Raw genomic sequence first — 52,360 nt, forward strand, 5'->3', positions numbered from 1 at the left:
CAGCCCCCGCCCCCGCCCCGTCACACTCCCTCCCCCTCACCGCCCCCCAACGCGTCCCCCTACACCCCCCCCCCCTAGGCGGCCCGCCCTCCAACCCACCTATGCCCAACCGCCGACTTGAGACCGGCGGGAAACCGGCCACCAGATCACTCCCCGAACTGCGTCGGTGGATCGCGGCTAAGCAATCAGTACATTCGCCAGTCGCCCTGGTACGACGATGATCCGCTTGATGCTCCGACCCGCTGCTTCCGCTTGAACCACGGGGAAGGCCTGGACGGCCTGCCGAATCTCCTCTTCAGAAGCGTCGGCCGGGACGCTCAGCTGGCCCCGTGTCTTCGCGTTCACCTGGACGATGAGGTCGATCGTCTCCGAGCGAAGCAGCGACTCGTCAGCCACGGGCCAGGGCTCCTCCCACACCCGCTTGCCGGTCAGCCGGTGGTAAATCTCACTAGACATGTGAGGGGCGAAGGGCAGCAAAAGCGAGGCCAGCGTGCTCACGACCTCGGTCACCGTCTCCTTGGCGATGCCGTCCTGCAGCGCCTTGCTGCAATCGTTCGAGAGTGCCATCAGGGCGGCGATGGCGGTGTTGAAAGCGAACCGCCCCGACATGTCCTCCGTGACCTTCTGAATGGCCCCGGCCGTCTTGCGCCGCAGCGCGAGATCCCGTTCGGAGTCCGGGGCCTTGCCGATGAAGTCCGAGTCGGCACCGGTGATCGCGTCGGTGTACCGCCAGACCCGCTTGAAGAACCGGTACACCCCCTCAAGTCCTTCATCGGACCAGTCCGCGCCGTGCTCGGGAGGGCCCATGAACAGGACATAGCAACGGGCCGTGTCGGCGCCGTACTTCTCCACGATGGTCCGAGGCGAGACGACGTTGCCCTTCGACTTAGACATCTTCGCGCCATCTTTGGTGATCATCCCTTGAGTGAAGAGCTTACCGAAGGACTCCTCCACGGGCAGGTGCCCCAGATCAGCGAGGGCCTTGCACAGGAAACGCGAGTACAGCAGGTGCAGGATGGCGTGCTCGACCCCACCGATGTACTTGTCGACCGGCATCCAGGCACGCATCGCCTCCTGGCTCCACGGCTCACTGCCGTTGTTCGCATCGCAGTACCGGAGGTAGTACCAGGAAGAGTCAACGAACATGGGACATCCCCAGTACCGCTGGCGGGACAGCAGCCAGTCCCGCAGTTTGTAGCTGACGACCTCTTCACCCTGCTCTAGTTCGGCGAGCTTGGCCACCACTCCCGTAGCCGCGTCCCGGCTGGACGCTCCGTCGAACTCGGCAGAGTTGATCGCCACGCCCTCACCGACGAAGGGCAACTCAGGTGTGGTCCCGTCGTCGAGAGCGATGACCGGCTGGATCGGCAGACCCAGCGCCTCCGCGAAGTCGAAGTCCCTCACGTCATGCGCCGGCACACCCATGATGGCTCCGGTGCCGTACTCCATCAGTACGTAGTCGGTCACCACCACGGGGATCTTGTTGCCGGTCAGTGGGTGGATCGCATGCCGACCCGTGAGGACTCCGGTCTTCGGCCGCTCATCGTTCCCCCGGTCGGCGTGACCGGCCCGCCGTGCCGCATTGGCGTATTCACGGACCGCTGCCTGCCGTGGCGTCCCCTCGACGAGTCGGTCAAGGTCGGGATACTCAGGCGACACCGCAAGGAACGTTGCCCCGTAAAGGGTGTCCGGTCGAGTGGTGAACACGCGAATCCTGTTCTCCACCTCGGCACACCGAAAGGCGACGCTCGCACCTTCGGAACGTCCGATCCGCGCCCGCTGCATAGACTTGACGTGGCTCGGCCAATCAAGGGGTTCCAGGGGCTGCGCTTGTGACGGCACCAGTTGATCAGTGAAGCAGCTCACCCCTACAGGCAGAAGCGAGGTGCCCTGCGAGCGAGCTGGCTTTGCTGCTCTCTCCAGGCAGTGTCAGCGAGGCGCACCGCGGCTCTCAATAGAACTTCTGGCGCATCGGACCACAAACGAGGCCGTTCCCAGTGATCGCAAGCTCAGGACTAAATCAGTATCCCGCCGACCACGTCGCACCGTCGAGAAATCAGCCCAGCTAATCTTCTCACCGTCCGCCGGCATGGTCCTGGCCGCTACCCCTTCGTCTCGACGAAGAGGAGACCATGCCCGTCTCCCCAGTAAAGGCTTGACGGAAAGGAGGGAGTCACCGGAAGTGAGGGGGAATCGTCCCACACTTCGACCCGCACCCTGTATTCAAGCTGATTGATCGTGAGCGAGGTTCAGGTCTCCTGCAGGGCGCTCATTGCTGGAAGCTCTGTGACGATGACCCACACGTCGGGTATGAGGCCCTTTCCTGGGGCTATATGACCCACGTTTTCTTCCTGTCGTCAACAGCTCTGGCTGCACGCCAAGTTGGGAGACGAACGCGCTGTGCGGCCATCAACATACTTACACGAAAGACGACGTGAACGTAACCATCTCGACTCAAATGTTGGAGATGAGTGGTGGGTAACCAGCCCGGCATGGGTGCTTTTCGGCAAGACTCCAAGGGTGGCTGACCGTCTCCCGATCTAAGGCATTGCAGATCATCAACACGTTTTTTGATCTTTCTTTTGTGATCTTCACTCCGAGCGGCGATGTCGTGCTGTATGTGGTTTTCTGATCTTCAACAGGGTGCGGGCATGGCTGTGTGACTGCTTCCGAAGAGCACGGAAAGGGGTTCCGCGGCCAGGGCGAGGTGCGGGTGCGGTGGCCAGGACCTGATCGAGAAGGCAAGCCGGCATGGACGGGCCATGCTGGTCGTCCGTGTCGGGAGTCAGAGCCTCCGTGAGCTCCGTCAGTTGCCGCGGGGACATACGAGTCAGCGCAGGGGCGCTCAACAGGGCTTGATTTCACTCCCACACCGGCGTCTGTGGGACTCGGGCGATCTGCGACGGTGTCTGCGCTAACCCGGTGCCCGGACCGGGTTAGCTCTCTGGCGACGGCGCGGGCCGACTTCACCGCCCACCGCAACGGTGACATCGGATCGCCCCGCTCCTCCGGCTCTGCCAGCGCCAGCAGAGCCGGTCGCAGGCCCGGATTGGTTTCCGCGACCCGCTTGCGGCCCTCGCCCGAAACGCCGCAGCCGGCCCAGAGGGCCCTCGCCTGCCTCCAACTCGAACACGCCCTTGCGGACCGCCGCAGCGACGACCCGAACACCGCCACAGCCCAGGACATGCGCCTCGGCGGTCACCAACAACCGATGCCGCCGCTCGTCCAGAGACGGGAACAACACCACTAACTTCACAGCGAGTTGGTGACAGGTCTCGTCCACGATACAGATACCACATCAAATAGCGCTAGAACGGGAAATAACACCTTTAATTTTGGCAAACCCCCGGTGTCGAACCGCGTAGGAGAAAGGAAACCCGACCCGCAGGCACCCGCATTCCCCCGTAGCACTACCATGCTCCACCATGTCCAGCGGTAGCACTTCACATGAATTGGCGGCCAAGCTCCGCGAGCTGGTCACCGGGCTGTCCACCGGCGACCGGCTGCCCAGCAGCCGCCAGTTGATCGAGCGGTACCACGTGGGACCCGCCACCGTCGCACGCGCGATCGCCCTGCTCGCCGCGGAGGGCGCCGTGGTGACGCGGCCGGGCAGCGGCACCTACGTCGCACCGCGGACCTCGGCCCGTGCGGAGGCCGCCGACACGGGGTGGCAGACGGTCGCGCTCACCGACCGCACCGTCAACACCCGCACGATCCACGACTCCCTGCCCCCGCCGGCCGGCAGCATCACGATGGACGGCGGCTACATCCACCGCTCCCTCCAGCCGACCCGCGCCCTGAGCGCCGCACTGGCGCGGGCCGCCCGCCGGCCGGACGCCTGGGACCGTGCGCCGGCCACCGGTCTGCCCGCACTGCGCGCCGCGTTCGCCGACCTGGCCCAAGCAGGGGCACAGCCGGACGACGTCCTGATCACCGCGGGCGGCCAGAGCGCCCTGTCGGTCGTGTTCCGGGCCGTCGCCGGACCGGGCAGCCCCGTACTCGTGGAGTCGCCCACCTATCCGGGCGCGCTCGCCGCGGCGAGCGCGGCGGGGCTGCGGCCGGTGCCCGTACCCGTCGACCAGGACGGCATCCGGCCCGATCTGCTGGCCGACGCCTTCGCGATGACCGGCGCCCGCCTGCTGTACTGCCAGCCCACCTTCCACAACCCGACCGGCAGCGTCCTGCCGCCCGAGCGACGCCGGCAGGTACTGAACGTGGCACGGGCGGCGGGCGCCTTCGTCGTGGAGGACGATTTCGCACGGCACCTGGGACACGGCGGCCGGCCGCCCGCCCCACTGATCAGTGAGGACCGCGACGGCACCGTCATCCAGGTCACCTCACTGACCAAACCGGTGGCCCCGAGCCTGCGGATCGGTGCGTTGATCGCACGGGGTCCGGTGATGGAGCGGCTGCGGGCCGTCCGGCTCGTCGACGACTTCTTCGTGACGAGGCCCCTTCAGGAAGCCGCGCTGGAACTGGTCAGTTCGCCGTCCTGGGACCGGCATCTGCGCAGCCTGTCGGAAGAGCTGCGCGAGCGGTGCGCACTGCTGGCCGCGGCGGTCGCCCGACAAGCGCCGGACTGCGTGCTGACCGGGGTGCCCGCGGGCGGTCTGCACCTGTGGATCAGGCTGCCCGACCACACGGACGACACCGCGGTCGCCGCCGCCGCCCGCCGGCACCGGGTCACCGTGAGCGCGGGCGGGCGCTACTTCGCCACCGAGCCGCCCGCGCCCCACCTGCGGGTGGGCTTCGCCGCCACCGCCGACCACGCCGAACTCATGGAGGGCGCGAAGAGGCTGGGCGAGGGCCTGCGCGAGGGCCTGCCCACCCGGTGAGCCCACCTGGTGAGTCCGCAGGGTGAGCCCGCATGGAAAAACCCCCTCCCTCTGCGTTTCCGCAGGTGGAGGGGGTTTCTCACGGTGGAGCCTAGGGGAGTCGAACCCCTGACATCTGCCATGCAAAGACAGCGCTCTACCAACTGAGCTAAGGCCCCGAAAGGGATGCGGATCGCCTGGTGGGGCGAGCCCGCGTCGTTGAACAGGGTACCGGGTTACCCCCCGGATCCCGCAAAAGGATTGGGGTCCCCGTGTACGACCACTCTCCGTAGGATGCTCGCACGCGCTTCGCGACAGCGAACCGCGGTTCTTGGGGAAGCGATGGGGAGACGCAATGGACGCCGCACAGCAGGAAGCCACTGCCAGAGCGAGGGAGCTTCAGCGGAACTGGTACGGGGAGCCGTTGGGGGCGCTCTTCCGTAGGCTCATCGAGGATCTCGGGCTGAACCAGGCCCGGCTGGCCGGGGTCCTCGGACTCTCGGCGCCGATGCTGTCCCAGCTGATGAGCGGGCAGCGCGCCAAGATCGGCAACCCTGCGGTCGTCCAGCGCGTGCAACTGCTCCAGGACCTCGCCGCCCAGGTGGCCGACGGCAGCGTCAGCGCCGCCGAAGCCACCGAGCGGATGGACGAGATCAAGAAGTCCCAGGGCGGTTCCGTGCTGAGCAACACCTCCCAGACCACGAGCAGTTCGGGAGCGCCCACCGTCAAGCGGGTCGTCCGCGAGATCCAGTCCCTGCTGCGCTCGGTGGCGGCGGCGGGCGACATCATCAACGCTGCGGACTCCCTCGCCTCCACCCACCCCGAACTGGCGGAGTTCCTCCGCGTGTACGGAGCCGGACGCACCGCGGACGCGGTCGCCCACTATCAGGCACACCAGAGCTGAGCCGAGGCTCAGCCGGAGGCACATCACGGGGAGCGGCACACGACGATGGGCGAGGTCTTCGCCGGCCGGTACGAACTGGTCGATCCGATCGGACGCGGGGGAGTGGGCGCGGTCTGGCGCGCCTGGGACCACCGGCGGCGCCGGTACGTCGCCGCCAAGGTCCTGCAACAGAGCGATGCGCACACGCTGTTGCGCTTCGTGCGTGAGCAGGCGCTCCGCATCGACCATCCGCATGTGCTCGCTCCCGCCAGTTGGGCCGCCGACGACGACAAGGTCCTGTTCACCATGGACCTCGTCGCCGGCGGCTCGCTGGCCCATCTGATCGGGGACTACGGCCCGTTGCCGCCCCGTTTCGTCTGCACCCTCCTCGACCAGCTGCTCTCCGGGCTCGCCGCCGTCCACGCCGAGGGCGTCGTGCACCGGGACATCAAGCCGGCCAACGTGCTGCTGGAGGCGACCGGGTCCGGACGGCCGCACCTGCGGCTGTCCGACTTCGGCATCTCGATGCGCAAGGGGGAGCCCCGGCTCACCGAGACCGACTACGTGGTGGGCACCCCGGGCTACTTCGCACCCGAGCAAATGCTGGGTGCCGAGCCGGACTTCCCGGCGGACCTCTTCGCCGTGGGGCTGGTCGCCCTGTATCTGCTCCAGGGGGCCAAGCCCGACGCCAAGGCACTGATCGAACACTTCGCCGCGCACGGCACCCCCTCCGCGCCGCGCGATGTCGACGAACCCCTGTGGCAGGTCGTCGCCGGACTCCTCCAGCCCGATCCGCAGGCCCGGTTCCGTACGGCGACCGGCGCCCGCAAGGCCCTGGTGTCGGCCGCCGAGATGCTGCCGGAGCCCGGCCCGGACGACGAACTGGTGGAGGTGTTCGACCAGATCGGTCCGCTGCCGACCGGCTTCGGCCCCGAGGGTCCCGAGGTCCGTGCGAAGGGCGCCCCCCACGCCCTGCACCAGCCCGGTGACCTGCACACCGCCGGCCGTTCGAGCATCGGCCACACCCCCGACCCCCGTCCGACCCCCGCTTCCCCTCCCACCACCGACTCGGCAGCGGTCCCGGGCGCCGGCCCCACCCCCACCGGCTCCGGAACACCGCCGCCCGCTCCTTGGACGTCCGCCCCCTACCCACCCCTTCCGGCCCCGGCGCCCGCTCCCCCGGTGCCGGGGACGCCCCCGGGGCCGGGCACCTCCGCGGGCGTCCCGCACGGCGCTCCGACCGGGCCGCGGCCCGCCGCGTCCGCCGTGTCCGCCACGGGGAGCTTCCTCCTCCCGCCCCCGCCCCCCATCGCACCGGCCCCGTCGGAACCGCCCACCGGTCAGGCGTCCGGAGGTGCTGCGCCCGCCCCGCCCGTACCGGCCCACACGCCCTACTACCCGCAGTCCCCGTCCTCGCCGGACCCCCATCCACCGCGCCCGCAGGATCCCCCGCAGTCCGCGGCCCACCACGAGTTCCCGGCCGGACCCGGCACCCCGCACCGGCCCCCGGCCGGCTACCCCCCTTACTCCCGGCCCGCCCCGTACCCCGTACCCCCCGGGTACACCGGGCGCCCCACCGATCCGGTCGCGTTCGCCGGAGCGGACACCGCGCAGGGGCACGGGGAGCCGGCGGCCACCGCTCCGTACACCGCCGGCGCCGTGCGGGCCGCGCGCCCGGTGACCGCTCCGCCCCCGGGACACCGCCGTCGCCGTCGACCGGGACCGCCCCCGAAGGTGACGTTCCCGGTGCTCGCCCTGGCCCTGCTCTGTTTCGCGGTGGGCATCTGGGCCCTGGGCCGCATCTGACGCCCCGCCGACCCTGCCGACCCACGCCCACGCCCCGGGCGACCCTGCCGACCCACGCCCACGCCCCGGGCGACCCGGCCGTCCCACGCGAGCGACCCCGGTGGACCGGCCGACCCGCGCGAGCGACCGCGATGGGCCGGCCGTCAGCGGCCCGAACGCACCCGGGACTCCGTACCGGCTTCCGCCCCGGCCTCCGGGTCACCGTCGGTGCCGGCCCGGCCGGCGCCCTTGCCCCCGGCGGCCCGGCGCCGCGCCACCACCGTCCACACCACGAGCAGCAGCACCAGTGCCGTTCCCGCGGTGAAGGCCCCGGCGGCCACCGTCTTCATCACCGGTCCCCGCGCGAACCCGGTCCCGGTGCCCCCGCCGCCCTCCCGGCGAACCGGCTCCGCCGCGTCGACGACCTCGAACTCGTCGACGGGCAGCGGTTGCCCGTCGTACGTGGACTGCGAGCCGCCCGCGCCGGGGTCGCCCTGGACGCGCACCCGGAGCGTCAGCCCGAGCGGGCCGTCCCCGAAGCGCTCGGCCACGGCCCGGCTCAGATGCACCGCCAGGTAGTACCGGCCGCCGAACCGCACCCCGCTGACCTCGTCGGACACCGCGTACCGGTTCTCGTACCGCACCGGCGGGAGCGGCCCGATGACCGCCTTCTTCTGCCGGCCGTCATAGGTGCTCTGGGTCTGGTCGACGGGGCCGCGGGCCGGATTGAACAGGGAGACGCCCAGTGCCGAGGGCACGTACCTGCCCAGTCCGCGACCGCCGCCCCCGGAGCCGCCGGCGGTGGCCGAGCCCAGTTCCACCTCCGCGGTCAGTTGCTGTCCCCAGTCGACGGGCACCCAGTAGTAGAGCGTCTGTCCGGGCCGGATGCGGTCGCGCCAGACCCCCTGGTCGAGGCGGGGCGCGGCACTGAACCCGGTGCCGCCCTCGCGCTCCTTCGGGGTACCGGTCAGCGGCGCGGGCGGCTCGGACGGCCAGCCCGTCGGGGTGGCGCTGGGGGCGGGGCCGCGCAGGGCGGGTTCCATGGAGAAGCGGAGTTCGAGGTCCCAGGGGTCCCGGGGCGACGCCTCCTCGCTCTGCCGTTCGACCACCACGTAGTACGTGCCCGCCCGCTTGCAGCTGAGGGTGCTCGCCCCGGCCCGCCGGGCCGCCCAGGCGGTGAGCGGACGGGGGCTCGTCGAGGAGCCGAAACGCGCCCGGTCGGCGGAGCAGTTGATGCCGTTGTCGTCCTGCACGGCGATGGAGTAGCCGTCCTTGAAGGAGACCTTCGCCCCGGTGGTGGGCACGACCGTCGCCGACACGTACGCGCTCTCCCGCGCCCCCAGCTCCAACCGGTAGTACAACTTGCCCGCCCGCGGCACCGTGCTCCGGTACGTCTTCCCGGGGGTGAGGCGCAGCGCCCTGGTGGTGTCAAGCGCTCCCTCGACCCGCTGGGCGTCCTCGTCGAAGGTGTACGAGGGTGGTCGCCCGTCCGCCGCGGCGGTGCCGGGGGCCGAGACCGCCGCCACCGCGCACAGCGCCGCCCCCGCGGCCAGCGCCCCACGGACCCCACGGGCCCCTCGACCCAGCTGACCCACCGGCCGCGCCATCACGCGCCCACCCCTCGTCCGTCCTGGTCGTCCCGACTGCCGTGCCGTCCCGCACGCGCACCGGGGGGCGGACCCGCCGGAACGCACGAAGGCCCCGGCCGCTCGGGCGGCCGGGGCCTTCAGAGTGAAGGGTGTTGTTGATCACGAACCCGTGGGCACGGAGTCGGTCGCCTCCGTCCACAGATCCTGCTCGGCGCGATCCGCCTGGATCTGGCGGTACACGAGGAGCCCGCCGATAGCGGCCAGTGCGACCAGGAGAAGCTTCTTCACCGCGCGACCTCGTCTTTCCTTGACGTAAGGGGACCTCTGGCGCCCGACTATACACACCGACCGATATCGATCAGTGACCTGCCGGGAGGGGGCCAACTCCCGCCCCGGACACCGCCCAAGCAACGACGGCGAGTGGATGGAGGCACTCCGGTCGGTCGGACCACATGGTGACTTTCGCCTCCTCGGCCCACTTTTCTGGACGAATACCCCCATCCGTGTGGTGTTCATCTGAAGATCAACGCGCCACCCCCGTCGGTCCTTCACTCCCGTCCCCACATACACATGATGAGGAAAGTACGCAAATCGCCCAACCTGAAAGTGAGGGAATCATGGCCAAGAACAAGGTCATGGCGCTGTGGACGGCACTCATCACCGCCGTCGTCGCCGTGCTCGCCGCCCTGGGGTTCGCATCCCCCGCCGCTGCCGCCCCGGTACACCAGACCAGCGGGTCCAGCAACAGCACCCCGGCCGTCCGGGAAGCCCGGGTCCCCGTCGCCGCGCCCCCGCGGTACGCGAGGTCCCTACCACCGACGATGAAGCAGCGCATCCGCGCCGAGGCCCACGGGTCCTCGCCCAGTTGCCGGCACTGCGCACCGTCGCCGGACTCCGACGCGGCCCTCACGGAGATGGTGAACGCCACCCTGGAGTCGCACGGCGGCCATGCGTCCCCACCGGTACCGGCCGGCGCACACACCACGACGCAGGAACACGCCCACGGCGCCGCCGGACCCACCACGCACTCCGGCCCCCACACCCGCCCGCACGCCCACACCTCCGGCCACGCCGGCCACGCCGCCGGCAGCCACCACGGCCGCCCGGACGCCGGCCCCGCCTCGTTCGCCCCGGGCAGCGCACCCGTCGCCCCGGCGCCGAGCCTGCCGTCCCTCCGCTGAACGGCACCCACGCGCTCGTCCGCACACGGCGTCCCGTCCGACGACGGACCCGACCGCACGCGGCGAGGAACGGAACCGACCGCGACGGTACGAGGACCCCACCGGGTCCCGTGAACGCGTTGCACCGCGCCCGGTCCCCCGGCGTACGGAGACCACGGCCCCGCCCCTCGGAGCCGCACACCGTCGCCACGACCGCGCCGACCGAACCGCACCACCTGACCGAGCCGCACCACCTGTCTGCACTGCACCACCTGGGCGTAGGTCCTGAGGCCGCGTCACCTCCGATACGGGAGAGCACCGACGAGCCCGTACGGTCACGACGCCCGGCACCGGTACCCGCACCCACCCGTACGGCATGCGCTCCACACCCGCAGCAGGACGGCTCCCGCACCGCACCACCCGGAGCAACCGGCCCGCCCGGAGCAACCAGTACGCCCCGACGCGCACCCGTCCCCGTAGAAGGTCCCGCGGGGTCACCGACCGACCCGCCGCACCACCGAACACGAACACGGCACCCGCGGCAGCGCCCTCGCCGATCCGGCGACGAGCCACCGCGCCCCGCCGTGCGGCCTTCCGGGCCCCCCGCCACGCGTCCTTGACCGGGACGCGCCTTCCGCATGCCCGCGGACACCCCAGTCACTGGCCGGAACCCCCGGCGCACGGGACACCCGGGCAAGCAGAAACGCCCGGCGGATCTTCACGATCCACCAGGCGTTCGATTGGCCTTCCGGCCACTGTGGGGCTAACAGGATTTGAACCTGTGGCCTCATCCTTATCAGGGATGCGCTCTAACCAACTGAGCTATAGCCCCTCCGCGCTGCGCGCTGACCTCTGAAGATTAGCGCACGTCGCGCCCAGTCCCAAAATCGATGGTCGGGCCCCCTGCGGGGCCCGTGCACACCGGCTCGCGGGACCGTACGGCCCGACCTACTCGTCCTCGGCGAGCGTCAGCTCGATACCGCCGACGAAACCCGCGGACAGGTTGTAGATGAACGCCCCGAGCGTGGCCAACGCGGTCGCGAGGACCACGTCGATGATGGCGATGATGCTGGTGAACATCAGGACGCGCGGCAGCGACAGGAACGACTGGAGGTCGAAGCCGTTCGACTCGTTGGAGCCCGTGGCCTCCGAGATCGTGCCGCCGACGGTCGAGAAGACGCCCATCGCGTCCATGACCATCCACAGCACCGCCGCGGCGATGACCGTGCAGATGCCGAGGGCGATGGACAGCAGGAAGCTGACCTTCATCACCGACCACGGGTCGGCCTTGGAGACCCGCAGCCGCGCCTTGCGCGTACGGGGCTCCGTACGCGCCCCCGTGCGCGGCTTGCGCACGCCGCCCGCAGGGGGCGTCTGGTACGCCTGGGGCGGGTGGTAGGGCTGGCCGGCGGGCTGCTGGAGCCGTTCGCCCGGGAGCGCGCCCTCAGCGCCCTCCTGGGCCCCGGCGGGCCCGTCGTACGACTGGGTCCGCGGACCTCGGGTGTCCGTCACTGTTCCCCCCTGGGAGACATGGGATTCGTCAGAGGCGGGAGAACCCGCGGCGGAGCCCCGGGCGCCGCCCTTCGAGGCGGCGCGTGCGCCGGTGGATCCGGCGCCCGCGGCCCCGGTCGGTCCCACCTGGCCCGCGGCCCCGGCGCCCGTGGCTCCGCTCACGTGTCACACTCCTCGCGCTACTCGGCCGCGGGCACCGTGCCCTCGTCCGTGCCCTGGTCCGCGCCGGTGGTCCCCGGGGCCTCGGCGGTCGTCTCGACGCCCACGCCGTCCTCGGCGTCCGCGCCGTCGACCTCCTCGGCCTCACGACCGGCCTCGGCGTTGCGCGCGATGCCCACGACGGCGTCGCGCTTGCCCAGGTTGATCAGTTGAACGCCCATGGTGTCACGGCCCGTCTCCCTGACCTCGTTGACTCGCGTGCGAATCACACCGCCGCCGAGCGTGATGGCGAGGATCTCGTCCGTTTCCTCGACCACCAGCGCACCGACCAGCGAACCGCGGTCCTCCACGATCTTGGCGGCCTTGATGCCGAGGCCGCCGCGTCCCTGGACGCGGTACTCGTCGACGGGGGTGCGCTTCGCGTACCCGCCGTCGGTTGCGGTGAAGACGAACGTACCGGGCCGAACGACATTCATCGAGAGCAGCTGGTCGCCCTCGCGGAAACTCATGCCCTTCACACCCGAGGTGGCACGGCCCATCGGGCGCAGCGCCTCGTCCGTCGCGGTGAACCTGATCGACTGCGCCTTCCGGCTGATGAGCAGCAGGTCGTCCTCGGCCGAGACCAGTTCGGCGCCGATCAGCTCGTCGTCGCCGCTGCCCTCCGTCTCGCGCAGGTTGATCGCGATCACACCGCCGGAGCGGGGCGAGTCGTAGTCCTTCAGCGGCGTCTTCTTGACCAGGCCGGCCTTGGTCGCGAGGACCAGGTAGGGCGCGGCTTCGTAGTCGCGGATGGCGAGGATCTCCGCGATCGCCTCGTCCGGCTGGAAGGCCAGCAGGTTGGCCACGTGCTGACCGCGTGCGTCCCGGCCCACGTCGGGCAGCTCGTACGCCTTGGCGCGGTAGACGCGACCCTTGTTGGTGAAGAACAGCAGCCAGTGGTGGGTGGTCGACACGAAGAAGTGGTCGACGATGTCGTCTTCCTTGAGCTTCGTGCCGCGCACGCCCTTGCCGCCGCGCTTCTGGGAGCGGTAGTCGTCGGTCTTGGTGCGCTTGACGTAACCGCCGCGCGTGATGGTGACGACGATGTCCTCTTCGGCGATCAGGTCCTCGATGGACATGTCACCGTCGAAGGGCACCAGCTGGGTGCGGCGGTCGTCGCCGAACTTCTCGACGATCGCGGCCAGTTCCTCGCTGATGATGCCGCGCTGCCGGACCGGCGAGGCGAGGATCGCGTTGTACTCGGCGATCTTCGCCTGGAGCTCGTCGTGCTCCTGGACGATCTTCTGGCGCTCCAGGGCGGCGAGGCGCCGCAGCTGCATCTCCAGGATGGCGTTGGCCTGGATCTCGTCGATCTCCAGGAGGCCCATCAGGCCCGAACGCGCCACGTCGACGGTGTCGCTGCGACGGATGAGGGCGATGACCTCGTCGATGGAATCCAGGGCCTTCAGCAGACCGCGCAGGATGTGCGCGCGCTCCTCGGCCTTGCGCAGCCGGAACTTGGTCCGGCGGACGATGACCTCGATCTGGTGGTTCACCCAGTGGCGGATGAACGCGTCCAGCGAGAGCGTGCGCGGCACCCCGTCGACCAGGGCCAGCATGTTGGCGCCGAAGTTGGTCTGGAGGTCGGTGTGCTTGTAGAGGTTGTTGAGCACGACCTTGGCGACGGCGTCCCGCTTGAGCACGATCACCAGGCGCTGCCCGGTGCGGGAGCTGGTCTCGTCGCGGACGTCCGCGATGCCGCCGATCTTGCCGTCCTTCACCAGGTCGGCGATCTTCTGGGCGAGGTTGTCCGGGTTGACCTGGTAGGGCAGCTCGGTGACCACCAGACACTGGCGGTTCTGGATCTCCTCGACCTCGACCACGGCGCGCATCGTGATGGAGCCGCGGCCGGTGCGGTACGCCTCCTCGATGCCCTTGCGGCCGACCACCAGGGCGCCGGTCGGGAAGTCGGGGCCCTTGATGCGCTCGATCAGCGCGTCCAGCAGCTCCTCGTGGCTCGCCTCGGGGTGCTCCAGGTACCACTGGGCGCCCGACGCGACCTCGCGCAGGTTGTGCGGCGGGATGTTGGTGGCCATGCCGACCGCGATGCCCGCGGAGCCGTTGATCAGCAGGTTGGGGAACCTGGCCGGCAGGACGGTCGGTTCCTGGGAACGGCCGTCGTAGTTGTCCGTGAAGTCGACGGTGTCCTCGTCGATGTCCCGGACCATCTCCATGGACAGCGGCGCCATCTTGCACTCGGTGTAGCGCATGGCGGCGGCCGGGTCGTTGCCCGGGGAGCCGAAGTTCCCGTTGGAGTCCACCAGCGGCATCCGCATCGACCACGTCTGCGCGAGGCGGACCAGCGCGTCGTAGATCGAGGAGTCGCCGTGCGGGTGGTAGTTGCCCATGACGTCGCCGACGACGCGGGCGCACTTGTAGAAGCCCTTCTCGGGGCGGTACCCGCCGTCGTACATCGCGTACAGCACCCGGCGGTGCACGGGCTTGAGGCCGTCGCGGACGTCGGGCAGCGCGCGCGACACGATGACGGACATCGCGTAGTCGAGGTACGAGCGCTGCATCTCCGTTTCGAGCCCGACGGGCTCGATGCGCATGACGATGCCCTCGGCTTCGGGCGTGCCTTCGGGGTTCTGGTCGGTCATTGCTGGTGCGGGTCCTTTCTGTGCGGTCAGACGGAGACCGACTCAGATGTCGAGGAAGCGGACGTCCTTGGCGTTGCGCTGGATGAACTGGCGGCGGGCCTCGACGTCCTCGCCCATGAGGACGGAGAAGAGGTCGTCGGCCTGGGCGGCGTCGTCCAGGGTGACCTGGCCGAGGACGCGGTGCTCGACGTCCATGGTGGTGACGCGCAGTTCCTCGGCGTTCATCTCGCCGAGGCCCTTGAAGCGCTGGATCGAGTCCTCCCGGATGCGCTTGCCGTTCTGGCGGCCCAGCGCGATCAGGGCGTCCCGCTCGCGGTCCGAGTAGGCGTACTCGAAGTCGTCCCGACCCCACTTGATCTTGTAGAGGGGCGGGCGGGACAGGAAGACGTGCCCGGCCTCGACCAGCGGACGCATGAAGCGGAACAGGAACGTCAGCAGCAGGGTGTTGATGTGCTGGCCGTCGACGTCGGCGTCCGCCATCAGGATGATCTTGTGATAGCGCAGCTTCTCGATGGTGAAGTCCTCGTGGACCCCGGTGCCGAAGGCCGAGATGAGCGCCTGGATCTCCTGGTTGTGCAGGATCTTGTCGATGCGGGCCTTCTCGACGTTCAGGATCTTGCCGCGGATCGGCAGGATGGCCTGGTACATCGGGTCGCGGCCGGACTTGGCCGAGCCGCCGGCGGAGTCGCCCTCGACGATGAAGATCTCGCACTTGGTGGGGTCGTTCGACTGGCAGTCGGACAGCTTGCCGGGCAGCGACGCCGTCTCCAGCAGCCCCTTGCGGCGGGTGAGGTCGCGCGCCTTGCGGGCCGCCACCCGGGCGGTCGCCGCCTGGATTGACTTGCGGATGATGTCCGCGGCCTCGTTGGGGTTGCGGTCCAGCCAGTCGGCGAGGTGCTGGTTGACGACCTTCTGCACGAAGGTCTTGGCCTCGGTGTTGCCCAGCTTGGTCTTGGTCTGGCCCTCGAACTGCGGCTCGCCGAGCTTCACCGAGATGATCGCCGTCAGACCCTCGCGGATGTCGTCGCCCGTGAGGTTGTCGTCCTTCTCGCGCAGCAGCTTCTTGTCGCGCGCGTACCGGTTGATGAGCGCGGTCAGCGCGGACCGGAAGCCCTCCTCGTGGGTGCCGCCCTCATGGGTGTGGATGGTGTTGGCGAAGGAGTACACGCCCTCGCTGTAGCCGCTGTTCCACTGCATCGCGACCTCGAGGGACAGCAGCCTGTCCTTGTCCTCGGCCTCGATGTCGATGACGGTCTCGTGCACCACCTCGCCCTTGCGGGAGTTGAGGTACTTCACGAAGTCGACGATGCCGCCCTCGTAGTGGTACGTCACCGTGCGCGCCTGCGCCTCGGTGTCGTCACTGGGCTGGTCCGTGTCGGCGCCGCTGGTCGCCTTCGCCGAGTCGCGCTCGTCGGTGAGCTTGATCGTCAAGCCCTTGTTGAGGAACGCCATCTCCTGGAAACGCCGCGCCAGCGTCTCGAAGGAGTACTCCGTGGTCTCGAAGATGTCCCCGTCGGCCCAGAAGGTGACGGCGGTCCCCGTCTCCTCGGTGGCCGCGCCCCGGGCGAGGGCGGCCGTCGGGACGCCCAGCTTGTACTCCTGCGTCCAGTGGTGTCCGTCGCGCTTGACCTCGACGGCGACCCTGGTCGACAGGGCGTTCACCACGGAGACACCCACACCGTGCAGACCGCCGGAGACCGCGTAACCGCCGCCGCCGAACTTTCCGCCCGCGTGCAGCACGGTCAGCACGACCTCGACGGCCGGCTTGTTCTCGGACGGAACGATGTCGACGGGGATGCCGCGACCGTTGTCGATGACCCGGACCCCGCCGTCGGGCAGGATCGTGACGTCGATGGTGTCCGCGTGACCGGCCAGGGCCTCGTCCACGGAGTTGTCCACGACCTCCTGCACGAGGTGGTGAAGACCACGCTCGCCGGTGGAGCCGATGTACATGCCGGGGCGCTTGCGCACGGCGTCCAGACCCTCGAGCACGGTGATCGCGCTCGCGTCGTACTCGGCGGTCGTCGGCTCGGGGGCCGCGGGCGCTTCCGGTACGGACTGATCGGCCTGAACGGCATCGGCGGTGTCGCCGATGCCGGTGGACGGGATGTTCTCGTTGGGGTTGCCGGAATCGGCCACGAAGCGCCCTTTCTGGCACAGCACGAGCCGGGCACCCGGCAGTGGCCGGAGCGGCTGCGGCGTGTTGCGTTGGTAAGCCTGTATCAGCGTTGCTCGGTGTGTGTCCCACGAGTGGGGCGGGATTGTCCTCCAGTCTACCGGTAGCGCTGACAGTGATGGGGCTTTGCCGGTACCTGAGTCCGCATGTGCCGCCCTGAACCGGTCTCTTCTGACTCCCCATATGCGCCCCAGGGGCTCAAGTGGTCCTGAGCGGCACTCAGCGCTTCGGGGCGTCAACCACGAGCGACCGTCCGTCGAGCCGGCGGAGCAACGGGTTCCGCACGGGCCCGCACCGGCGGGGGCGCGTACCGGCGAGGGGCCGTCGAGCCGCCCTCCGCACGGCCCCCACCAGCGGGAACGATCACCGGCCCGGGAGGCGGGAGGAGCAACACCGCCGGTCGGTGCACGGCCGCGGCACGATCACCGCGCCGTGAGCGCGCCCGCCCGGGACGGGAACCGCCCCCGGCCCGGGCGCGCCGGGCAGGACGCGCGCCGTCCGGCGGCCACCGGGCCTGCGGTCGGGCGGGTCGACGGGACCGGGCCCGAGCGGAGCCGGACCCGGGCGGCACGGGGCGGTGCGTCAGCCGTAGGTGTCGCCGGGGCCCGTACTGCCCGGCGCGCGCAGCGGACCGAACCGGCGGGCCGGTCCGCCGGGGCCCAAGACCTTGATCAGTCTCACGGTGCCGTGTCCCAGGTCCTCGTTGAGCCGGGCCACCAGTTGGGGGGCCAGCAGCCGCAGCTGCGTCGCCCAGGCGGTCGAGTCGCACTGCACCGTGAGCACCCGCTCGTCCTCGTCGTACCGCTGGGGCACGCAGTGCTTGGCCAGGTCGTCACCGACGATCTGCGGCCAGCGGCCCATGACCCCGCCGACCGCCGCCGGAGTCTCCCAGCCGCGTTCGGTGATCAGCCGGTTGATGGCCGCGCCCAGCGCCATGGGGTCGCGCCCGTCCGCCCGCGCGCCGGAGCGCAGACCGCCGCGCCGGGCCTGCTTGCGCTGGGCCGCCGCGTCCCCCCGCGCCCGGGCCTGTTCCTTCGCCGCCCGCAGCGCCACCCGAGCGAGGTCGACCCCGCTCGGCGGGGCCGGCGCCGGCGGGACCGGCGCTCCCACGGGCCCCAGGGGCCCCACGGGACCCGTGCCGGGCACCCCGGGGAGGGCTGCGTCCCCGGGTCCCGTACCGCTGTTCCTGGCGCTCGGGCCACGGCCGATCATGGGGTTCACAGCCGCTCCACCACGCCCTCGGCCACCGAGAACCGCGCGCCCGTGAGGACGTCCGGCACGTCGTCGTCCACCGCCGCCGTCACGAGGACCTGCTCCCCCGGCGCCACCAGCTCCGCGAGTCGTTCCCGGCGCCGGGTGTCGAGTTCCGCGAAGACGTCGTCCAGGACGAGCACCGGCTCGTTGCCCTCCGCGCGCAGCAGGTCGTACGAGGCGAGGCGCAGGGCCAGGGCGTACGACCAGGACTCCCCGTGGCTGGCGTACCCCTTCGCGGGGAGCTGGCCCAGCTTCAGCACCAGGTCGTCGCGGTGCGGTCCGGCGAGGGTGATCCCCCGCTCGATCTCCTGCTTGCGGGCCTCGGCGAGCGCGTCGAGCACCTGTTCGTACAGTTCCTCGCGGGTGTGGCCGTCGCCCGGTGCGGACGGCTTGTACTCCAGGGCGAGCGGGCCGCCGCCGGGGGCGAGCTGCTCGTACGCCTTGTCGGCGAGGGGCTGGAGGGAGGCGATCAGGTCGAGCCGGTGGGCGAGCAGCTCGGCGCCGGTGCGCGCGAGGTGCTGGTCCCAGACGTCCAAGGTCGACAGGTCGGTGCCGCGCCCGCCGTGCCGGCGGGCCAGCGCCGCGGACTTCAGCAGGGTGTTGCGCTGCTTGAGGACGCGGTCGTAGTCGGAGCGGACGCCGGCCAGGCGCGGCGAACGGGCGGTGATCAGTTCGTCCAGGAAGCGCCGCCGCTCCCCGGGGTCGCCCTTGACCAGCGCGAGGTCCTCCGGCGCGAACAGCACCGTCCGGACTATCCCCAGCACGTCCCGCGGCCTGACCTGCGAGGACCTATTGATCCGGGCGCGGTTGGCGCGGCCCGGGTTGATCTCCAGTTCGACGAGCTGCTGTCGTTCGCCCTGGCGGACGGCGGCCCGCACCACCGCGCGTTCGGCCCCCATGCGCACCAGCGGGGCGTCGGAGGAGACGCGGTGGCTGCCGAGGGTCGCCAGATAGCCGACGGCCTCGACCAGATTGGTCTTGCCCTGCCCGTTGGGGCCCACGAACGCGGTGACGCCGGGGTCGAGCGGCACGTCGACCCCGGCGTACGAGCGGAAGTCGGCCAGCGACAGATGCGTGACGTGCATGGTCGTGGCCGACCTCCCTCGGTGTGGTGCCCCCGCGGGTGCGCGGGGCGGTTCTCAGGGCCGTCAACCGTCCCGGCGCGGGCGGTCGGGTCGGCTCCGGGCCCTCGTCAGGCCTTCTCGACGGCGTGGCCACCGAACTGGTTGCGCAGCGCCGCGATCATCTTCATCTGCGGCGAATCCTCCTGCCGGGAGGCGAAGCGGGCGAACAGCGAGGCGGTGATCGCGGGCAGCGGCACCGAGTTGTCGATCGCGGCCTCCACCGTCCAGCGGCCCTCGCCGGAGTCCTGGGCGTAACCCCGGAGCCCTTCCAGGTGCTCGTCGTCGTCGAGGGCGTTGACGGCGAGGTCGAGCAGCCACGAGCGGATCACGGTGCCCTCCTGCCAGGAGCGGAAGACCTCGCGCACGTCGGTCACCGACTGCACGGCCTCCAGCAGCTCCCAGCCCTCGGCGTAGGCCTGCATCATGGCGTACTCGATGCCGTTGTGGACCATCTTGGCGAAGTGGCCGGCGCCGACCTTGCCCGCGTGGACCGAGCCGAACTCGCCCTCGGGCTTGAGCGCGTCGAAGACCGGCTGCACCTTGGCGACGTTCTCCTTGTCGCCGCCGTACATCAGCGCGTAGCCGTTCTCCAGGCCCCAGACGCCGCCGGAGACACCGCAGTCCACGAAGCCGATGCCCTTGAGGCCCAGCTCCACCGCGTGCTTCTCGTCGTCCGTCCACCGGGAGTTGCCGCCGTCGACGACGACGTCACCGGGCTCCAGCAGCGCGGCCAGCTCGTCGATGGTGGACTGGGTGGCGGCGCCCGCCGGGACCATCACCCACACCACGCGCGGGCCCTTGAGCTTGCCCACCAGCTCTTCGAGGCTGTGGACATCGGCGAGGTCCGGGTTGCGGTCGTATCCGATGACGGTGTGGCCGGCGCGGCGGATGCGCTCCCGCATGTTCCCGCCCATTTTGCCGAGGCCGACGAGACCGAGCTCCATCAGTGGTTCCTTAAAGTCGCGAAATGGCGTGCGGACACGTGCGTGTATCTGCGTCCGAGCCTACGCCCGCGGTCCCGCGCACACCTGTGGGTCGGGCCGCTCATACGTACTCCCACCTGCGGGTCTCCCCGCGACAGGCGGGCAACGGACACCCGGCGGGTGACCGCCGACCGGGCGTCCACGGACGCCGGTGCCCGGTCGGGTCCGTCCGGACCCGGCCGACGCACGCGGCGTCGGTCGGGGGCCGGTACGAGGTCCGGTCAGCCCGAGAGGCGGACCGGCATGATCAGGTACCTGTACGCCTCGTCGGCCTCGGCGTCCACGGCGGGCCGGCCGCTGAGCAGCGCGGGCTTGGTCGACGTGGTGAAGGACAGCTGGGCGACCGGCGAGTCGATGGCGCTGAGGCCGTCGAGGAGGAACGTCGGGTTGAAGGCGATCGAGATGTCGTCGCCCTCCAACACCGCGTCGACCCTTTCCACAGCCTGTGCGTCGTCGCTGGAGCCGGCCTCCAGGATCAGCACGCCCTGCTCGAAGCTGAGCCGCACCGGGGTGTTCCGCTCGGCGACCAGGGCCACGCGCTTGACGGCCTCCACGAAGGGGGCGGTCTCGATGACGGCGACCGAGTTGAACTCGGTGGGGAACAGCGTGCGGTACTTCGGCAGGTCGCCTTCGAGCAGCCGGGTGGTGGTGCGGCGGCCCGCGCCCTCGAAGCCGATCAGGCCCTCGCCTGAGCCGGAGCCCGACAGGGCGATGGTGACGCTGTCACCGCTGGTGAGCGCCTTCGCGGTGTCCAGCAGGGTCTTCGCGGGCACCAGGGCGACCGCGGAGGAGTCCGGGACCTCGGGCTTCCACAGGAACTCGCGGACCGCGAAGCGGTAGCGGTCGGTGGAGGCCAGGGTGACCGTGTCGCCCTCGATCTCGATGCGCACGCCGGTCAGCACCGGGAGCGTGTCGTCGCGGCCCGCGGCGATGGCGACCTGGGCGGCGGCGGCGGCGAAGACCTCACCGGGGACGGTGCCCGTCGCGGACGGCATCTGCGGCAGGGTGGGGTACTCCTCCACCGGCAGGGTGTGGAGGGTGAAGCGGGAGGAGCCGCACAGGACCGTCGCCCGCACGCCGTCCGTGGAGATCTCCACCGGGCGGTTCGGCAGGGCGCGGCAGATGTCGGCGAGCAGCCGGCCGGAGACGAGGACCGTGCCGTCCTCCTCGACCTCGGCCTCCACCGAAACCCGTGCCGAGACCTCGTAGTCGAAGCTGGACAGGCTCAGGGCACCGTCCTCGGCCCTCAACAGGAGGCCGGCGAGGACCGGCGCGGGGGGACGGGCCGGGAGGCTGCGTGCCGCCCACGCCACTGCCTCCGCGAGTACGTCGCGTTCCACCCGGATCTTCACCTAAGCCCGCCTCCTGCTGTTGCTGGCCGCTCTCGCCCCGTCTGGGGTCGCCCTGCTGTCCGTGCGGCGGTTCCGTCGGGTCCGCCGTGGTGTCGCCGTGCCCCGGGACGGGGAGGCCACCGGGACCAGTCTGACGCACCGCACTGACAGTAGGTGCCTCTCGGGGTCAAGTCGCGCGAACCGGCTCGGACGGCGTCGGGGCCGAGTTGTCCACACCCCCAGCTTCGAAGCGGATTCCCCGGTAACTCTAGTCGGTAGTAGTAGTAGGGCCTGTGGATACCGTGGATAACCTTGTTTTCGCAGCTCAGCAGCGGTTTTTTGTCCACCGGGCCTGTGGGCGGAGACGGTGGAAAACCCGGGCTTGCTGTGGACAGGCGAAAGTTGTGCACACCTGATGCACAGGAGGGGGCAGGTTCTCCCCAAGGCTGTCCCCAGCTTTACCCGAGTTCCCCACAGCCCAATCCGGCACCTTGATGTGACGCCTTTCACTCCACCCGGTGATGAGGCGCGTTGTGTTGCCGAACAGTGGACAGAACTGTGGAGAAGCCCCGTCATGCTGGGGACATCGGGCGCAGACCTGTGGGCGGCCGGTGGACAACCGCGGAGGGCGCCTGTGGACGGATCGCTTGTCCACAGCCTGTGGAGAGTCGTTGTCCACGAATCCACACCCCTCTGAGCTGGCCGGATGATCACCCGGCAGCGCGGCCTGTGGACACGGTCTGGATAACTTCGCAGTCCCCAGGGTGTGGAAACGAAAAAGTCCCCGGATCTGTGGAGAACACCCGTAACCCCCTGCGGATTCGAACAGCGGCGGCGGCGCGCGGCGGGGAACGGGCGCGCGAAGGCGGCGCGGCGGGGCCGGAACGGGGGCCCGCAGGGGCGCTTTCGGAGGTCCGCAGGTGCCCGGCGGCGCCCGGCGGCGGCCCCGCGGGTGGGGAAGCGCGGCGCACCGGGCGCCCGGGAGGGCTGCTTCGGTTCCCGAGGGACGGGCCGGGGGACGTCGCGGGCGGGAGTCGCTGCATCCGGGGTATCCGGGGCGATGGGGGCGTTTGGGAGCCGCGACCGTGGCTCGCCGGGTGGCCGGCCGTCTCGGGCCCGAGGGACGGGTCGGAGGGACGGGTCGGAGGACGTCGCGGGGCGGGCGGGAGGCGCCGCGGCCGGGGCGTTTGGGGGCGGCGAACCGCGTAGCGCTGTCTCGCCGGGTGGCCGGATCGAGGACGGCGAGGCGCTCGTCGGGGGGTTCGGGGCGCGGCCGGGATGACCGGGTGCCCGCCCGGGATGCCCAGGGCGGCGTCGGCCAGGCGTCCGGGGCGCGGGGAGCGGCCCGGACCGGAAGACGGGCCGGCCGCGGGCTGACCGCAGAAGGCCTCCGGAGCCGGAGGACGGCGAAGCCGGTGCGCGCAAGGGCGACTGGGCCGCGGAACGGAAGGAGCAGGCCGCGCAGGGGCGGCCCGCGCGGTGCGTCAGCCGTTCTTGATGCGGTTGGTCAGCTCGGTGACCTGGTTGTAGATGGACCGCCGTTCGGCCATCAGCGCCCTGATCTTCCGGTCCGCGTGCATCACCGTCGTGTGGTCACGGCCACCGAACTGCGCACCGATCTTCGGCAGCGACAGGTCCGTCAGCTCCCGGCACAGGTACATGGCGATCTGCCGGGCGGTCACCAGGACCCGACTGCGGGACGAGCCGCACAGGTCGTCCACGGTCAACCCGAAGTAGTCGGCGGTCGCCGCCATGATCGCCGTGGCGGTGATCTCGGGCGCCGAGTCCTCGCCCCCCGGGATCAGGTCCTTCAGCACGATCTCCGTCAGCCCCAGGTCCACGGGCTGCCGGTTCAGCGAGGCGAAGGCGGTCACCCGGATGAGGGCGCCCTCCAGCTCCCGGATGTTGCGGGAGATGCGCGAAGCGATGAACTCCAGCACCTCCGGCGGTGCGTTGAGCTGCTCCTGCACGGCCTTCTTGCGGAGAATCGCGATGCGCGTCTCCAGCTCGGGCGGCTGCACATCCGTGATGAGCCCCCACTCGAACCGGTTGCGCAGCCGGTCCTCCAGGGTCACCAACTGCTTCGGCGGCCGGTCGGAGGACAGGACGATCTGCTTGTTCGCGTTGTGGAGCGTGTTGAAGGTGTGGAAGAACTCCTCCTGCGTCGACTCCTTGTCCGCGAGGAACTGGATGTCGTCGACGAGCAGGATGTCCATCTCGCGGTAGCGCTTGCGGAAACTGTCGCCCTTGCCGTCGCGGATGGAGTTGATGAACTCGTTGGTGAACTCCTCGGAGCTGACGTACCGCACCCGCGTGCCCGGGTACAGGCTGCGCGCGTAGTGGCCGATCGCGTGCAGCAGGTGGGTCTTGCCCAGGCCCGACTCCCCGTAGATGAAGAGCGGGTTGTACGCCTTCGCCGGGGCTTCCGCGACCGCGACCGCGGCGGCGTGCGCGAACCGGTTGGACGCCCCGATGACGAACGTGTCGAACAGGTACTTGGGGTTCAGCCGCGCGGTGGGTTCGCCGGGCCCGGAGGGCTGGGCGGACTGCCCGCCGCCGGGTGCGCCCCCGCCGGGCACGGAGGACGCCGAGGGGCCGCCGGGCCGCGTTCCGTGCGGGCCCCGCGGCCCGTGCCCCGGACCGCCGTGGCCGCCGTCGAGGTGACCCGCGCCGCCGTGCGGGCCGCGCGGACCCGTGCCCTGCTGCCCGTCGGACGGCTCGCCGCGGTCGGGACGCCCCGGACGCCCGTCGGTGCCGTCGTACGCCACGCGCCGCTGCTCGTAGGGCGGGCGCTCCCCGTCGTAGCCGGAGCGCTCGGTGTCGTACGGCGCGCGGTCCGGGTCGTAGGGGCCGCGCTCGGAGTCGTAGGGAGAACGGTCCGTCTCGTACCCGCGCCGCTCCGGCGGCTGGGTGCGGTAGTCGTGCCGTTGCTGACCGGGGTTCGCGTACGGGTCGCGCTCCGGGTAGCCCAGCCGCTGCTGCTGCCAGCCGTAGTCGTCGTGCGGGCGCGGCCAGGAGCCCGGCTCGGGTCGCTGGTAGTCCGGGTAGGCGGGGCGAACGGTCGGCAGCTGGTCCGCGCGGCCCGCCGGCGGCTGGTCCCCGTGCGGGCCCGACTGCTGGTCCGGGCGGCCGCCCGCGAGCTCGTCGGAGGGCCGTCGGTAGCCGTCGTACGCGTCCCTGGGCTGCCCGGGAGACGGCGGGAGGTCCGGCTCCTCGTACCGCTGCGGGGGCACCGGCGCCACCGGGGGGGCTGAGGTGCCCGGCTCGGCCCCGGCGGTCTCGTCGACCGTGATGGCGATCCGGATGGGGCGACCGCACTCGCGGCTCAGGGTCTCGCTGACGACCGGGGCGAGCCGGCCCTCCAGGACGCCCTTGGCGAACTCGTTGGGCACGGCCAGCAGCGCGGTGTCCAGCACCAGCGCCAGCGGCTGGCACCGCTTGATCCAGTGTTCGTCCTTCGCCTCGACCCCCTGCCCGCGACCCTCCCCGAGAAGCTGCTCCAGTACTCGTGGCCACACTGCGGCAAGATCGGCAGGTACGTCAGCCACAGAGCACGCTCTCTCACGGGTCCCGCGAAGGTGCACTTCTCGGGACGGGGTACGGAAGGAAGATCAAGGACCCGGGGGGCCGGGTGGGGCAACGATCGGGCGGGGCGACGGGCCGGAGGACGAATCGGAGTCAAGCCACGGTAGTCAGGGCGACCGGTGCTGTTCAAGTTGTTGTCCACAGCCTGTGCATAGTGTCTCGCACTGCTCCCCGGTATCGCGCCGGACCCGCTTCGGATGCGCTGGTTTGACCGGACGGCGGGGCCGCGCGTACCGTAACCAGGTCGAGTTGTCGATGGCTGCTGCCGCCTGCCTCCGATGGGCACAGATCACCTCCTAGTGATCGTGAAAGCGGTGCACTCGGGCGTAATACGAGCTTCTCGTGGGCGCACGGTGACAGCCAGGCGGCAACAGCCACCGACAACCACCGAGTCATTTCTGGAGCCCCCGAGTGAGCAAGCGCACTTTCCAGCCGAACAACCGTCGTCGCGCCAAGACCCACGGCTTCCGGCTGCGGATGCGCACCCGTGCCGGCCGCGCGATTCTCGCGTCCCGCCGTGGCAAGGGTCGCGCCCGCCTGTCCGCCTGATCGCCATCAGGTCATGACGTCGTGCTGCCTTCCGAGCATCGGCTGAGGCGGCGCGAAGACTTCGCGACCGCGGTACGACGAGGACGCCGGGCCGGTCGCCCGCTCCTCGTCGTCCACCTACGCAGCGGTGTCACCGACCCGCACGCGCCTGGGGAGAGCGTTCCCCCGCCGCGTGCGGGTTTCGTCGTGAGCAAAGCCGTCGGCGGGGCGGTCGTCCGCAACTCTGTGAAGCGAAGACTTCGCCATCTGATGCGCGAACGGATCGATGGCCTGCCCCCCGGTAGCCTGGTGGTCGTGCGCGCGCTGCCCGGTGCGGGCGACGCCGATCACGCGCACCTGGCCCGAGACCTCGACGCCGCCCTCCAGCGGCTCCTGGGAGGGGGCACGCGATGAAGTATCCGCTGCTGGTTCTGATCAAGCTGTACCAGTGGACCATCAGCCCGTTGCTCGGGCCGGTCTGCAAGTACTACCCGTCGTGTTCCCACTACGGCTACCAGGCCATCGACCGGCACGGAGCGATCAAGGGCACGGCACTGACCGCCTGGCGGATTCTGCGGTGCAATCCGTGGTCGCTCGGCGGAGTCGACCATGTTCCGCCGCGCAAGCGTCCGCGGTGGCACGAAATGCTGCGCGACGCCTGGCGCGGACGCAAGGGCGGGAAAGCCGCCCTCGGCGCGTCCTCCGGGGACGGTACTGCCCCGGTGAGCCCGGCCGCCGAGACCCCGTCCCATGCTCAAGGAGCCTGATTAGTGGATGACATCGTAAGTTCGATCGCCGGTTTGTTCAGCTTTATCACCACGCCTGTCTCCTGGGTGATCGTCCAGTTCCACAAGCTGTTCGGTGCCGTCTTCGGTCCGGACACGGGCTGGGCATGGGGCCTGTCGATCATGTCCCTGGTGATCCTGATCCGGATCTGTCTGATCCCGCTCTTCGTGAAGCAGATCAAGGCCACTCGGGCCATGCAGACGCTCCAGCCCGAGATGAAGAAGATCCAGGAGCGCTACAAGAACGACAAGCAGCGTCAGTCCGAAGAGATGATGAAGCTGTACAAGGAGACGGGCACCAACCCGCTCTCCTCGTGCCTTCCCATCCTGGCGCAGTCGCCGTTCTTCTTCGCGCTGTACCACGTGCTCAGCAGCATCGCCTCGAACAAGACGGTCGGCGTCATCGACCAGCCGCTGCTGGAGAGTGCCCAGAAGGCGCACATCTTCGGCGCCCCCCTCGCCGCGAAGTTCATGGACAGCGAGGAGAAGATCCAGGCCCTCGGCTCCACCCTGCTCGACGTCCGGGTCGTCACGGCGATCATGATCGTTCTGATGTCGCTGTCGCAGTTCTACACGCAGCGCCAGCTGATGACCAAGAACATCGACACCACGGTGAAGACGCCGTTCATGCAGCAGCAGAAGATGCTGATGTACGTCTTCCCCGTGATCTTCGCCGTCTTCGGCATCAACTTCCCGGTCGGTGTCCTCGTCTACTGGCTGACCACCAACGTGTGGACCATGGGCCAGCAGATGTACGTCATCCGCCAGAACCCCACTCCGGGCAGCAAGGCACAGGGCGACTACCTGGAGCGGCTCCTCAAGCAGGCCACGAACAAGAAGAAGATCGGTAGTCGCCGCGACCGCGCGGCGGTGAAGATGATCGTCGCCAAGGGGCGGGACCGCAACGAGAACGAGCGGCGCTTCATCAACGGGCTCTCCAAGGCCGGACTCGCCGCTCAGACCGACGGTGCGGTGGCGGTCAGCGATGTGGTGACCACCGACTCCGAGGACGGCGAGACCGCTGCCGGTGCCGCCCGGCGCCAGCAGCCCAAGCGTCAGTCGAAGTCCCAGCGCCAGACCCGGCAGCCCGGGACGCCCGACACCCCGAAGACCTCGCTGACGAAGTCCGAGGACGAACCCCGGGCCACCAAGCGAGAGCCCAAGCCCGCCGGTGGCCAACCCGGCTCCGGTACCCGCAGCAAGGCCAAGTCCGGGCCGCGCAAGGGCCCGCAGCGTCCTCAACACCCCTCCAAGAAGTAAGAAGGAGTCCATCCCGTGACGGAAGGCACCACCTCCGCCGCCGCTGAGGGCGACACCATGACCCGCCTTGAGCAGGAGGGCGAGATCGCGGCGGACTACCTTGAGGGTCTGCTCGACATCGCTGATCTCGACGGCGACATCGATATGGACGTCGAGGCCGACCGCGCCGCGGTGTCGATCATCAGTGACAGCGCGCGTGATCTCCAGAAGCTCGTCGGTCGTGAGGGCGAGGTCCTGGAAGCCCTTCAGGAGCTGACCCGGCTCGCGGTGCACCGCGAGACCGGTGACCGCAGCCGCCTGATGCTCGACATCGCCGGCTACCGCGCGAAGAAGCGCGAGGAGCTGTCGGAGATCGGCGCCAAGGCCGCTGCCGATGTGAAGAACACCGGCGAGGCGATCAAGCTTGAGCCGATGACGCCCTTCGAGCGCAAGGTCGTCCACGACGCGGTCAAGGCTGCCGGACTGCGGAGCGAGTCCGAGGGCGAGGAGCCGCAGCGCTTCGTCGTCGTCCTCCCCGTCTGATCGGCATGTGAGTTCCCGGCCCCGTCTGTTCGCAGGCGGGGCCGGTCTTTGTCAGCCTGATAGTCATCACCCAGTGCGGTTACGCGGTACGGAAGGACGGTCCCCGTGACGGAGGCAGCGGAACTCCCCCCGGCGCCCGAGCAGGCCCGGGAGGCATTCGGTGATCGTTTCGACGACGCCGTTCGGTACGCCGAGCTGCTGGCCGAAGCAGGGGTCCGGCGTGGGCTCATCGGTCCCCGTGAGGTGCCTCGCCTCTGGGAACGGCATCTGTTGAACTGCGCGGTCCTCTCGGAGGTCGTGCCCACCGGTGTGACGGTCTGCGACGTGGGTTCCGGCGCCGGGCTGCCCGGCATCCCGCTGGCCCTGGTCCGCCCGGATCTGAAGATCACCCTGTTGGAGCCGCTCCTCCGCCGCACCAACTTCCTCAACGAGGTCGTGGAGCTGCTGGGCCTCGACCATGTGACCGTGGTGCGGGGCCGGGCCGAGGAGGTACTCGGCAAGCTGACCCCGGTGCATGTGGTGACCGCGCGTGCGGTGGCTCCACTGGACCGACTCGCCGCCTGGGGCGTTCCTCTGCTCCGTCCCTACGGAGAGATGTTGCTCCTCAAGGGCGATACCGCAGAGGAGGAGCTCAAGGGCGCGGGGGCTGCCTTGAGCAAGCTCGGCGCCGTGGACACCTCGGTGCTGCACGTGGGTGAGGGCATCGTCGATCCGTTGTCCACCGTGGTGCGGGTGGAGGTCGGTGAGAGCCCCGGAGGCGTGCGCTTCGCGGCCAAGAGGGCCAAGGCGGCCCGGGTCGGTCGCGCGCGTCGTCGTCGTTGATCGACTGCTCGAAGATCGGCCCCGGCAGCGGTGAGGGTGGTTCTCACCCGCCGGGGCCTTTCTGTGCCGCCAGTCGCTGCACGACCCCGGGCAGGCCAGGGCACTGGTTCACCATGACGGCGACCGGGCCTGAGTCCTTCCCTCCACCACCGGTGCCGTACTCCACATAAGCTGCCCCGCCGTGTGCTGCGGAGTGTCGCACCGATGCGGTCGGGATGGCTCGGCATCGTGTTTCACGTGAAACGTCGCTCACTGCTGCACGGCATCATCGGTCGCGGCCGGGCCGGGGCCGAACCTCGTGACCGCAAGCCCCTTGGCTCACTCAAGTCACCCTCAGGAGGAACGGAGTTTTCCACAGAAGCGGAATTCTCCACAGAAGCACGGGCCTCGCTGGTTCGCGACCCCACCGCCATGGGAGGCTCTGTTCATTGCGAGCCTGAAGTCGAGGAGAGTGAATCCGTGCGGTCCGACGCCCACATCGCGGGACCGATGACCGATCCGGTCCCCGGTCCCCGTACCGAGTCGGCAGGGGAGGATGTTTCACGTGAAACACCGCCGCCGATGGATGACACCCCTATCGGTCGTGCTGCCCAACTGGCGATGGAAGCGCTGGGCCGGACCGAGGGCGGTCTGCCCCGACCGGAGCAGACCCGCATCATGGTGGTCGCCAACCAGAAGGGCGGGGTGGGCAAGACCACCAGCACGGTGAACCTTGCGGCTTCACTCGCGATGCACGGCAACCGAGTTCTGGTGATCGACCTCGACCCCCAGGGCAATGCCTCCACCGCGCTGGGGATCGACCATCACGCCGAAGTCCCGTCCATCTATGACGTGTTGATCGAGAGCAAGCCGCTCTCCGATGTGGTTCAACCGGTACCGGACGTCGAAGGTCTCTTCTGCGCTCCCGCCACCATCGACCTTGCCGGTGCGGAGATTGAGTTGGTCTCCCTGGTGGCCCGGGAGAGTCGCCTCCAGCGCGCCATCCAGGCGTATGAACAGCCCCTCGACTATGTGCTGATCGACTGCCCTCCCTCGCTGGGGCTTCTCACCGTCAACGCGCTCGTAGCCGGTGCCGAGGTACTGATCCCGATCCAGTGTGAGTACTACGCACTGGAGGGGCTGGGGCAACTGCTGCGCAACGTCGATCTGGTCCGCGGTCACCTCAACCCGACGCTGCATGTGTCGACGATCCTGCTGACCATGTACGACGGTCGGACACGGTTGGCCTCACAGGTCGCCGAGGAGGTCCGCACGCACTTCGGTGAAGAGGTGCTGCGGACCAGCATTCCCCGCTCGGTGCGCATCTCTGAAGCACCGAGTTACGGGCAGACGGTCCTGACCTACGACCCGGGGTCAAGCGGTGCCCTCTCCTACCTCGAAGCCGCGCGAGAGATCGCTCTACGAGGGACCGAGATGGTGTACGAAGGGCAGCACGCCCGTGCGGGTCATCACAACAAGCACCAGAGCATGGCGGAGGGGACTCAGTGAGTGAACGACGTAGGGGGCTGGGCCGTGGACTTGGCGCCCTCATCCCGGCCGCCCCGACGCCCGAGAAGACGAGCCAGGCCACCGGCCCGGGCTCCACGGTGCCGTCCGCTGCGGGGCCGGTACTGACGACGGAACGTGGAGTGGCCGCGGCGAAGGTGGCCTCACTGCCCGCGAGCACGGTGTCCCCCGAGTCCCTCATCGGAGGAGCCCCGGAGAACACCACGGGGGCCTACTTCGCCGAACTCCCCCTGGACTCCATCGCGCCCAACCCCCGTCAGCCGCGCGAGAACTTCGACGAGGACGCCCTGGCGGAGTTGGTGACCTCCGTCAAGGAGGTCGGCCTGCTCCAGCCCGTGGTGGTACGGCAGGTGAGTCCGGGGCGCTTCGAGCTGATCATGGGCGAGCGCCGCTGGAGGGCCTGTGGCAAGGCCGGCCTGGAGCGCATCCCGGCGATCGTCCGGGCCACCGAAGACGAGAAGCTGCTGCTCGATGCTCTGCTGGAGAACCTCCATCGGGCTCAGCTCAACCCGCTCGAAGAGGCCGCGGCCTACGACCAGCTACTGCGGGACTTCAACTGCACTCATGACCAGTTGGCCGACCGGATCGGCCGGTCCCGCCCCCAGGTCTCCAACACCCTACGGCTGTTGAAGCTTTCCCCGCCGGTGCAGCGTCGGGTGGCCGCTGGTGTGCTGTCAGCAGGACATGCACGTGCTCTGCTGTCGGTGGACGATTCCGAAGAGCAGGATCGGCTCGCCCACCGGATCGTGGCCGAGGGGCTTTCCGTCCGGGCGGTCGAGGACATCGTCACTCTGATGGCGTCCGGCCCGCAGACCGCGCCGCGGTCCAGGGGGCCGAGGGCCGGAGGGCGGGTTTCGCCTGCGCTGACTGATCTCGCCACCCGGTTGTCGGACCGGTTCGAGACCCGGGTGAAGGTGGACCTGGGGCAGAAGAAGGGCAAGATCGTGGTGGAGTTCGCCTCGATGGAAGACCTGGAGCGCATCCTTGGCTCGCTGGCTCCGGGAGAGGGACAGGTGCTTCAGAAGGGCCTGACCGCGCAGACTCCCGACAGCACGGAGGAATGAGTCCACAGCCACGCTTCTTCCTCCATGGAGGGGCAGGGTGACGAGGGCGGGTCGTCTCCGGTGAACACCGGAAAACGACCCGTCCTTTGCTGTGTGGCGAGGTCCGCGTCATCGCTTCGTGGATACGATCGAGGAGCATTGCCTCCGTGCCCGGTATCACTGGGGGAACGAAGGTGGTGCGGGCAAGGAAGTGAGGTGCTGCCGGTATGGGGCGTCGGCTCGTACCGCTCACGCTGGACAATCTGAAGGACCTCCCGCACCGCTGCCGGGCGTGCGTGTTCTGGGAGCTGGACCCGGTCAGTGGGCATGCAGCGACCCGGGCGGGGAAGCCGGAGGTGGAGAAGGAAGCCTGGATCTCCGCTGTTCTGCTGGAGTGGGGTTCCTGCGGTCGGGTCGTCTATGTGGACGATGCCCCGGTGGGGTTCGTTCTCTACGCTCCCCCGGCCTATGTCCCTCGTTCCACGGCCTTCCCGACGAGCCCCGTCGCGGCGGACGCCGTCCAACTGATGACGGGGTGGATCACGCCGGCCTACCAGGGGCAGGGGCTGGGGCGAGTGATGGTGCAGACCGTCGCCAAGGATCTCCTACGGCGGAACGTCCGAGCCATCGAGGCATTCGGTCAGGCCCGGTGGACAGAGCCTGCTTGTGTGCTCCCCGCGGATCATCTCCGGGCGGTGGGCTTCAAGACCGTGCGACCGCATCCCGCCTTCCCGCGACTTCGGCTGGAGTTGCGCACCACGCTCTCATGGAAGGAAGACGTGGAGATGGCGCTCGATCGTTTGTTGGGGGCCGTCCAGAAGGAACCAGCGCTACGCCCGCTCTGACGATGTTTCACGTGAAACACGAGGGGACCCAACCCGCCGGGTTGGGTCCCCTCGTGTTTCACGTGAAACATTCATCGGCCGTCAGTCGGCGATGAAGTCCTCCAGGTCGCGCACGATGGCGGCCTTCGGCTTGGCGCCCACGATCGTCTTGGCGACCTCGCCACGCTGGTAGACGTTCAGCGTCGGGATGGACATGACCCCGTACTTGGCGGCCGTGGCCGGGTTCTCATCGATGTTGAGCTTGACCACCTCGATCTTGTCGCCGTACTCCTGGGCGATGGCCTCAAGGGACGGCGCGATCTGGCGGCACGGCCCGCACCATGCGGCCCAGAAGTCGACCAGAACGGGCTTGTCGCTCTTGAGGACGTCCTCGTCGAAGGAAGAGTCCGTCACATTCTTGAGGGTGCCGGCCACGGCGGGCTCCTTAGTTCGGTGAAGCGATGAAGGGAATGAAGGAAGGGGGGAGAAGGTCAGACAGCGGCGGCCGTAGCCGCCTCCGCGTCGGCCAGAGCGGCAAGGTAACGCTCGGCGTCCAGGGCGGCGGAGCAGCCGGTACCGGCGGCGGTGATCGCCTGGCGGTAGGTGTGGTCGACGACATCGCCGGCGCCGAACACCCCCGTCTGGTTGGTGCGGGTCGAAGGGGCCTCGACCTTGAGGTAGCCCTCGTCGTCCAGGTCGAGCTGGCCCTTGAACAGTTCGGTGCGGGGGTCATGACCGATGGCGATGAACAGTCCCGTCACCGGGAGCTCGGACTCTTCGCCGGTCTTGAGGTTGCGCAGGGTGAGACCGCTGAGCTTCGGGTCGCCATGGATCGCGGCCACCTCGTTGTCCCAGATGAACTTGATCTTCGGGTCGGCGAAGGCGCGCTCCTGCATCGCCTTCGAGGCGCGCAACGAGTCCCGGCGGTGCACGATCGTCACCGACTTGGCAAAGCGGGAGAGGAAGGTGGCCTCCTCCATAGCCGTGTCACCGCCGCCGATCACGGCGATGTCCTGGTCCTTGAAGAAGAACCCGTCGCAGGTGGCGCACCAGGAGACTCCACGTCCAGAGAGGGCGTCCTCGTTCGGCAGCCCGAGCTTGCGGTGCTGCGAGCCCGTCGTGACGATGATCGCCTTGGCGCGGTGCACGGTACCGGCGGTGTCCGTCACGGTCTTGATCTCACCGCTGAGGTCAACGCTGACCACGTCGTCGGGGATGAGCTCGGCGCCGAAGCGCTCGGCCTGGGCGCGCATGTTGTCCATGAGCGCCGGGCCCATGATCCCGTCCTGGAACCCGGGGAAGTTCTCGACCTCGGTGGTGTTCATCAGCGCACCACCAGCGGTGACGGCGCCCTCGAAGACCAGCGGCTTCAGGGACGCACGCGCGGTGTAGAGCGCTGCCGTATATCCGGCGGGCCCGGAGCCGATGATGATCACGTTTCGGACGTCGCTCACGGCTTCATTCCTCGTCTCTGGAGACAACTTCGTACTTCCGGGTGGAAGCCGGGATGCGAAGGGCTCCCACACCACCCAACGGATACTACGGGGCGTGCATTCCCTGTGCCGCCGGGCTCACAGGAGGGTCTTCCGCGGGCTTGGTCCTGATCGACAGGTGAGGCACGACAGGGCCAGGGGCCGGGGAGGGAGACGATGCTGAGGAACCGTGGCCCGCGGTCAGCGGCGGGGGTAGGAATGAGCGAGGAGAACCTTGCCCGGGGTCGCTGACCGCTGGGTCACACAGGTCGTGTCGACCACATAGGCGGACACCTGATTGGTGTCAGAGACGTGCGGCATCACTACCAGGAGCGCGGCCTTGTTCCCGTACATGCCCTCTTCGCTGGCGAGGGCTTGCTCGGTACGACCGATGCCTTGCTGGACGCACTCCGGTACATGGACGGTCGTCAAGGTGCCGGCGCCGCCGTCGCGGAAGGGCGTGTGGGGTGCGGGAGGCTCCTCGCCCGAGGCGGTGCCCAGCGAGGGTGCATCCGTCCCCGCAGAGTTCGCTGCGGGCGACTCCTTCTTCAGCAGCTCATGGACACGGTCTTGGAGGTTGCCCTTGGAGAAGGAGCCGTGAACCTCGGGGGTGGGTGCCGTCTGGTTCGTCGGGGACCCCTGGTCGTTGTTGCCGCCGTTCATCGACTGGACCAGCAGGGAACCCAGCCCCAACGCCGCGGCGGCGAGAACGGTGCCGAAGGCGGCCGTCCTGATCCGCCTGGACCGCCCGCGGTCGGTGCGTCCCGGGCCGGTGCCACCACGGCCGTGCCCAGCAGGTCGCTGGAGCTGCGTCCTGCCCGGCCCCTTGGAGGGCGGCGCTGTTTCACGTGAAACATGCCGGGGCGGCTCGGACACCGCGGCTATGGGGTCGGGTGATTCTGCCCGTGGAGCCGGGGCTGCCTCGGCGCCGAGGGCTGCTTCCACCCGGGAGGCCACGTCGTCCGGCATGGGCCCGGCGTCGTCGGCGGCTTCCAGGAGCGAGCGGATTTCTTCCAGCGAGGCGTAGAGCTCGGTGCACTCGGGGCAGGCGTCCAGATGCAGCCGTAGGCTCGCCGCCCGGTCGGGCGAGAGCAGGCCCTCTGTGAGGTCCGAGATCTCCTCGACGGCCGGATGCCCAGCCGTATCGATGCTCGTTGTCACGCTCGCCCACCTCCGCCCTTCACAGCAGTGGAATCGGCCGCGCCCGTGTCGGGTGCTGCTCCTGCGGGTGGGACGGATGCTCCTGGGGACTGGTTCCTTTTCCCGCCAGGCTTCTCGTTCTCTCTCCGGGAGGTGGTGCGCAGATGGGAGAGGAGTGGGAGGAGCTTGGCCCGGCCGCGGGCACACCGGCTCTTCACCGTGCCCGGGGGAACGTCGAGGATGCTCGCGGCTTCGGCCACGGAGTAGCCCTGCATGTCGATCAGCACCAGAGCGGCCCGCTGATCAGGCGGAAGCGTGTTCAGGGCCTTGACGAGCTGACGGTGGAGATCGCTGCGTTCCGCGGGCGCGTACGCCGATTCATGGGGTTCCAGCAACTGCTCCAGTCGCTCGGCGTTGTCCACCGGAGCCGTTCTGCGGGATGCCGTCTTGCGGGCGCGATCCAGACAGGCGTTCACGGTGATGCGGTGCAACCAGGTGGTGACGGCGGACTGGCCGCGGAAGGTGTGCGCGGCCCGATAGGCGGAGACCAGAGCGTCCTGGACGGCGTCGGCCGCCTCTTCCCGGTCTCCCAGGGTGCGCAGGGCCACGGCCCACAGCCGGTCGCGGTGGCGCCGCACCAGCTCACCGAAGGCTTCGGTGTCCCCGTCGACGTGGCGTGTCAGGAGGTCCTGATCACCCACCCCGTCGTACGCGGCATCGGCCACGGTCGCACCACCCTCCCCGGAACCGTCGGTGCTGTCAGCCGGTGAACTTCACATCCGTGATGGCTTGCTTGTAGCCCGCGCGGCTGTACTCGTCGCCCTGGGCGTAGGGCAACTCGGTCAGCCAGAGCACGACGTAGCGGGTCTTCGACGGCTTCTTGACGTTGATCTTGAGTTCTTGGCCCTGGGTGGACGCCGTGGCGAGCTTCTTCATGGAGCCGAGCGAGGCCGACGAGGACAGCGAGTCGGCCGCGTACAGGGCTCCGGTGGTCCGGTCCCCGCCGTAGTTCAGCTTGATCGTCGCGGCGGCGAGGGACTTCTCGCTACCGAGGTCGTAGACGAGCCCAACGCCCGACTTGTACGGGGCCAGCTGCGGTCCGGCCATGAAGGAGTACGTCCGCCAGTACGTCGAAGCGGCACGGTCATGGGTGAGGCGGGCGTCGTTCGGGTGCTGCGCCTTGCCGTCCGGGTAGTACTCCGCGGATCCCTCGATGGCGAGCGGCCGCAGCGGCTTCTTCTCGGTGTTCTTCTTGTTGGTCTCCACCGTCTCGGACTGGTCCGGATCGGCGCCCTTGTCCTTCTCTATCAGGGCGTCGGCCAGCTGCCAGCTGCCGAGGCCGAGAGCGGCGATCAACAGGGCGGAGACCGTCCACTTCAGCGCCCTGCCGGCGCGGCTCTGCAACGGCGGTGGAGGAGGCGGGAGCGGCGCGGTCGCCCGCAGGGGGGCACCTCCGCCGGGGCGCCCGTACGAGCCCTGCTGGTAGGTCGTGCGCTGGTAGTCCGGTGGGGTCCGGAACACGGGCTCCGGCGGACGGATGCGGGGCATCTCGTTGATGGCCCGGACGAGGTCCTCCGGCGTGGTGCAGGGCGGTTCCTGGCGCGAGGCGGTGGCGCCCTCGTTGACGAGTGCCCGCATCGCCAGCTCCGAGAGACCCCGGTGGACTCCCGCACGCACTTGGTCGGGCGCGATGAGCCCGACCCCCTTGGGCAGCCCGTGGAGGCCGTGGGCATCGTTCTCGTAGGGCCAGCGCTGGGTCAGCGCGGCGTACAGCAGGGCACCGATCGCTTCGGTATCGGTGCGCTCCGGGGTGTCCGAGGTGATGCCGCGCAGGGCGGCGTTGACCGCGAGGCCACGGATCCGCCATTGACCGGTGGAGGTGCGCAGCACCGCGCTCGGCGCGAGTCGCAGATGCGCCAGGCCCTCGCGGTGGGCGGCGGCCATGGCCTGGGAGACCTGGGCCACCATCTGGTAGGCGTCGTGGACCTCGAGCGTTCCGCCGGCGAGGAGCGCCGTCAGCTCGGTGGCGTCGGGCAGCCACTCGTGGACGACGTAGACGAGGTCGTTCTCCTCCACGGCGTCCAGCACGTGGACGAACCTCGGGTCGCCCAGGAGGGCGGACGAGCGGGCCGCGGCGAGGACCGAACGGGCACGCGGATGGTCGGCGGGAAGGACGTGCACGCCGACGGCCCTGCGGAGCATCTCGTCCACCGCGCGCCAACTGCTGAAGCCGTCCAGACGGGTCACACACTCTTCGAGCCGGTAGCGTCTGGCGAGTTTGTGCCCACTATGCAGTTCGGGCGGTGCGGTCCGTTCGGACCCGCCCGTCGTGCCGCTGTTGTCCGCGTCCGTGTCCGTGGTGTTCTGCTCCCCGGTCTCGCCGGTACTGGCCACCCCGTCGGCCGTGGCCCGTCCCGCCTCGGCGGTCAGCGGTTCGTCACCGCTGTTGTCTGCCACGTCGACGGCAGCCGTGCTCCGTTCCGCCACCGTCGTTCCAGCCTCCCCAGTCGTTGCGCTCTCGACGCCCGTGCCAATTGTGCCCACAGTCCGGTGCTATGCACGACACGCGATGGCCGCCGATGGTTGTGCGACTGCCCCGTTCTCAGCGTCCCAGACGTCCCCGCACCATGCCGACCATCGAGTTCAACTCCTCGATGCGCATCCTGCGGGCCGCCACGTAGAAGACGCCCAGCAGGGCGATTCCGCCGGTGACGAGGGCGGCGGCCGAGCCGAGTGCGCCCTGGCCGAACACCCGGGTGACTCCGTAGCCGACCGCTCCACCGACGAGGGCGGCGGGGATGGAGGCCATGGACAGTCGCGCGTAGGTCCGCACCACCTGGGAACCGTCCAGATCGCCCCCGAGCCGTGTCCGCAGCCGCCGCCAGGCCACCCCGACCCCGACCGCGTAGGCGAGTCCGTACGAGGCGGCCATGCCGACGACGGCCCAGCGCGCCGGCAGGAGGAAGTAGCAGGCCGCTGACGCGGTGGCGTTCACCGCGGCGACGATGACGGTGTTGTAGAAGGGCGTCCGGGTGTCCTCGTAGGCGTAGAAGCCGCGGAGCACCACGTACTGGACGGAGAAGGGGATCAGCCCGAGGCCGAACGCCATCAGGATGTAGCCCATCGACTGCGCCGGTCCGGCTCCCGTGGACGCGAAGAGCAGGGTGCACATGGGGACGCCGAGGGCGACGAACATGAAGGACACGGGCACGATCGCGACCGCCGAGGTGCGCAGCCCGCTGGAGATGTCGTCACGGACCGCGCCCGGGTCGTTGTCGTGGGCCGCCCGCGAGATGCGGGGGAGCAGTGCCGCCATCACCGACACGGTGATGATCGCCTGGGGCATGCCCCAGATGAGCTGGGCGTTGGAGTAGGCCAGGAGGCCCGCGCCCCCCTGGTCCGCTTCCTTGCCCGCCGCGGTCGCCAACTGGGTGACCACCAGGACGCCGGCCTGGTTGGCGAGGACGAAGAGCACCGTCCACTTGGCGAGCTTCACCGCCTTGCCCAGTCCCTGGCCCTTCCAGTCGAAGCGGAGCCGGAAGCGGAAGCCGGTTTCCCGCAGGTAGGGGATCATCGCCAGGGACTGGACCACCAGACCGAGCAGGGTGCCGATGCCGAGCAGTCGGATTCCGTCGTCCGGGATCGTCTCGACCTGCATACCGGATTCGGCGGAGGTGCCGTACACCCAGATGAACAGTCCGAACGTCGCGATCATGACGAGGTTGTTCAGGACCGGGGTCCACATCATCGCGCCGAACCTGCCCCGGGCGTTGAGGATCTGCCCCATCACCACGTGCACGCCCATGAAGAAGATCGTCGGCAGGCAGTAGCGTGCGAAGGCGACGGCGACGCTGTTCGCGGCCTTGTCGTCGGCGATCGGGTCCGACATCAACTGGATGAGCAGCGGAGCGGCGAAGACGGACAGTGCGACGATGACACCGAGAACGACCATCACGAGGGTCAGCAGTCGGTTGGCGTACGCCTCGCCGCCGTCCTCGTCGTCCTTCATGGCGCGGACGAGCTGCGGCACGAACACCGAGTTGAGACCGCCACCGATGCTGAGGATGTAGATCATCGTGGGCAGCGTGTAGGCGACGGTGAACGCGTCCCCGAGGAAGGCCGCACCGAGCGCCGCAGTGATCACCACCGTGCGGACGAACCCGGTGAGCCGCGACACGATCGTGCCGGAGGCCATCAGCGCGCTGGACTTCAGCACGCTGGAGCCGCGTCCCTTGCGCGCGGGTGCCGGCGCGGGGGCGGGGGCGGCGGGTTCCGGGGTCGGAGCCGGTACCGGGGCGACGGGCGGGGCCGGCGGCACGGGAGCCGCATAGGCCGCACCCGCGGCGGGCGGGGCGGTTTCGTAGGCGGGTCGCGCACTGCCGCCGGCCTGCTGCTGGTCACGGAAGAGGTGGGCGAAGGCGTCCGGCTCCGGGCGCTGCTCGCTCGCCCGGGTGACCAGGTCGTCGACCCCCACGAACTGTGTCGTCCGGGCGTCGTCGCCGTACGGGAGGTGCTGTGTGGGCCCCTCGGGCTCGGGAGCGGGGGGCTGCGCCCACAGCCGGGGGTCGGGGGCGTACTGAGCGGCGGGCGGGGCGTAGAGCTGGTTGGGGTCCGGGTAGGTGCCCGGTGGTGGTGGGGGGTGTGCGGACCGGTCGTACAGGGCCTCCGTCACCGGGTCCTGCGCGGAGAGGTCCTGCGTCCGGTACGGGTCCTGGGCGTAGGCGTCCTGAACGTACATGTCGGCGGCCGGCTGCTGCGGCGTCTGGTGCGGGTCGTAGGGGTGCGGAGGGAACCCCTGAGCGGAGGGATCGCCGTCCGCGCCCTGGCCGCGGTCACCGTCGTACGGCGCGTTCATGGTCTACCCCACCTCATCGTCCCCGGGCCCACCGGCCACGACATCGCTCAACGGTCCACTCTCTCACCCGTGCCGGACGGGTCGGTGCTTTCCGCAGCGGTGTCCGGTGTCGGGTCACTCGGCTGCTCGGGTTCGGGAGCCCGGGTGACGTCGGCGGACTCGCCCTCGGAGGTCGCCGCGTCCTCGCCGGCGTCCGTCGCTGCGGTATCCGTGTCGGCGGCGGCGGGGGTAGCTGCTTCCTCCGCGGCCTGCCGGGCGGTCACCCGCTTGCGCTGCTGGTACATCCGGAATCCGGCGAGCACCAGCAGGAGCAGCCCTCCGGCGATGACCAGCATGACCGTCGGTGTCACCTCGTTGACCTGTACCCGGAAGCGCACCTTGTCGCCGTACGGGGACCCGTCCTCGGTGATGAGCTGCGCCTCCACGTCGACGATGCCGTTGGCGTTGGCATTGGTGTCGAACTTCAGCGTCTGGCTGCGTTCGCCGGCGAGCTTGATGGTCTGCTCGCCGTACGCCTCGTCGCCGATCTTGAGGCGCTTCGGCTTGGTCGAGGTCAGTCGTAGTCTCAGGTTGTCGACGCCCTGGACCAGGTTGTTCTTCACCGTGACCGGGATGGTGGCGCTGCGGCCGGAGAGCTGGGCATCGGACTTGTCGATCAGCTGCACGCTGCGCATCAGATCGGCCAGGTGCCGTTCCACCCCCTTGCGGAAGGCGTTCCCTTCGGCGGCCCGGCCCCGCCAGGACGTCGACATGCCGCGGTCGATGGCGCGGCCGAACGGGGTGACGACGCGGTCGGGATCGGTGAGGATCGTGCTGAAGTCGTCGAGCTTGCGCTGCGTGCTCTGGACCAGCTCGAAGGCTGCGACGTCGAGTTCCTGCTTGCGCAGGTGCCCTGGGTAGGACCGTCCGGACGGTACGCGCGTGGTCGCTCCCGGGTCCGGCTTCGCCTTCGCGGCGGCCGTCAGGTCCTGGGCGTCGGTCCAGCGGCCTTCCTGGACCGTCTGGATCGCCTTCGCCATGGACTGGGCCTGGCTGGTGCTCGGCATCCGCTGCGGCGCCACCACGATGCTCCGGGGCTCGCCCGGGTCCTGGAGCGTGATCATCAGGCTCTGGGCCAGGAACTCCTGCACCGCGAGGGTGGAGCTCTCCGCGCGGGTCAGATCCCCTTGGAAGGCCTTGGACAGCCGTGCGTCGGCGACCACGGCCGTGGTGCCGCCGCCGATGGGCCGGGGGGCGCTCGGGGTGTACGGGAGGCCGCCGGTCTCCCGGAGGCTGTCGTTGCGGGTGATCACCGTGTCGGCCCCGGCGGAGGTCGCCACGTCGACGATCGACGGATCGATGGCGCCCTCGGCCGGCCAGGCGAAATCGGTGACGGGCTTCACGTGCAGGGTCGACTCGACGGTCAGCGCGGCCACGTCGGTGGCGTCCTTGAGGTGACTCAGTGAGCCGGAGACGTTCTTGCCCCGGTGGGCGAGGGAGGCGAGGTCGGGGTCGGCGAAGGGCAGCGCCACCACGGTCTTGTCCTGGACGGCCTTCTGGAGGTCGGTGAGCCACTGACCGGCGACGGCGCGGTTCTTCCCCGCGACGGTCCTGCTGCCGTCCTTGATCCGGTAGCCGTCGGCCATCGCGTGGACGGAAGCCAGGAGATCCGGATCGATGACCCAGGTCACGTCCAGGGCGGTCCCGAGGGCCAGCATCTGCTGGAGCCTGCCGCCCGGTCCGATCTCCTTGGCGAGGCTGTCGTCCTCGAACACGCGGGTCTGCTGTTCGTTGGACCCGGTCTCGGCGGTGAGGTGCGTCGACGAGATCAGCGGCCACAGGAAGGTCGTCTTCGTCTTGGCGTCGGAACCCTTGGGCTGCCACGGCAGGAAGGCGCGCTCGATGCCGAACACCTGGTCGTAGCGCTGGGTCGGGGTCTGCCCGGTCAGCGTGACGCCCAGCTGGTAGACCCCGTCGGAGCCGAGGTCCAGTTCCTTCACCGGCACCGAGATGCTGAAGTCCTGGGTGCGTCCGGGAGCGAGCTTCTCGACCTCCTGGACGTACGTCCCGCCCACGGGGGCGCCGTCCACCCCGGGGACGTGCTTGGTGCGTCGATCGGCGGCGTCGAGGGAGCTGCGGGTGTGCAGCGCCCGGCCGACCAGCAGGTCGACCTGCCCATCGGTGATCGTTTGCTTGCTGGTGTTGGTGACGGTGCCGCGGACGGTCAGCGTGTCGTTCTCGTCCGGTGCCGTCGGGGTCAGCGTGTCCAAGGAGACGTCGACCACGCCCTTGTCCGCGGAGGCTTGCGGGACCCCCTGGGGGGTGGAGCTCTGCGGCGCCGACCCGGCGGCCTCGGCCTGCGCCGTGGGGGCGGAGACCAGGACCGCGGAGGCGAGCAGCGGTAGGGAAACGGCCAGGGCTCCGGTGCGCCGGAGCCACCGGCGGGCAGGTGAGGGAGTGGTCCCCGTGAAGTCTGCCGCCTCGGCCACGCGCTCGCCCGTCCCTCGTCGTCGTCAGTGGTCGTCCAGAAGTGCGTCCACGCATGGTAACGATGCGCGCTGCGTACAAGTGCCGCGGTCCACGACAGATCGTTTGCCCAACGATCATGAGGGCCCCGCTCCGGGACGGGCGCGGCGGGGCCGAGCGGCCGTGGCGTACCCCTTGTCCGAGCATCACCTGATGAGTGCGGCTTTACCTGGTCATCATGGGATGAGTCATCTTGTGGGCAGTGTTCGGAGGGAGACCGAGTGGGGCCGCCTTCGTGTTTATGGGGGCGCTCGTCCACCCTCGGGGCACGTACCCTTTCCTGTTGTGCCGAACGCCAACGAAGACAACCTCAGCGCCCTGAGCCAGGCGCAGCACCGCGCGGTCAGTGAGCTGCTGCGGGTCTCCCCCGTCGCGGACGAGCTGGCCCGCCGATTCCAGCAGGCAGGGTTCTCCCTCGCCCTGGTCGGCGGCTCGGTCCGCGACGCGCTGCTCGGTCGCCTCGGCAATGACCTGGACTTCACCACCGACGCCCGTCCCGCGGACGTGCTGAAGATCGTGCGGCCCTGGGCGGACTCGGTCTGGGAGGTGGGCATCGCCTTCGGCACGGTCGGCTGCCAGAAGGACGCCGAGGTGGAGAACGCGGCGGCACCGGGTGAGACGGCCGTCCAGCGATTCCAGATCGAGATCACGACCTATCGCTCGGAGGCGTACGACCGCACCTCCCGCAAGCCCGAGGTGTCGTACGGCGACTCCATCGAGGACGATCTCGTCCGCCGTGACTTCACGGTCAATGCGATGGCGGTCGCCCTGCCCGAGAAGGAGTTCGTCGACCCGTACGGCGGACTGGGAGACCTCGCGGGCCGTGTGTTGCGCACGCCCGGCACACCCGAGGAGTCCTTCTCCGACGATCCACTGCGGATGATGCGCGCGGCTCGGTTCGCGGCGCAGCTGGACTTCGAGGTCGCCCCGGACGTGGTCGTGGCGATGACGGAGATGGCCGACCGGATCGGGATCGTCTCGGCGGAGCGGGTCCGGGACGAGCTGAACAAGCTGATCCTTTCCGCGCACCCCCGCAAGGGCCTCACCCTGCTGGTCGAGACCGGGATCGCCGAGCGGGTCCTTCCCGAACTGCCGGCGCTCCGGTTGGAGCGGGACGAGCATCACCGGCACAAGGACGTCTATGAGCACACGCTGATCGTGCTGGAGCAGGCGATGGCTCTGGAGCAGGAGGGGCCCGACCTCGTTCTGCGGTTGGCGGCGCTGCTGCATGACATCGGCAAGCCCAGGACCCGTCGGTTCGAGGACGACGGCCGGGTCTCCTTCCACCACCACGAGGTGGTCGGGGCGAAGATGACCAAGAAGCGGATGACGGCTCTCAAGTACTCCAATGACTTGGTCAAGGACGTCTCGCAGTTGGTCGAGCTGCATCTCCGCTTCCATGGATACGGCACCGGTGAGTGGACCGATTCCGCTGTCCGTCGTTATGTGCGGGATGCCGGCCCCTTGCTGGAGCGACTGCACAAGCTGACCCGTTCGGACTGCACGACCCGGAACAAGCGCAAGGCATCCGCTCTCTCCCGGGCGTACGACGGGCTGGAAGAGCGCATCACGCGACTCCAGGAGCAGGAAGAGCTGGACGCCATCCGCCCGGATCTCGACGGGAACGAGATCATGCAGATCCTCGGAGTGGGGCCGGGCCCGGCGATCGGCCGTGCGTACGCCCATCTGCTGGAGCTGAGGCTGGAGAACGGCCCCCTGGAGCGGGATGCCGCGGTGGCCGCACTGAAGGAGTGGTGGGCCGCCCAGTCCCAGGGCTGACCTTCGGACGGTCATGTTTCACGTGAAACATGACCCGGACGCGTACGAATGCGGGATCGGTGTTTCACGTGAAACACCGATCCCGCACTCATGATCCCGCGGTGGGCGCGGGGTGGGGCTGATGGCGGTACCGCGCCATCAGAAGCGCGACCGCCGCATAGATGACCGTCACGGTGATCACCAGGGCCACGGAGCGGCCGTCCGGGGGGAGCATCAGTGCGGCCACTCCGGCAGCTCCGACGAAGGCGACATTGAACAGCACGTCGTAGACGGAGAAGATCCGGCCGCGGAATCCGTCCTCGACGGACGACTGCACCACGGTGTCCGTGGCGATCTTGGCTCCCTGGGTGGTCACTCCGATGAAGAAAGCAGCGACGAGGATCGGCGCCGGAGTGAACGGCAGGGTCAGGGCCGGTGCCAGGAGGGCTACCGACCCCGCACATGTCGTGATCCATCCATAGGGTCCCAGGCGCCCCACGGCCCAGGGAGTGATCAGGGCGGCGACGAGGAAGCCGGCCCCGGACACCCCCACCGCGAGTCCGAGGAGGGCGAGCCCGCGCTCCGAGGAGTCGTCGCCGGAGGACCAGGCGTACCGGCACAGCATCAGCACCATGACGGTCAGGGCTCCGTAGCAGAACCGCATCAGCGTCATGGCGCCCAAGGCCCGGACCGCACCGCGGCGCGGTGGCTCCCCCAGATGCCGCACCCCGGCAACCAACTCGCGTGCCGTCCCGAGGACCTGGGCCCCCAGCCGTGGATGCCGGTCGGTGGAGTCCGGGCCGAGCGCCTGGAGCCCGATCCGTAGGGCAGCGAGTGCGGCGCCCAGATAGAGGACGGCACCGAGTACGACGACGGCGGTGTCGGAGTCGTCGAAGACCAGGCGCACTCCGAAGGCGAGGCCGCCTCCCACGGTGGCGGCCAGGGTGCCCGCGGTCGGCGACAACGAGTTCGCGATCACCAGTCGCTCATCGTCCACCACGCGGGGCAGGGCCGCCGACAGTCCGGCGAGGACGAATCGATTGATGGCGGTGACGCACAGGGCGGAGGCGTAGAAGAGCCAGTCCGGCACATTGCCGAGGATCAGCACGGCGGTCACCGCGGCGAGCGCCGCACGGAGCAGACTGCCGTAGAGGAACACCTGGCGCCGCGGCCAGCGGTCCAGCAGCACGCCGGCGAACGGTCCGACGAGGGAGTACGGCAGCAACAGGACCGCCATGGCCGAGGCGATGGCTGCGGCGGACGTCTGCTTCTCGGGTGAGAAGACCACATAGGTGGCCAGGGCGACCTGGTACACCCCGTCGGCGCCCTGGGAGAGGAGCCGCACGGAGAGGAGACGTCGGAATCCCTGGAAGCGCAGGAGGACACGCAGATCCCGTACGACAGCCATGGCCCCACCCTCACATAGGCGAAGGTCCCCGGGCACACGACCCGGGGACCTCCTACATCAGCGCGTTGTGCAGGTTCAGCGCTCGATGTCACCCTTGATGAACTTCTCCACGCTCTCCCGGGCCTCGTCGTCGAAGTACTGGACCGGCGGGGACTTCATGAAGTAGCTGCTGGCGGAGAGGATCGGGCCACCGATGCCACGGTCCTTGGCGATCTTCGCGGCGCGCAGCGCGTCGATGATGACACCAGCGGAGTTCGGGGAGTCCCAGACCTCAAGCTTGTACTCAAGGTTCAGCGGAACGTCACCGAAGGCGCGGCCCTCAAGGCGGACGTAGGCCCACTTGCGGTCGTCGAGCCATGCGACGTAGTCGGACGGGCCGATGTGGACGTTCTTCTCGCCGAGGTCCCGGTCGGGGATCTGCGAGGTGACGGCCTGCGTCTTGGAGATCTTCTTGGACTCCAGCCGGTCGCGCTCCAGCATGTTCTTGAAGTCCATGTTGCCGCCGACGTTGAGCTGCATCGTGCGGTCCAGGAGGACGCCCCGGTCCTCGAACAGCTTCGCCATCACGCGGTGCGTGATGGTCGCACCGACCTGCGACTTGATGTCGTCGCCGACGATCGGCACACCGGCCTCGGTGAACTTGTCCGCCCACTCCTTGGTGCCGGCGATGAAGACCGGGAGGGCGTTGACGAAGCCGACCTTGGCGTCGATGGCGCACTGGGCGTAGAACTTCGCCGCGTCCTCGGAACCGACGGGCAGGTAGCAGACGAGAACGTCGACCTGCCTGTCCTTGAGGATCTGGACGACGTCCACCGGGGCCTCGGGGGACTCCTCGATGGTCTCGCGGTAGTACTTGCCGAGACCGTCGAGGGTGTGGCCGCGCTGGACCGTCACACCGGACGACGGCACGTCGCAGATCTTGATGGTGTTGTTCTCGCTGGCTCCGATGGCGTCCGCGAGGTCGAGGCCGACCTTCTTGGCGTCGACGTCGAAGGCGGCAACGAACTCCACGTCACGGACGTGGTACTCCCCGAACTGCACGTGCATGAGGCCCGGGACCTTGGACGCCGGGTCGGCGTCCTTGTAGTACTCGACGCCCTGCACCAGCGAGGCGGCGCAGTTGCCCACGCCGACGATGGCTACGCGAACCGAACCCATTCCGGTTGCTCCCTGTGTGTACTCGGTGAAGCCCTGAGTGGACTTCACGTGGCGGTGTCATCGGACGGATCCGGCCGGGAGGTGTCCCCGTGCCGGGGCAGGCCGCCCGCTTTCCCTGATGTGTCCTGCTGAGCCGGTCGGTGCCGGGCGGGATCCCCGTCCGGGGTCGGAGCGGGCGGCTGTTGCCGCTGCTCCCGTCCCGCCCGCTCGCTCTCGATCAGCTCGTTCAGCCAGCGCACTTCCCGCTCCACGGACTCCATTCCGTGGCGCTGAAGTTCGAGGGTGTAGTCGTCGAGGCGCTCCCGGGTGCGTGCCAGGGAGGCGCGCATCTTCTCCAGACGCTCCTCCAGCCGGCTACGACGCCCTTCCAGTACGCGCATGCGTACATCCCTCGAAGTCTGTCCGAAGAAGGCGAAGCGAGCCGCGAAGTGCTCGTCCTCGTAGGCATCGGGACCCGTCTGGGAGAGCAGGTCCTCGAAGTGCTCCTTACCTTCCGCGGTCAGTCGGTAGACGATCTTTGCGCGGCGCCCGGCCAGTGGTGCCGCAAGGGCGTCTTCGGAGGTCCCTCCGGACTCCTCGATCAACCACCCGTTGGCAACGAGCGTCTTGAGGCAGGGGTAGAGCGAACCGTAGCTGAAGGCGCGGAACACCCCCAGCGACGTGTTCAGTCGTTTCCGCAGCTCATAGCCGTGCATGGGGGCCTCACGCAGCAGGCCGAGGACGGCGAACTCAAGGATGCCGGAGCGTCGGCTCACTGCCGCCTCCTCCTTGTCGTTCGCCGTGGCCATCCGCTGGGATCGGGCCCCGACACGGTCTTTATGTCGAGCTGATGTATCGAGTCGATACATCACGACGATAGAACGGCCATCCGCATGCGACAAGAGGGAGCATGGTGAACGGCGTCACATCACTGATTCGTGCGAAGCAAGTTGCCTGATTTGGGGTGAACTTCGGGGCTAGGCGGGTTTTGACGGTGCGTAGTCTGTGCGGCATGCAGTTCAGGGGATGCCGAGCGACGCCCGAGGGCGCGGCTGTCCCGGACGCATTGCGGATGGGTGTCGAGCGGTGCCGCATCCGTATGTCGGGGGGAACTGGAAGACAGCCGCCGTTTCCAGGCGCGGGAGCGCCTGCCCTAGGAGTAGTCGTTCGATGAGCGAGCACCGTCGGAAACCGCCGCAGCCGCAGAGCGGCGGACGCGCCGCGGCACGGCGCGGCACGTCCGGATCAACGGGGCGTCGTGCGGCCCCGCCCAGCGAAGCTGCGTCTCCGTCCGCTTCCCATGGCTCCCCCCCGGGGGAGCCTGCCGCGGAGGAACGCCCCTACGGAGGCCGGGCGGACGCCCGGCGCGCCTCTCAACGGTCCGGGGGCGCCCGCCGTAGAGGGGCGGACGGGGCGGGCCCGGGCGGCGCCGGTGGCGGTGGCCGCAGAACGGGCGGTCCCGGTGGGGGCAGTGGCCCGGGTCGCGGCCGGGGCCGCGGTGGCCCGCCCCCCAAGAAGCGATTCATCGACTATCCGCGGTCGGGGAAGTACGGCTGGCGGCGTTGGGTGCCCTCCTGGCGATTGGTCGCCGGTACCTTCGTCGGGTTCATCGGCCTGTTGATGGGCGCCTCGGCCATTGCATACACCGCGGTGGGCGTGCCGGACGCGCACGCCGCCGCAGAGGCCGAGAGCAATGTCTTCCTCTGGTCGGACGGTTCTCAGATGGCCTCCACGGGGGGGGAGAAGAACCGCCAGATCGTCAAGATCCACAAGATCTCCACCTCGATGCAGGAAGCAGTCATCGCGGCCGAGAACGCCACCTTCCGCAAGGACCGGGGCGTGGACCCGATGGGTATCGGCCGCGCCGTGTTCAACATGGCCACGGGTGGTGAGACCCAGGGCGGCTCGACGATCACCCAGCAGTACGTGAAGAACTCGTTCCTCACCCAGGACCAGACGGTCAGTCGCAAGGTCAAGGAACTCTTCATCTCGGTCAAGGTCGACACCAAGCTCAGCAAGGACGAGATCCTCGCCGGGTACCTCAACACCGCCTTCTACGGTCGCAACGCGTACGGCATCCAGGCCGCCGCGCAGGCGTACTTCGGTCGTGACTCCGACGATCTGACCGTCGAGCAGTCCGCCTTCCTCGCCGGGCTACTGAAGGGCCCCAACCTCTACAACCCCGACGGCGGGGTGGGGGCCGCCGCGACGCCCGAGGCCAACCGCGAGCGGGCCGAGAAGCGGTGGCGGTGGATCCTGGACCGCCGGGTCGAGGTGGGCTCCCTGACCGCGGAGGAGCGGAAGAAGTACACCAAGTTCCCGGAGCTGGTGAAGCAGACCTCCTCGCTCGGTGGACAGACGGGCTACCTGGTCGACGTCGCCAAGGACTACGTCGCGAAGAAGACCGGAATGAAGCCCGAAGAGCTCGAAAAGGGCGGCTACCGGATCCACACCACGTTCGACAAGAACAAGGTCCGTCAGCTGGAGAAGGCGGTGGAGGAGACCAAGAAGGGCTTCCTCAAGCCGAAGCAGCGGAAGAAGGACGAGTGGGTCCAGTTCGGGGCCGCCTCCGTGGACCCGAAGAACGGTGCGATCGTGGCGCTGTACGGCGGTGAGGGCTACGACGAAGGCCACTACACCAACAACGCCAACACCAGCGGTGTCCCCGTCGGCTCCACCTGGAAGCCCTTCGTGCTGGCCGCCGCGATGGAACACGGCACCTACGCGAGCGGGGGAGAGGCCCTCTCTCCGGAGACGAAGTACAACGGCGACGACCTTCTCGTGATCAACGACAAGGACGGCAACCCCATCAAGGACGCCAAGGGCCGGCCCTTCCGCCAGAAGAACGAGGGCACCAAGATGTGGGGTGACGTGACCCTGGACTTCGCGATGGAGGAATCCATCAACACCCCCTTCGTCCAGCTCGGCATCGACGTCGGCCTCGCCAACACCCGGACGACCACCAAGAAGCTGGGCATCCTGGATGAGAGCTTCGACAAGGGGAACCTGAACAACGCCTCGTTCTCCCTGGGCACCTCGACCCCGAGCGCGATCCGGATGGCCGACTCGTACGCGGTCTTCGCCAACTCGGGCAGGCAGTACGACCCGTACTCGGTGACCAAGGTGGAACGCAAGGGCGAGCCGATGCCCGGCTTCAAGCCGCCCAAGGAGCGCAGGGCCTTGGACGCCCCCGTCGCGGACACCGTGACCAAGGTGCTGGAGAACGTGGTCCAGAACGGTACGGCCGAGAGGATCAAGGACATCGGCTTCCCCGTGGCCGGCAAGACGGGTACCACCGACAAGAACAAGTCCGCCTGGTTCGTCGGCTACACCCGTGAGCTCTCCACCTCGGTCACCCTCTTCCGGACCGACCCCAAGGAAGGGAAGCTGCTCTCCATGAACGGCACCGGTGGCGTGCCGTCCATCCATGGTGGTGACATCCCGGCGCAGCTCTGGGAGGACTACATGTCCGAGGCGCTCAAGAACTCGAAGCACGAGCCCTTCCCCGAGCCCGGCGAGATCGTCGGCAAGGTCTTCAACAAGTCCCCCTCCCCCTCCGCCACCCCTTCGGCCACCGAAGAGGTCGAGAAGGAGACGAAGGAGCCGACCACGCCTCCGACAACGGAGAAGGAAGAAGAGGAAGAGGAAGAGGAGCCGCCGACCACGCCGACGACCCCGAGCAGCACCTGCGGTGAGTGGGACTGGGACTGCAACAACAACGGCGGGGCTGCGAACGGTGGAGCTGCCGACGGGGGTGCCGCGAACGGCGGGGCCGCTGATGGAGGCGCCGCGAACGGCGGGGCTGCGAACGGCGGGGCCGCCGATGGAGGCGCCGCGAACGGTGGAGATGCGAACGGCGGCTCGACCCCGACCGGCTCTGCCTCACCGGGCCAGCCGGGCGGAAACGGGAACGGCAGTGGGAACGGCAGCGGGAGTGGTAGCGGGAATGGTGGCGCCAACGGAGGCAATCCCACCGGGGGCAATGCGGGCGCGGTCGGAGGCTTCGGAGGCACGGGTAGCCCCTGACCGGGGCGAATTCAAGGGGGCGGGGCTCCCCGCTGAGGGCCCGGTGCCCAGCTGCTTGATCGCTCACTGAGCGTGTCCGATGTTTCACGTGAAACGAGGGCCGTCGCACTTCTCGTGCGGCGGCCCTCGCTCTGCTTCGGACTCCCCCGGCTTCGTACGGCAGGATGTTCGCCATGCCCAGTGCAGAGACGACTCCGCCCGAAGTCCATCAGCCGGACCCGGCGCCCCGGTCGCGGACGGATGTGGTCGCGCCGACCCGGGAGGACAAGATCGCCGCGGTCGGCAGCGATCTGATCGGAGGCCCTCTGGGCCGGCGAGCGTTGGTCGGGGCCAACTGGTGGACGCCGGTGCGCGTCATCGCGCTCGTGATGATCGGGATGTTCGCCCTCGGCATGGTGCAGAAGTTCCCGTGTTACGACGGCGCCTGGTTCTTCGGCGCCAGCTCCCAGTACACCCACGCCTGCTACTCGGACATCCCGCACCTGTACTCGGGGCGGGGCTTCGCCGACGGTCTGATCCCCTATTTCGACCGGCTGCCCGGGGACATGGAGTACCTGGAGTACCCCGTGCTCACCGGTGTCTTCATGGAAGTCGCCGCGTGGCTCACCCCGGGCAGCGGCACCCTCCAGCACCAGCAGCAGATCTACTGGTTCGCCAATGCCGGCATGTTGATGGTGTGCGCGGTGGTCATCGCGGTGTGTGTGGCCCGTACCCACCGCCGCCGCCCCTGGGACGGCCTGCTGGTGGCCCTGGCGCCTGCATTCGCCCTCACCGCCACCATCAACTGGGACCTGTTCGCCGTGGCCCTGCTCTCTGCGGCCCTCCTGATGTGGTCCCGTGGACGCCCGCTCGCCTTCGGCGTGTTGCTGGGGCTGGCGACCGCTGCGAAGTTCTACCCGTTCCTGGTGCTCGGCCCCCTGTTCCTGCTCTGTTGGCGGGCGGGCAAGTGGCGCGAGTTCGGGACGGCGTTCTTCGGTGCGGTCGGAGCCTGGTTGCTGGTGAACGTCCCCGTGATGGCGATGGCACCCGAGGGGTGGGCGAAGTTCTATTCGTTCAGCCGTGAGCGGGGCATCGACTTCGGATCCATCTGGCTGATGATCTCGCAGCGGATGAATGTGCACATCACCCCGGAGAGCGCCAACAACTACGGCATGTTCCTGATGATCATCATCTGCCTGGCGATGATCCCGCTCGTCCTCATGGCTCCCCGGCGCCCCCGACTCGCGCAACTCGCCTTCCTCGTCGTCGCCGCGTTCATCCTCACCAACAAGGTGTACTCCCCCCAGTACGTGCTGTGGCTGGTGCCCCTGGCCGTGCTCGCCCGGCCGCGCTGGCGGGACTTCCTGATCTGGCAGGCGTGCGAGGTGGCGTACTTCCTCGGCATCTGGATGTACCTCGCCTACACGACCAGCGGCGACGCCCACCGCGGACTGCCGCCGGACGGGTACCACCTCGCCATCAGCGCGCACCTGATCGGGACGCTGTACCTGTGCGCCGTGGTCGTGCGCGACATCCTGCTGCCGGAACGGGACGTGGTGCGCCGCAGTGGCGACGACGATCCCTCGGGCGGGGTGCTGGACCGGGCGCCCGATGTCTTCACGATCGGCTCCCGGGCGCGCTGGGGCAGCCGTGCCGAGCCGGCGGGGGAGGTCCGGGTCGGCTGGGGGCGGCCCGTGGACCGGAAGGACGAGGACTACGGCCCGAAGGGTGTTCGCTCTGAGCGAACGTAGTCGAGGGGCGCGGTACGGGTGAGGGCGGCACACGATCTGATCGTG

37 protein-coding genes, 2 tRNA genes and 1 pseudogene are annotated in these 52,360 nt (G+C 69.4%); 16 read left to right on the top strand and 24 right to left on the bottom strand.

From position 1 onward, the window contains the following. Positions 1-177: 177 nt before the first annotated feature. On the bottom strand, positions 178-1,785 hold the full coding sequence (locus ACFV88_RS12535) for a class I tRNA ligase family protein (protein WP_385489415.1): 1,608 nt from the start codon (positions 1,783-1,785) through the stop codon (positions 178-180). A 1,110-nt stretch (positions 1,786-2,895) separates the two neighbouring features. Continuing rightward, a pseudogene (locus ACFV88_RS12540) lies at positions 2,896-3,292 on the bottom strand (ISAzo13 family transposase); the annotation flags it as partial. A gap of 133 nt (positions 3,293-3,425) precedes the next feature. Between ACFV88_RS12540 and ACFV88_RS12545 the strand changes: the two are divergent. After that, positions 3,426-4,835: a PLP-dependent aminotransferase family protein gene (locus ACFV88_RS12545; protein WP_385489293.1), complete on the top strand. Its 1,410-nt coding sequence runs from the start codon at positions 3,426-3,428 to the stop codon at positions 4,833-4,835. Positions 4,836-4,920: 85 nt separating this feature from the next. Here the strand turns inward: ACFV88_RS12545 and ACFV88_RS12550 are convergent. Then, positions 4,921-4,993 (bottom strand) — tRNA-Ala (locus tag ACFV88_RS12550). 176 nt (positions 4,994-5,169) lie between these two features. On the opposite strand from ACFV88_RS12550, the gene ACFV88_RS12555 reads away from it, so the two are divergent. After that, positions 5,170-5,718 (top strand): helix-turn-helix domain-containing protein, encoded by a 549-nt coding sequence (locus ACFV88_RS12555; RefSeq protein ID WP_385489296.1) that lies wholly within the window; start codon positions 5,170-5,172, stop codon positions 5,716-5,718. Positions 5,719-5,763: 45 nt separating this feature from the next. Next, complete coding sequence (locus tag ACFV88_RS12560) at positions 5,764-7,503, top strand: protein kinase (protein WP_385489299.1); 1,740 nt, start codon at positions 5,764-5,766, stop codon at positions 7,501-7,503. A gap of 143 nt (positions 7,504-7,646) precedes the next feature. Here the strand turns inward: ACFV88_RS12560 and ACFV88_RS12565 are convergent, their stop codons facing one another. Beyond that, positions 7,647-9,089 carry a hypothetical protein gene (locus ACFV88_RS12565; protein ID WP_385489302.1) on the bottom strand — a complete coding sequence of 481 codons (1,443 nt, stop codon included), beginning with the start codon at positions 9,087-9,089 and terminating at the stop codon, positions 7,647-7,649. Positions 9,090-9,230: 141 nt separating this feature from the next. After that, on the bottom strand, positions 9,231-9,359 hold the full coding sequence (locus ACFV88_RS12570; RefSeq protein ID WP_003999697.1) for a DLW-39 family protein: 129 nt from the start codon (positions 9,357-9,359) through the stop codon (positions 9,231-9,233). A 329-nt stretch (positions 9,360-9,688) separates the two neighbouring features. Here ACFV88_RS12570 and ACFV88_RS12575 point away from each other — a divergent pair, with 329 nt between their 5' ends. Next, on the top strand, positions 9,689-10,252 hold the full coding sequence (locus tag ACFV88_RS12575) for a DUF6344 domain-containing protein (RefSeq protein WP_385489305.1): 564 nt from the start codon (positions 9,689-9,691) through the stop codon (positions 10,250-10,252). A gap of 737 nt (positions 10,253-10,989) precedes the next feature. Here ACFV88_RS12575 and ACFV88_RS12580 read toward each other — a convergent pair. The 9 genes from ACFV88_RS12580 to dnaA form a co-directional block, all read right to left on the bottom strand. Further along, positions 10,990-11,063 (bottom strand) — tRNA-Ile (locus ACFV88_RS12580). A gap of 116 nt (positions 11,064-11,179) precedes the next feature. Then, positions 11,180-11,905 (bottom strand): DUF3566 domain-containing protein, encoded by a 726-nt coding sequence (locus tag ACFV88_RS12585; RefSeq protein ID WP_385489308.1) that lies wholly within the window; start codon positions 11,903-11,905, stop codon positions 11,180-11,182. 17 nt (positions 11,906-11,922) lie between these two features. Next, the gene (gene gyrA, locus ACFV88_RS12590) at positions 11,923-14,541 is read right to left on the bottom strand and encodes a DNA gyrase subunit A (RefSeq protein WP_385489311.1); all 2,619 of its coding nucleotides are present in this window, start codon (positions 14,539-14,541) and stop codon (positions 11,923-11,925) included. A 42-nt stretch (positions 14,542-14,583) separates the two neighbouring features. Beyond that, positions 14,584-16,704 carry a DNA topoisomerase (ATP-hydrolyzing) subunit B gene (gene gyrB, locus ACFV88_RS12595; protein ID WP_385489314.1) on the bottom strand — a complete coding sequence of 707 codons (2,121 nt, stop codon included), beginning with the start codon at positions 16,702-16,704 and terminating at the stop codon, positions 14,584-14,586. 595 nt (positions 16,705-17,299) lie between these two features. Beyond that, a complete protein-coding gene (locus ACFV88_RS12600) occupies positions 17,300-17,929 on the bottom strand; it encodes a DUF721 domain-containing protein (RefSeq protein WP_385489418.1) in 630 nt (209 codons plus the stop codon). A gap of 5 nt (positions 17,930-17,934) precedes the next feature. Next, positions 17,935-19,056 (bottom strand): DNA replication/repair protein RecF, encoded by a 1,122-nt coding sequence (gene recF / locus ACFV88_RS12605; protein WP_385489317.1) that lies wholly within the window; start codon positions 19,054-19,056, stop codon positions 17,935-17,937. A 107-nt stretch (positions 19,057-19,163) separates the two neighbouring features. Beyond that, the gene (gene gnd, locus ACFV88_RS12610) at positions 19,164-20,039 is read right to left on the bottom strand and encodes a phosphogluconate dehydrogenase (NAD(+)-dependent, decarboxylating) (protein ID WP_385489319.1); all 876 of its coding nucleotides are present in this window, start codon (positions 20,037-20,039) and stop codon (positions 19,164-19,166) included. Positions 20,040-20,299: 260 nt separating this feature from the next. Continuing rightward, entirely contained in the window at positions 20,300-21,430 is a 1,131-nt protein-coding gene (gene dnaN / locus ACFV88_RS12615) for a DNA polymerase III subunit beta (RefSeq protein WP_385489322.1), read from the bottom strand. Between the two features lie 1,463 nt (positions 21,431-22,893). After that, entirely contained in the window at positions 22,894-24,957 is a 2,064-nt protein-coding gene (dnaA, locus tag ACFV88_RS12620; protein ID WP_385489325.1) for a chromosomal replication initiator protein DnaA, read from the bottom strand. 448 nt (positions 24,958-25,405) lie between these two features. Here dnaA and rpmH point away from each other — a divergent pair, with 448 nt between their 5' ends. The 9 genes from rpmH to ACFV88_RS12665 all read left to right on the top strand — a co-directional run bounded on the left by rpmH (position 25,406) and on the right by ACFV88_RS12665 (position 32,305). Beyond that, complete coding sequence (gene rpmH, locus ACFV88_RS12625; RefSeq protein WP_003949374.1) at positions 25,406-25,543, top strand: 50S ribosomal protein L34; 138 nt, start codon at positions 25,406-25,408, stop codon at positions 25,541-25,543. 21 nt (positions 25,544-25,564) lie between these two features. Beyond that, positions 25,565-25,936 carry a ribonuclease P protein component gene (gene rnpA / locus ACFV88_RS12630; RefSeq protein ID WP_385489327.1) on the top strand — a complete coding sequence of 124 codons (372 nt, stop codon included), beginning with the start codon at positions 25,565-25,567 and terminating at the stop codon, positions 25,934-25,936. Further along, positions 25,933-26,289, top strand: coding sequence for a membrane protein insertion efficiency factor YidD (yidD, locus tag ACFV88_RS12635; RefSeq protein WP_385489330.1), 357 nt, complete (start codon positions 25,933-25,935; stop codon positions 26,287-26,289). Before rnpA ends, yidD begins: the two co-directional genes overlap by 4 nt. Before the next feature lie 3 nt (positions 26,290-26,292). Continuing rightward, positions 26,293-27,567, top strand: a complete 1,275-nt coding sequence (gene yidC / locus ACFV88_RS12640; protein ID WP_385489333.1) for a membrane protein insertase YidC — start codon at positions 26,293-26,295, stop codon at positions 27,565-27,567. A 15-nt stretch (positions 27,568-27,582) separates the two neighbouring features. Next, the gene (locus tag ACFV88_RS12645) at positions 27,583-28,089 is read left to right on the top strand and encodes a protein jag (RefSeq protein ID WP_385489336.1); all 507 of its coding nucleotides are present in this window, start codon (positions 27,583-27,585) and stop codon (positions 28,087-28,089) included. A gap of 105 nt (positions 28,090-28,194) precedes the next feature. Then, positions 28,195-28,911: a 16S rRNA (guanine(527)-N(7))-methyltransferase RsmG gene (gene rsmG / locus ACFV88_RS12650; RefSeq protein WP_385489339.1), complete on the top strand. Its 717-nt coding sequence runs from the start codon at positions 28,195-28,197 to the stop codon at positions 28,909-28,911. 411 nt (positions 28,912-29,322) lie between these two features. Next, complete coding sequence (locus ACFV88_RS12655; protein WP_385489421.1) at positions 29,323-30,399, top strand: ParA family protein; 1,077 nt, start codon at positions 29,323-29,325, stop codon at positions 30,397-30,399. Further along, on the top strand, positions 30,396-31,481 hold the full coding sequence (locus tag ACFV88_RS12660) for a ParB/RepB/Spo0J family partition protein (RefSeq protein WP_385489342.1): 1,086 nt from the start codon (positions 30,396-30,398) through the stop codon (positions 31,479-31,481). The genes ACFV88_RS12655 and ACFV88_RS12660 overlap by 4 nt, the downstream gene beginning before the upstream one ends. Positions 31,482-31,687: 206 nt before the next feature. Beyond that, positions 31,688-32,305: a GNAT family N-acetyltransferase gene (locus ACFV88_RS12665; RefSeq protein WP_385489345.1), complete on the top strand. Its 618-nt coding sequence runs from the start codon at positions 31,688-31,690 to the stop codon at positions 32,303-32,305. Between the two features lie 81 nt (positions 32,306-32,386). On the opposite strand, the gene trxA is transcribed toward ACFV88_RS12665, so the two are convergent. From trxA to ACFV88_RS12700, 7 genes are all read right to left on the bottom strand, one after another. Then, entirely contained in the window at positions 32,387-32,719 is a 333-nt protein-coding gene (trxA, locus tag ACFV88_RS12670; protein ID WP_385489348.1) for a thioredoxin, read from the bottom strand. Between the two features lie 56 nt (positions 32,720-32,775). Further along, on the bottom strand, positions 32,776-33,738 hold the full coding sequence (trxB, locus tag ACFV88_RS12675; protein ID WP_385489351.1) for a thioredoxin-disulfide reductase: 963 nt from the start codon (positions 33,736-33,738) through the stop codon (positions 32,776-32,778). A 219-nt stretch (positions 33,739-33,957) separates the two neighbouring features. Continuing rightward, complete coding sequence (locus ACFV88_RS12680; protein WP_385489355.1) at positions 33,958-34,917, bottom strand: anti-sigma factor family protein; 960 nt, start codon at positions 34,915-34,917, stop codon at positions 33,958-33,960. Continuing rightward, on the bottom strand, positions 34,914-35,621 hold the full coding sequence (sigM, locus tag ACFV88_RS12685) for an RNA polymerase sigma factor SigM (RefSeq protein WP_385489358.1): 708 nt from the start codon (positions 35,619-35,621) through the stop codon (positions 34,914-34,916). The genes ACFV88_RS12680 and sigM overlap by 4 nt, the downstream gene beginning before the upstream one ends. A 34-nt stretch (positions 35,622-35,655) precedes the next feature. After that, the gene (locus ACFV88_RS12690) at positions 35,656-37,383 is read right to left on the bottom strand and encodes a protein kinase family protein (RefSeq protein WP_385489360.1); all 1,728 of its coding nucleotides are present in this window, start codon (positions 37,381-37,383) and stop codon (positions 35,656-35,658) included. A gap of 115 nt (positions 37,384-37,498) precedes the next feature. Then, entirely contained in the window at positions 37,499-39,751 is a 2,253-nt protein-coding gene (gene murJ / locus ACFV88_RS12695) for a murein biosynthesis integral membrane protein MurJ (protein WP_385489362.1), read from the bottom strand. A gap of 47 nt (positions 39,752-39,798) precedes the next feature. Next, positions 39,799-42,219, bottom strand: a complete 2,421-nt coding sequence (locus ACFV88_RS12700; protein WP_385489365.1) for a DUF6049 family protein — start codon at positions 42,217-42,219, stop codon at positions 39,799-39,801. A 322-nt stretch (positions 42,220-42,541) separates the two neighbouring features. On the opposite strand from ACFV88_RS12700, the gene ACFV88_RS12705 reads away from it, so the two are divergent. Continuing rightward, positions 42,542-44,035: a CCA tRNA nucleotidyltransferase gene (locus ACFV88_RS12705; protein WP_385489367.1), complete on the top strand. Its 1,494-nt coding sequence runs from the start codon at positions 42,542-42,544 to the stop codon at positions 44,033-44,035. Between the two features lie 88 nt (positions 44,036-44,123). On the opposite strand, the gene ACFV88_RS12710 is transcribed toward ACFV88_RS12705, so the two are convergent. The 3 genes from ACFV88_RS12710 to ACFV88_RS12720 form a co-directional block, all read right to left on the bottom strand. Continuing rightward, complete coding sequence (locus ACFV88_RS12710; protein ID WP_385489370.1) at positions 44,124-45,422, bottom strand: MFS transporter; 1,299 nt, start codon at positions 45,420-45,422, stop codon at positions 44,124-44,126. 75 nt (positions 45,423-45,497) lie between these two features. Beyond that, positions 45,498-46,580 (bottom strand): inositol-3-phosphate synthase, encoded by a 1,083-nt coding sequence (locus ACFV88_RS12715; RefSeq protein ID WP_385489373.1) that lies wholly within the window; start codon positions 46,578-46,580, stop codon positions 45,498-45,500. Between the two features lie 44 nt (positions 46,581-46,624). Continuing rightward, the gene (locus ACFV88_RS12720) at positions 46,625-47,335 is read right to left on the bottom strand and encodes a PadR family transcriptional regulator (protein ID WP_385489376.1); all 711 of its coding nucleotides are present in this window, start codon (positions 47,333-47,335) and stop codon (positions 46,625-46,627) included. Positions 47,336-47,729: 394 nt separating this feature from the next. Here ACFV88_RS12720 and ACFV88_RS12725 point away from each other — a divergent pair, with 394 nt between their 5' ends. Further along, on the top strand, positions 47,730-50,585 hold the full coding sequence (locus ACFV88_RS12725; protein ID WP_385489378.1) for a transglycosylase domain-containing protein: 2,856 nt from the start codon (positions 47,730-47,732) through the stop codon (positions 50,583-50,585). A 164-nt stretch (positions 50,586-50,749) separates the two neighbouring features. After that, positions 50,750-52,315 carry a glycosyltransferase family 87 protein gene (locus tag ACFV88_RS12730; protein ID WP_385489380.1) on the top strand — a complete coding sequence of 522 codons (1,566 nt, stop codon included), beginning with the start codon at positions 50,750-50,752 and terminating at the stop codon, positions 52,313-52,315. Positions 52,316-52,360 lie beyond the last annotated feature (45 nt).

The organism is Streptomyces sp. NPDC059816 (assembly GCF_042732055.1).
GTDB lineage: Bacteria > Actinomycetota > Actinomycetes > Streptomycetales > Streptomycetaceae > Streptomyces.

Bases quoted from the DNA above. Each gene is read 5' to 3' on its own strand.
- ACFV88_RS12535 (WP_385489415.1), bottom strand. From the start codon at position 1,785: ATGCAGCGGGCGCGGATCGGACGTTCCGAAGGTGCGAGCGTCGCCTTT.
- ACFV88_RS12575 (WP_385489305.1), top strand. From the start codon at position 9,689: ATGGCCAAGAACAAGGTCATGGCGCTGTGGACGGCACTCATCACCGCC.
- ACFV88_RS12710 (WP_385489370.1), bottom strand. From the start codon at position 45,422: ATGGCTGTCGTACGGGATCTGCGTGTCCTCCTGCGCTTCCAGGGATTC.
- gyrA (WP_385489311.1), bottom strand. From the start codon at position 14,541: ATGACCGACCAGAACCCCGAAGGCACGCCCGAAGCCGAGGGCATCGTC.
- recF (WP_385489317.1), bottom strand. From the start codon at position 19,056: ATGCACGTCACGCATCTGTCGCTGGCCGACTTCCGCTCGTACGCCGGG.
- ACFV88_RS12665 (WP_385489345.1), top strand. From the start codon at position 31,688: ATGGGGCGTCGGCTCGTACCGCTCACGCTGGACAATCTGAAGGACCTC.
- ACFV88_RS12730 (WP_385489380.1), top strand. From the start codon at position 50,750: ATGTTCGCCATGCCCAGTGCAGAGACGACTCCGCCCGAAGTCCATCAG.
- ACFV88_RS12565 (WP_385489302.1), bottom strand. From the start codon at position 9,089: ATGGCGCGGCCGGTGGGTCAGCTGGGTCGAGGGGCCCGTGGGGTCCGT.
- ACFV88_RS12545 (WP_385489293.1), top strand. From the start codon at position 3,426: ATGTCCAGCGGTAGCACTTCACATGAATTGGCGGCCAAGCTCCGCGAG.
- ACFV88_RS12560 (WP_385489299.1), top strand. From the start codon at position 5,764: ATGGGCGAGGTCTTCGCCGGCCGGTACGAACTGGTCGATCCGATCGGA.
- murJ (WP_385489362.1), bottom strand. From the start codon at position 39,751: ATGAACGCGCCGTACGACGGTGACCGCGGCCAGGGCGCGGACGGCGAT.
- ACFV88_RS12555 (WP_385489296.1), top strand. From the start codon at position 5,170: ATGGACGCCGCACAGCAGGAAGCCACTGCCAGAGCGAGGGAGCTTCAG.
- gnd (WP_385489319.1), bottom strand. From the start codon at position 20,039: ATGGAGCTCGGTCTCGTCGGCCTCGGCAAAATGGGCGGGAACATGCGG.
- ACFV88_RS12600 (WP_385489418.1), bottom strand. From the start codon at position 17,929: ATGATCGGCCGTGGCCCGAGCGCCAGGAACAGCGGTACGGGACCCGGG.
- ACFV88_RS12715 (WP_385489373.1), bottom strand. From the start codon at position 46,580: ATGGGTTCGGTTCGCGTAGCCATCGTCGGCGTGGGCAACTGCGCCGCC.
- ACFV88_RS12655 (WP_385489421.1), top strand. From the start codon at position 29,323: ATGGGAGGCTCTGTTCATTGCGAGCCTGAAGTCGAGGAGAGTGAATCC.
- yidD (WP_385489330.1), top strand. From the start codon at position 25,933: ATGAAGTATCCGCTGCTGGTTCTGATCAAGCTGTACCAGTGGACCATC.
- ACFV88_RS12725 (WP_385489378.1), top strand. From the start codon at position 47,730: ATGAGCGAGCACCGTCGGAAACCGCCGCAGCCGCAGAGCGGCGGACGC.